General features: G+C 71.8%; 53 protein-coding genes and 1 riboswitch (1 of these 54 running past the window's edge). Of the genes, 30 read left to right on the top strand and 23 right to left on the bottom strand.

Going from position 1 to position 54,986, the window contains the following annotated elements; all coding sequences use genetic code 11:
* The 3 genes in view from ACFYZQ_RS36250 to ACFYZQ_RS36240 are tightly spaced (at most 48 nt apart) and all read right to left on the bottom strand, a layout consistent with a single transcriptional unit that may run on beyond the window.
* On the bottom strand, nt 1–113 hold the 5' end (the start) of the coding sequence (locus ACFYZQ_RS36250; protein WP_389157462.1) for an Asp23/Gls24 family envelope stress response protein. The gene continues 262 nt to the left of window position 1, outside the view; only the first 113 of its 375 coding nucleotides appear in the window; the start codon lies at nt 111–113; the stop codon falls past the left edge of the window.
* 5 nt (nt 114–118) lie between these two features.
* Nucleotides 119–313 (bottom strand): hypothetical protein, encoded by a 195-nt coding sequence (locus ACFYZQ_RS36245; protein ID WP_389157459.1) that lies wholly within the window; start codon nt 311–313, stop codon nt 119–121.
* Between the two features lie 48 nt (nt 314–361).
* Nucleotides 362–859 carry an Asp23/Gls24 family envelope stress response protein gene (locus ACFYZQ_RS36240; RefSeq protein WP_389157456.1) on the bottom strand — a complete coding sequence of 166 codons (498 nt, stop codon included), beginning with the start codon at nt 857–859 and terminating at the stop codon, nt 362–364.
* A gap of 87 nt (nt 860–946) precedes the next feature.
* Here ACFYZQ_RS36240 and ACFYZQ_RS36235 point away from each other — a divergent pair, with 87 nt between their 5' ends.
* Nucleotides 947–1,666, top strand: a complete 720-nt coding sequence (locus ACFYZQ_RS36235; RefSeq protein ID WP_389157453.1) for a nucleopolyhedrovirus P10 family protein — start codon at nt 947–949, stop codon at nt 1,664–1,666.
* 11 nt (nt 1,667–1,677) lie between these two features.
* Here ACFYZQ_RS36235 and ACFYZQ_RS36230 read toward each other — a convergent pair whose 3' ends face one another.
* The 3 genes from ACFYZQ_RS36230 to ACFYZQ_RS36220 form a co-directional block, all read right to left on the bottom strand.
* Complete coding sequence (locus tag ACFYZQ_RS36230) at nt 1,678–2,481, bottom strand: enoyl-CoA hydratase/isomerase family protein (protein WP_389157450.1); 804 nt, start codon at nt 2,479–2,481, stop codon at nt 1,678–1,680.
* 106 nt (nt 2,482–2,587) lie between these two features.
* Nucleotides 2,588–2,809, bottom strand: a complete 222-nt coding sequence (locus tag ACFYZQ_RS36225; protein ID WP_010355597.1) for a helix-turn-helix domain-containing protein — start codon at nt 2,807–2,809, stop codon at nt 2,588–2,590.
* Nucleotides 2,810–3,144: 335 nt separating this feature from the next.
* The gene (locus ACFYZQ_RS36220) at nt 3,145–4,743 is read right to left on the bottom strand and encodes an ABC-F family ATP-binding cassette domain-containing protein (RefSeq protein WP_389157447.1); all 1,599 of its coding nucleotides are present in this window, start codon (nt 4,741–4,743) and stop codon (nt 3,145–3,147) included.
* 328 nt (nt 4,744–5,071) lie between these two features.
* Here ACFYZQ_RS36220 and ACFYZQ_RS36215 point away from each other — a divergent pair, with 328 nt between their 5' ends.
* From ACFYZQ_RS36215 to ACFYZQ_RS36205, 3 genes are all read left to right on the top strand, one after another.
* Complete coding sequence (locus ACFYZQ_RS36215; RefSeq protein ID WP_389157611.1) at nt 5,072–5,554, top strand: hypothetical protein; 483 nt, start codon at nt 5,072–5,074, stop codon at nt 5,552–5,554.
* A 9-nt stretch (nt 5,555–5,563) separates the two neighbouring features.
* Complete coding sequence (locus ACFYZQ_RS36210; protein ID WP_389157444.1) at nt 5,564–6,010, top strand: TIGR03618 family F420-dependent PPOX class oxidoreductase; 447 nt, start codon at nt 5,564–5,566, stop codon at nt 6,008–6,010.
* 114 nt (nt 6,011–6,124) lie between these two features.
* Nucleotides 6,125–6,538: a VOC family protein gene (locus ACFYZQ_RS36205; protein ID WP_389157441.1), complete on the top strand. Its 414-nt coding sequence runs from the start codon at nt 6,125–6,127 to the stop codon at nt 6,536–6,538.
* 13 nt (nt 6,539–6,551) lie between these two features.
* Here ACFYZQ_RS36205 and ACFYZQ_RS36200 read toward each other — a convergent pair whose 3' ends face one another.
* The 3 genes from ACFYZQ_RS36200 to ACFYZQ_RS36190 all read right to left on the bottom strand — a co-directional run bounded on the left by ACFYZQ_RS36200 (nt 6,552) and on the right by ACFYZQ_RS36190 (nt 10,123).
* The gene (locus ACFYZQ_RS36200) at nt 6,552–7,970 is read right to left on the bottom strand and encodes a hypothetical protein (RefSeq protein ID WP_389157438.1); all 1,419 of its coding nucleotides are present in this window, start codon (nt 7,968–7,970) and stop codon (nt 6,552–6,554) included.
* A 224-nt stretch (nt 7,971–8,194) separates the two neighbouring features.
* Nucleotides 8,195–9,322, bottom strand: a complete 1,128-nt coding sequence (locus ACFYZQ_RS36195; RefSeq protein ID WP_389157436.1) for an alpha/beta hydrolase family protein — start codon at nt 9,320–9,322, stop codon at nt 8,195–8,197.
* A 132-nt stretch (nt 9,323–9,454) separates the two neighbouring features.
* Nucleotides 9,455–10,123, bottom strand: a complete 669-nt coding sequence (locus ACFYZQ_RS36190) for a class II aldolase/adducin family protein (protein ID WP_389157433.1) — start codon at nt 10,121–10,123, stop codon at nt 9,455–9,457.
* A gap of 314 nt (nt 10,124–10,437) precedes the next feature.
* On the opposite strand from ACFYZQ_RS36190, the gene ACFYZQ_RS36185 reads away from it, so the two are divergent.
* The 9 genes from ACFYZQ_RS36185 (at nt 10,438) to cobI (ending at nt 23,342) form a co-directional block, all read left to right on the top strand.
* Complete coding sequence (locus ACFYZQ_RS36185) at nt 10,438–11,685, top strand: anion permease (RefSeq protein ID WP_389157430.1); 1,248 nt, start codon at nt 10,438–10,440, stop codon at nt 11,683–11,685.
* A 34-nt stretch (nt 11,686–11,719) separates the two neighbouring features.
* Complete coding sequence (locus ACFYZQ_RS36180; RefSeq protein ID WP_389157427.1) at nt 11,720–11,947, top strand: hypothetical protein; 228 nt, start codon at nt 11,720–11,722, stop codon at nt 11,945–11,947.
* A gap of 203 nt (nt 11,948–12,150) precedes the next feature.
* Nucleotides 12,151–12,293: riboswitch (cobalamin riboswitch) on the top strand.
* Between the two features lie 99 nt (nt 12,294–12,392).
* Nucleotides 12,393–13,334, top strand: a complete 942-nt coding sequence (locus ACFYZQ_RS36175) for a cobalamin biosynthesis protein (RefSeq protein ID WP_389157424.1) — start codon at nt 12,393–12,395, stop codon at nt 13,332–13,334.
* On the top strand, nt 13,331–14,839 hold the full coding sequence (locus ACFYZQ_RS36170) for a cobyric acid synthase (RefSeq protein ID WP_389157421.1): 1,509 nt from the start codon (nt 13,331–13,333) through the stop codon (nt 14,837–14,839). Before ACFYZQ_RS36175 ends, ACFYZQ_RS36170 begins: the two co-directional genes overlap by 4 nt.
* Nucleotides 14,836–18,489, top strand: a complete 3,654-nt coding sequence (gene cobN / locus ACFYZQ_RS36165) for a cobaltochelatase subunit CobN (protein WP_389157418.1) — start codon at nt 14,836–14,838, stop codon at nt 18,487–18,489. The genes ACFYZQ_RS36170 and cobN overlap by 4 nt, the downstream gene beginning before the upstream one ends.
* Nucleotides 18,486–20,477 carry a putative cobaltochelatase gene (locus ACFYZQ_RS36160; protein ID WP_389157415.1) on the top strand — a complete coding sequence of 664 codons (1,992 nt, stop codon included), beginning with the start codon at nt 18,486–18,488 and terminating at the stop codon, nt 20,475–20,477. The genes cobN and ACFYZQ_RS36160 overlap by 4 nt, the downstream gene beginning before the upstream one ends.
* The gene (cobO, locus tag ACFYZQ_RS36155; RefSeq protein WP_388804506.1) at nt 20,477–21,076 is read left to right on the top strand and encodes a cob(I)yrinic acid a,c-diamide adenosyltransferase; all 600 of its coding nucleotides are present in this window, start codon (nt 20,477–20,479) and stop codon (nt 21,074–21,076) included. The genes ACFYZQ_RS36160 and cobO overlap by 1 nt, the downstream gene beginning before the upstream one ends.
* Complete coding sequence (locus ACFYZQ_RS36150) at nt 21,070–22,614, top strand: cobyrinate a,c-diamide synthase (protein ID WP_389157412.1); 1,545 nt, start codon at nt 21,070–21,072, stop codon at nt 22,612–22,614. The genes cobO and ACFYZQ_RS36150 overlap by 7 nt, the downstream gene beginning before the upstream one ends.
* Nucleotides 22,611–23,342 carry a precorrin-2 C(20)-methyltransferase gene (cobI, locus tag ACFYZQ_RS36145; protein ID WP_389157409.1) on the top strand — a complete coding sequence of 244 codons (732 nt, stop codon included), beginning with the start codon at nt 22,611–22,613 and terminating at the stop codon, nt 23,340–23,342. Before ACFYZQ_RS36150 ends, cobI begins: the two co-directional genes overlap by 4 nt.
* Nucleotides 23,343–23,356: 14 nt before the next feature.
* On the opposite strand, the gene ACFYZQ_RS36140 is transcribed toward cobI, so the two are convergent.
* Nucleotides 23,357–24,088 carry a ZIP family metal transporter gene (locus ACFYZQ_RS36140; RefSeq protein ID WP_389157406.1) on the bottom strand — a complete coding sequence of 244 codons (732 nt, stop codon included), beginning with the start codon at nt 24,086–24,088 and terminating at the stop codon, nt 23,357–23,359.
* A gap of 102 nt (nt 24,089–24,190) precedes the next feature.
* Between ACFYZQ_RS36140 and cobM the strand changes: the two genes are divergently transcribed.
* Genes cobM through cobC form a run of 6 tightly spaced genes read left to right on the top strand, consistent with a single transcriptional unit; the run spans nt 24,191 to nt 30,514 of the window.
* Entirely contained in the window at nt 24,191–25,009 is an 819-nt protein-coding gene (cobM, locus tag ACFYZQ_RS36135) for a precorrin-4 C(11)-methyltransferase (protein ID WP_389157404.1), read from the top strand.
* Complete coding sequence (gene cbiE, locus ACFYZQ_RS36130) at nt 25,006–26,247, top strand: precorrin-6y C5,15-methyltransferase (decarboxylating) subunit CbiE (RefSeq protein ID WP_389157402.1); 1,242 nt, start codon at nt 25,006–25,008, stop codon at nt 26,245–26,247. The genes cobM and cbiE overlap by 4 nt, the downstream gene beginning before the upstream one ends.
* Nucleotides 26,244–27,926, top strand: a complete 1,683-nt coding sequence (gene cobJ, locus ACFYZQ_RS36125; protein WP_389157399.1) for a precorrin-3B C(17)-methyltransferase — start codon at nt 26,244–26,246, stop codon at nt 27,924–27,926. The genes cbiE and cobJ overlap by 4 nt, the downstream gene beginning before the upstream one ends.
* A 20-nt stretch (nt 27,927–27,946) precedes the next feature.
* Complete coding sequence (locus ACFYZQ_RS36120) at nt 27,947–28,534, top strand: precorrin-8X methylmutase (RefSeq protein WP_389157608.1); 588 nt, start codon at nt 27,947–27,949, stop codon at nt 28,532–28,534.
* Entirely contained in the window at nt 28,531–29,460 is a 930-nt protein-coding gene (locus ACFYZQ_RS36115; RefSeq protein WP_389157396.1) for a sirohydrochlorin chelatase, read from the top strand. Before ACFYZQ_RS36120 ends, ACFYZQ_RS36115 begins: the two co-directional genes overlap by 4 nt.
* Nucleotides 29,450–30,514, top strand: coding sequence for an Rv2231c family pyridoxal phosphate-dependent protein CobC (gene cobC / locus ACFYZQ_RS36110; RefSeq protein ID WP_389157393.1), 1,065 nt, complete (start codon nt 29,450–29,452; stop codon nt 30,512–30,514). The genes ACFYZQ_RS36115 and cobC overlap by 11 nt, the downstream gene beginning before the upstream one ends.
* Before the next feature lie 137 nt (nt 30,515–30,651).
* Here the strand turns inward: cobC and ACFYZQ_RS36105 are convergent, their stop codons facing one another.
* Genes ACFYZQ_RS36105 through ACFYZQ_RS36090 form a run of 4 tightly spaced genes read right to left on the bottom strand, consistent with a single transcriptional unit; the run spans nt 30,652 to nt 34,249 of the window.
* Nucleotides 30,652–31,743, bottom strand: coding sequence for an amidohydrolase family protein (locus tag ACFYZQ_RS36105; RefSeq protein WP_389157390.1), 1,092 nt, complete (start codon nt 31,741–31,743; stop codon nt 30,652–30,654).
* Nucleotides 31,744–31,761: 18 nt separating this feature from the next.
* Entirely contained in the window at nt 31,762–32,556 is a 795-nt protein-coding gene (locus ACFYZQ_RS36100; RefSeq protein ID WP_389157387.1) for an amino acid ABC transporter ATP-binding protein, read from the bottom strand.
* On the bottom strand, nt 32,553–33,389 hold the full coding sequence (locus tag ACFYZQ_RS36095) for an amino acid ABC transporter permease (protein ID WP_389157384.1): 837 nt from the start codon (nt 33,387–33,389) through the stop codon (nt 32,553–32,555). The genes ACFYZQ_RS36100 and ACFYZQ_RS36095 overlap by 4 nt, the downstream gene beginning before the upstream one ends.
* A complete protein-coding gene (locus tag ACFYZQ_RS36090; protein ID WP_389157381.1) occupies nt 33,386–34,249 on the bottom strand; it encodes a transporter substrate-binding domain-containing protein in 864 nt (287 codons plus the stop codon). Before ACFYZQ_RS36090 ends, ACFYZQ_RS36095 begins: the two co-directional genes overlap by 4 nt.
* Nucleotides 34,250–34,426: 177 nt before the next feature.
* On the opposite strand from ACFYZQ_RS36090, the gene ACFYZQ_RS36085 reads away from it, so the two are divergent.
* From ACFYZQ_RS36085 to thpD, 6 genes are all read left to right on the top strand, one after another.
* Entirely contained in the window at nt 34,427–35,530 is a 1,104-nt protein-coding gene (locus tag ACFYZQ_RS36085; RefSeq protein WP_389157605.1) for a pyridoxal-phosphate-dependent aminotransferase family protein, read from the top strand.
* Nucleotides 35,531–35,588: 58 nt separating this feature from the next.
* On the top strand, nt 35,589–36,116 hold the full coding sequence (locus ACFYZQ_RS36080; RefSeq protein ID WP_389157378.1) for a DinB family protein: 528 nt from the start codon (nt 35,589–35,591) through the stop codon (nt 36,114–36,116).
* A 276-nt stretch (nt 36,117–36,392) separates the two neighbouring features.
* Nucleotides 36,393–36,899 carry a diaminobutyrate acetyltransferase gene (gene ectA / locus ACFYZQ_RS36075; RefSeq protein WP_389157375.1) on the top strand — a complete coding sequence of 169 codons (507 nt, stop codon included), beginning with the start codon at nt 36,393–36,395 and terminating at the stop codon, nt 36,897–36,899.
* 82 nt (nt 36,900–36,981) lie between these two features.
* Nucleotides 36,982–38,253 (top strand): diaminobutyrate--2-oxoglutarate transaminase, encoded by a 1,272-nt coding sequence (ectB, locus tag ACFYZQ_RS36070; RefSeq protein ID WP_389157372.1) that lies wholly within the window; start codon nt 36,982–36,984, stop codon nt 38,251–38,253.
* A 50-nt stretch (nt 38,254–38,303) separates the two neighbouring features.
* Nucleotides 38,304–38,708, top strand: coding sequence for an ectoine synthase (locus ACFYZQ_RS36065; protein WP_389157370.1), 405 nt, complete (start codon nt 38,304–38,306; stop codon nt 38,706–38,708).
* 6 nt (nt 38,709–38,714) lie between these two features.
* On the top strand, nt 38,715–39,626 hold the full coding sequence (gene thpD, locus ACFYZQ_RS36060) for an ectoine hydroxylase (protein ID WP_389157368.1): 912 nt from the start codon (nt 38,715–38,717) through the stop codon (nt 39,624–39,626).
* 63 nt (nt 39,627–39,689) lie between these two features.
* On the opposite strand, the gene ACFYZQ_RS36055 is transcribed toward thpD, so the two are convergent.
* The 5 genes from ACFYZQ_RS36055 to ACFYZQ_RS36035 form a co-directional block, all read right to left on the bottom strand.
* Nucleotides 39,690–40,754 (bottom strand): aminotransferase class V-fold PLP-dependent enzyme, encoded by a 1,065-nt coding sequence (locus ACFYZQ_RS36055; protein WP_389157365.1) that lies wholly within the window; start codon nt 40,752–40,754, stop codon nt 39,690–39,692.
* Between the two features lie 97 nt (nt 40,755–40,851).
* The gene (locus ACFYZQ_RS36050) at nt 40,852–41,568 is read right to left on the bottom strand and encodes a DsbA family oxidoreductase (protein WP_389157362.1); all 717 of its coding nucleotides are present in this window, start codon (nt 41,566–41,568) and stop codon (nt 40,852–40,854) included.
* A gap of 70 nt (nt 41,569–41,638) precedes the next feature.
* Complete coding sequence (locus ACFYZQ_RS36045) at nt 41,639–42,148, bottom strand: GNAT family N-acetyltransferase (RefSeq protein ID WP_389157359.1); 510 nt, start codon at nt 42,146–42,148, stop codon at nt 41,639–41,641.
* A 45-nt stretch (nt 42,149–42,193) separates the two neighbouring features.
* On the bottom strand, nt 42,194–42,802 hold the full coding sequence (locus ACFYZQ_RS36040) for a DUF1349 domain-containing protein (RefSeq protein ID WP_389157356.1): 609 nt from the start codon (nt 42,800–42,802) through the stop codon (nt 42,194–42,196).
* 129 nt (nt 42,803–42,931) lie between these two features.
* Nucleotides 42,932–44,461 (bottom strand): aldehyde dehydrogenase (NADP(+)), encoded by a 1,530-nt coding sequence (locus ACFYZQ_RS36035; protein WP_389157354.1) that lies wholly within the window; start codon nt 44,459–44,461, stop codon nt 42,932–42,934.
* A gap of 135 nt (nt 44,462–44,596) precedes the next feature.
* Between ACFYZQ_RS36035 and ACFYZQ_RS36030 the strand changes: the two genes are divergently transcribed.
* From ACFYZQ_RS36030 to ACFYZQ_RS36020, 3 genes are all read left to right on the top strand, one after another.
* The gene (locus ACFYZQ_RS36030) at nt 44,597–45,370 is read left to right on the top strand and encodes an IclR family transcriptional regulator (protein WP_389157351.1); all 774 of its coding nucleotides are present in this window, start codon (nt 44,597–44,599) and stop codon (nt 45,368–45,370) included.
* Between the two features lie 2 nt (nt 45,371–45,372).
* A complete protein-coding gene (locus ACFYZQ_RS36025; protein WP_389157348.1) occupies nt 45,373–45,846 on the top strand; it encodes a GNAT family N-acetyltransferase in 474 nt (157 codons plus the stop codon).
* Between the two features lie 85 nt (nt 45,847–45,931).
* Nucleotides 45,932–47,386: a peptidoglycan D,D-transpeptidase FtsI family protein gene (locus ACFYZQ_RS36020; protein ID WP_389157345.1), complete on the top strand. Its 1,455-nt coding sequence runs from the start codon at nt 45,932–45,934 to the stop codon at nt 47,384–47,386.
* A 58-nt stretch (nt 47,387–47,444) separates the two neighbouring features.
* On the opposite strand, the gene ACFYZQ_RS36015 is transcribed toward ACFYZQ_RS36020, so the two are convergent.
* Entirely contained in the window at nt 47,445–48,896 is a 1,452-nt protein-coding gene (locus tag ACFYZQ_RS36015; RefSeq protein ID WP_389157342.1) for an NCS2 family permease, read from the bottom strand.
* A 231-nt stretch (nt 48,897–49,127) separates the two neighbouring features.
* Here ACFYZQ_RS36015 and ACFYZQ_RS36010 point away from each other — a divergent pair, with 231 nt between their 5' ends.
* Both ACFYZQ_RS36010 and ACFYZQ_RS36005 read left to right on the top strand, forming a co-directional pair.
* Nucleotides 49,128–49,694: a SigE family RNA polymerase sigma factor gene (locus tag ACFYZQ_RS36010; RefSeq protein ID WP_389157339.1), complete on the top strand. Its 567-nt coding sequence runs from the start codon at nt 49,128–49,130 to the stop codon at nt 49,692–49,694.
* Nucleotides 49,691–50,545 (top strand): hypothetical protein, encoded by an 855-nt coding sequence (locus tag ACFYZQ_RS36005; protein WP_389157336.1) that lies wholly within the window; start codon nt 49,691–49,693, stop codon nt 50,543–50,545. Before ACFYZQ_RS36010 ends, ACFYZQ_RS36005 begins: the two co-directional genes overlap by 4 nt.
* A 167-nt stretch (nt 50,546–50,712) precedes the next feature.
* On the opposite strand, the gene ACFYZQ_RS36000 is transcribed toward ACFYZQ_RS36005, so the two are convergent.
* The 3 genes from ACFYZQ_RS36000 to ACFYZQ_RS35990 form a co-directional block, all read right to left on the bottom strand.
* Entirely contained in the window at nt 50,713–51,681 is a 969-nt protein-coding gene (locus ACFYZQ_RS36000; protein WP_389157334.1) for a glycosyltransferase family 2 protein, read from the bottom strand.
* Nucleotides 51,682–51,809: 128 nt separating this feature from the next.
* A complete protein-coding gene (locus ACFYZQ_RS35995) occupies nt 51,810–52,160 on the bottom strand; it encodes a hypothetical protein (protein WP_389157331.1) in 351 nt (116 codons plus the stop codon).
* A 160-nt stretch (nt 52,161–52,320) separates the two neighbouring features.
* Complete coding sequence (locus ACFYZQ_RS35990) at nt 52,321–54,756, bottom strand: glycosyltransferase (RefSeq protein ID WP_389157329.1); 2,436 nt, start codon at nt 54,754–54,756, stop codon at nt 52,321–52,323.
* Nucleotides 54,757–54,986: the final 230 nt, after the last annotated feature.

The raw sequence follows: 54,986 nt of genomic DNA, 5'->3' as shown, positions 1-54,986 counted from the left end.
GCCGCCTGTGCCGCGATCTTCGCGACCACCTTGTCGGCGATCCGGAGGGCGCCTCGCTCCCCGGGCGCGACGACGGTCGCCGGCTCGCGCACCTCGCCGGCCGCGCCGCTCATGGCGGTCACCGCCGCCGCTCGCGCCGGTCGTCCCGGGTGCGGAAGAAGTCGCCCGGTTGCAGGTCGCCCTCCAGGAACCTGCCGGCGACGAACCCGACGGCACCCAGGGCCGCCACCAGCAGGAAGGCTCCGAATCCGCCGAAGTACCCGGCGAAGCCCAACGCCATCCCTGCGATCATGCCGACCATGGCCATGCTCATGCTGCGCTCCCTAGCTGGTCAGCCGTGTGTTGTCCGCACCGTCGGCTCCTACTGGATCCGGGGCTCGGGTTCCTCTTCCTCCTCCTCGGGGAGTTTGACGTCGCTCACCGCGATGTTGACCTCGACGACCTCCAGCCCGGCCATCCGTTCCACCGCGGTGATCACGTTCTCCCGCACGGCATGGGCGACGTCGGAGATCGAGACGCCGTAGTCCACGACGATCTCCAGGTCGAGCGCGGTCTGCACCTCGCCGACCTCAGCCTTCACTCCCCGGGTCACCGACTTGGTGCCGCCCGGCACCCGGTCCCGTACGGCGCCCAGGCTCCGCGCCAGTCCGCTGCCGAGGGCGTGCACGCCGACCACGTCCCGCGCGGCCAGCGCGGCGATCTTCTCGACGACCCCGTCGGCGATGGTGGTCCGACCCCGGGTGGCGGGGTCGCCGGTTCCGCGTCGCGCGGTCTGTGTCCTGCGGGCTCCCGGCGTGTCGGGCACCTCGTCGCCGCCCGTGGGACCCGCCGTCCGGTTCTGGTCCGTCATGTCGGTCATGGCCGCATGTCCCTTTCGGTCGTCCCCCTTCGACCACGGTAAGCGTGCTTGCGCCACAGCGCGCCGGGGATACGGCAGGCTGGAGCAATGACGGAGTCATGGACGCACGCGGTGCGGCGGCAGCTGGGGCTGGGACGGCTGCTACCGCTGGGCGGCGCACGGGACGGCGCGTGGATCGCGGAGGCGGCGGCCGGGGAACTGCTACGACGCGCGGCGCGGGAGGTGACGGGCGTGCACCCGGGCCCGCTGCGGCTCGGGCCGGCCGGACCGGAGGGCGCCGAGGAGAGCTCCGTACCCCTGCCGCCGAGCGCACTGCCGCCGGGACCGCTCCGGCTGACCGCCGATTTCGCGGCCACGGCGGCCGTGCCCCTGCCGGACACGGCGGCCCGTCTGCGTCTGGTGCTGGCGCGGGCCGCGGCGGAGGGGATCGGGCTCGCGGTCACCGAGGTGGACCTCAGGGTGACCGATCTGCTGGACGCCGAGGAACCGCCCGCGCCGACGGCGGAGGCGGCGGTGCCGGCTCCCGCGCGGCGGGCCACGGACGCCGACGAGAAGCGTGCCGAGGCGGCCGCCCTCTCCGTGCCCGGCGTGACCCGGCTGACGGGCGCGCTGGGCGGCCTCGGCCGGGCGGTGCACATCGAGGAGCGGCAGGACGGAGCCGCGCTCGCACACCGTCATGTGCGCGTGGAGGTGGCGGTGGACGCCGGCCACCGGGCCCTGGACACGGCCCGGCGGGTGCGTGCCGCCGTCGCGGACGCGCTACCGGATCACCCGACCGTGGCCGTCCTGGTGACGGCGGTGGACTGACGGCGTACGGCTCACTCGCCGACGCCGGCCAGGTCCCGCAGCCGTCGTGCCTGGGCCTGACGCTCGGCGGCACGCTGTTCGTCGTAGCCGCGACCGGCAGCCCCACGCAGCAGGGCCTTGGTCTCCACGACCGCGTCACGGGGCGCGGCCAGCAGCGCGGCCGTGAAGTCGCGGACCGTGTCGTCGAGGTCCGCGACCGGCACCGCGATGTTGGCCAGCCCGGAACTCACCGCCTCCTCGGCCTGCACGAACCGCCCGGTCACACAGATCTCCAGCGCGCGGGCGTACCCGACCAGTTCCACCAGCGGGTGCGTGCCCGTGAGGTCGGGCACGATCCCGAGGCTGGTCTCGCGCATGGCGAACTGCACGTCGTGCGCGACGACGCGCAGGTCACATGCGAGGGCCAGTTGGAAGCCGGCGCCAATGGCATGCCCCTGCACGGCGGCGACGGACACGATGTCGTTCCGCCGCCACCAGGTGAACGCCTCCTGGTAGCCGGCGATGGTCGCGTCGAGCTCGGCGTCGTCACGGCGCGCGAGATCGACGAAGGTCGGCTCGCCCTCGATCCCCTCGGGCGTGAACATCTGCCGGTCGAGTCCGGCGGAGAAGGACTTGCCCTCACCGCGCAGCACGACCACCCGGACGGAGCCCGGCAGCAGCCGGCCGGCCTGGGCGAGCGCCCGCCACAGAGCGGGGCTCTGCACGTTGCGCTTGTCCGGGTTGGTCAGCGTCACCGTGGCGAGCGCGTCGTCGACGGTGAGCCGTACGCCGTCCTGGTCGAGCAGGGGAACGAGTTCCTTGTCGGACGAAGCCATGAGACGCCTCCGATGCGTGCGGTCAGCTAAGTGACTGCACAGTAACCACCCGGCCGATCACCCGACCGACCGGGTGGCCACCATCGAAGCCGATGGGCCGCCCGGATCAGGACGTGGCGGCTTTCTTGCCCCTGGTCGCTCCGCCACGCCCACGGAGCGTGACGCCCGACTCACTGAGCATCCGGTGTACGAAGCCATACGAGCGGCCGGTCTCCTCGGCCAGCGCCCGGATGCTCGCACCGGAGTCGTACTTCTTCTTCAGGTCTGCCGCGAGCTTGTCGCGCGCGGCGCCGGTCACCCGGCTGCCCTTCTTCAGAGTCTCGGCCACCCGTGCCTCCTCATGGGAAGTGCGCTCTGGTCTCCTCATGATCACCCCTCCCGGGCCCGATGGCCACCCATTCGGCAAGGTATGTGAGACACGGTTTTGACGACAGGAGCGCATCCCCACGACCGGAATCGACGATTCCGGACGCGCGTGTCCGTACGGCCGAACGGGTTCTTTCGTGAAGTACCAGGTCAGAGAGGCGCAGCGGCCGACCCCTCGGCGACTGAGGGATCGGCCGCGAAATCGATGTAGGACACACCTCGATACGAGGAGATCTCACACAGATGATGGATCACGGATCGGCCGAATGATCCATACGCAGTGGATCATTCATTCGATCAAGCCAGGGCGACGAGATCCGCGTAGTCGGAGCCCCACAGGTCCTCCACGCCGTCCGGCAGCAGGATGATCCGCTCCGGCTGGAGCGCCTCGACGGCGCCCTCGTCGTGGGTGACCAGCACCACGGCCCCCTTGTAGGTGCGCAGCGCGCCGAGGATCTCCTCGCGGCTGGCCGGGTCGAGGTTGTTGGTGGGCTCGTCAAGGAGCAGCACGTTCGCGGAGGACACCACGAGTGTCGCGAGGGCCAGGCGGGTCTTCTCGCCGCCGGAGAGGACGCCGGCCGGCTTGTCGACGTCGTCACCGGAGAAGAGGAACGAGCCGAGCACCTTGCGCACCTCGACGAGGTCCATGTCGGGAGCCGCCGAGCGCATGTTCTCCAGCACCGTGCGGTCGGGGTCCAGGGTCTCGTGCTCCTGGGCGTAGTAGCCGAGCTTGAGGCCGTGGCCGGGGACGACCGCGCCGGTGTCGGGCTGCTCCACCCCGCCGAGCAGGCGGAGCAGGGTGGTCTTGCCCGCGCCGTTGAGGCCGAGGATGACGACCCTGGAGCCCTTGTCGATGGCCAGGTCGACGTCGGTGAAGATCTCCAGCGAGCCGTACGACTTCGACAGGCCCTCCGCCATCAGCGGGGTCTTGCCGCAGGGCGCGGGCTCCGGGAAGCGGAGCTTGGCGACCTTGTCGGACTGCCGGACGGCGTCCAGACCGGCCAGCAGCTTGTCCGCGCGGCGGGCCATGTTCTGCGCGGCGACCGTCTTGGTGGCCTTGGCGCGCATCTTGTCGGCCTGCGAATGCAGTGCGGCGGCCTTCTTCTCGGCGTTGGCGCGCTCGCGCTTGCGGCGCTTCTCGTCGGCCTCGCGCTGCTGCTGGTAGAGCTTCCAGCCCATGTTGTAGATGTCGATCTGGGAGCGGTTGGCGTCCAGGTAGAACACCTTGTTGACGACCGTCTCGACCAGGTCGACGTCGTGGGAGATCACGATGAAGCCGCCGCGGTAGGTCTTCAGGTAGTCCCGCAGCCAGGTGATCGAGTCGGCGTCGAGGTGGTTGGTCGGCTCGTCCAGCAGCAGGGTGTCCGCGTCGGAGAACAGGATCCGGGCGAGCTCGACACGACGGCGCTGACCGCCGGAGAGGGTGTGCAGCGGCTGGCCGAGCACCCGGTCGGGCAGGTTGAGCGCGGCGGCGATGGTGGCGGCCTCCGCCTCGGCGGCGTACCCGCCCTTGGTGAGGAACTCCGTCTCCTGGCGCTCGTACTGCTTGAGGGCCTTCTCCCGGGTCGCGCCCTGGCCGTTGGCGATGCGCTGCTCGTTCTCGCGCATCTTGCGCAGCAGTACGTCGAGGCCGCGCGCGGAGAGGATGCGGTCGCGGGCGAGGACGTCGAGGTCGCCGGTGCGGGGGTCCTGCGGGAGGTAACCGACCTCACCTGAGCGGGTGATGGTGCCTGCGGCCGGGATGCCCTCGCCGGCGAGGCACTTGGTGAGGGTGGTCTTCCCGGCGCCGTTGCGGCCGACCAGGCCGATGCGGTCGCCCTTGGCCACGCGGAAGGTGGCGTTCTCGATGAGGATGCGGGCACCGGCGCGCAGCTCGATACCGGAGGCGGAGATCACGGACAGACTCCAGAGCGGAGGTAGTGGCGGGCGGGCGGCTGAGGACGTTCCCGCCGTCTAATGCGCGAGGAGAATGGCCATGGGAGAAGTCTAACGGGGCGGGGCAAGCACTTTTTCTGCGTGCGGGTGTTCGGGCCGCCGCTCCGGGACGCCGTTGCCCGAGGGTTTCCGGTGCGGGGCGCTCCGGCCGTGGTCGTCCACCGCCACGACCTGCGCGGTCCAAGGCCTCCATGCGCAGGCTGGGCGTCGAGCGGGGCGCCGGCGTGAGGTGCAGCACGTTCGGGGCGAAAGCCGCACCCGGTCTCGGCCCTGCGATGTCTGAGTGAGCATGACGAGCCTGACGTTCGTGGTCCTGGCCTTCGCGCCGATCCTGGCGCCCTGCGTGGTCCTGGGCGCCGCCGCGGCGCTCGCCCGGCGGGCGTACAAGCGGCTGCCGGGCAGCGGATGGCACCTGCCGAGCGTCACGACGTGCACGCTGGTCGCGGTCATGTCCGGTGCGGCGGCGTTCGGTTCGTACGCGTGGGGTGTGATGTCGGGGTTCTACATCCTGGATCCGGACCAGATGTGTGCAGCACGGGGCGTGGCGGGCGATCACATCGTGACGCGGGAGACGCTGCCGGTCAGTGCGCAGTGCGTCACGGCGGACGGCGTGGGGACCGAGCTGGTGCCGGGCTGGGTGAATCCCGGGATCTTCATGGGGCTCGCGCTGTGCGTTTGCGCCCTCGTGGCAGCAACCTTCGCGGTGGTGCGCCGTCGCGTCCACGGCGACGGATCCGCGGCGACCCGGACGCCCGCTGATCATGGTTGTTAGCCTCGCAGGATGACCGCGATCTTCGACGAGGCCGTCCGTGCCCGGCTGCAAGCCCCCAACATCTGGTACGTCGGCACTGTGTTCCCGGACGGAGCGCCGCAGGTCAGCCCGATGTGGGTGGACCTGGAGGGCGAGGGGGAGCTGATGTTCAACACCTCGGTGGGCCGGGTGAAGGAGGAGAACCTGCGCCGCGACCCCCGTGTCTACCTCTCCCATGCGGACGCCGCCGACCCCTTCGACCGGGTGCAGATCAGCGGCGAGGTGGCCCGCTTCGTCGAGGGCGAGGAAGCGCACCGCCGGATGGACCAGCTGGCCCGCAAGTACCTGGGCAGCGAGCGCTTCGAGTGGCTCATGCCGGGAGAGCAGCGGGTCGCGGTGATCGTGCGCCCCATCAAGGTGCGGCACATCGTCGGGGTGGAACGGTTCCGGCCCGGCGGTCCCGTCCCCGGTTCCTGACCGGCCGCTTGCCACCGCGATGACGAGCGCGAACACTCGAACTGGCCGGCTCGGGCGCTCGCCGGCCAACCGGGGCGCTCGGCCACGAACGGACCGGGGAAGGGAGTGGTGGGCATGGTGGGCACGGGTGGTGGTCGGCCGACCGTTTATCCGACGCTGCTTTACGCGGACGCCAAGGCGGCGATCAGGCAGCTCACGGAGGCCTTCGGGTTCAGCGAGCTCTCGTTGTACGAGGGCGAGGACGGCACGGTGCTGCACGCCGAGCTGGTGCAGGGCAACGGCGGGGTGATGGTCGGCTCCAAGGGCCGGGACGGCGTCTTCGCGGAGGCGATGGGGGACGCGGGCCCGACGGGGGTGTACGTCGTGGTGGACGACGTCGACGCCCACCACCGGCGTGCCGTGGACCACGACGCGGAGATCCTGGTGCCCCCGACCGACCAGCCCTACGGCTCGCGGGACTACATGGCCCGGGACGTCGAGGGCAACATCTGGAGCTTCGGGACGTACGCCCCCGAGATCGGGGCCTGACGCCCGCCCGGTCTCATCCCCCCGTGTGCACCTGGAAGGCAGCCCGCCGCACCGCCTTGGCCAGCGCGGGGTCGGGGTGCGCGGCGGCGAGGGCCACCAGGACCTGCACGGTGCGCGGGTGACCGACCGCGCGGACCTCGTCCAGCAACTGGGGGACGGTGGGCTGGACCGCCGACTCCAGATGGCGTACGAGCAACGGCGCCTCGCCGTGGTCGGCGACGGCGGCGGCGGTGTCGACCCACAGCCAGGTGGCCTCCTCACGGGTGAGGACCTCGTGGGCGTCCTCCGGGTCCACACCGTCGTGCTCGGCGAGCCACAGCAGCGCGTACGGTCTGAGCGTCGGTTCGTCGAGGACGGCGCGCACGTCGGCCTCCGCCGGGGCGCCGACGACACGCAGCGCCTCGAAGGCGAGGCCGCGCAGCAGGGCGTCCTCGCCGCGGGCGGCGTCGATGAGCTCGGTGACGGCGCTGCCGACGGGGCGGGCGGCGAGCCAGGCGCGGTATTCGGCGCGGGCCGCGTTGGGCCGGAGCTGGGAGCAGCCGCGCAGCATGTCCTCGGCGCCCTGCTCGATGTTCCCGGCGGGGCTCTGCGCGGCCACGCAGATCTGCTCGAGCTTGACCCACACGGCCCAGCTTCCCAGCGGGGTGAGCGTGGCCTGGCCGTCGCCGTAGGTGAGGGCGCCGACGGAGGCGAGGGCGTGCAGGGCCCAGTCGAGCAGGGGGGCGAGGTCGGGCGCGGGCTGAGCCGGCCGGGCGGCGGTGGGCGCGGCGCCGGTGACGGGCCGGGGCTCGGGTCCGTAGGAGATCTCGCAGCGCTCGGTGCGCAGTTCGGTGACCCGCTGCTGGAGCAGGTCGAGGAGCTGCTCGACCGGGACGGGGCCGGCGGACAGCTGGAGGAAGGACAGCACCTGGGGCATGGCCGAGACGACCTCGGCGACGGCGGCGGCCTCGTGCTCCGCGGGCTCGGGGTAGGCGAGCGACCAGGCGTCGAAGAGGGCGACCCAGCCGCGCAGGACCGCGCTGTCGTCGCGGTCCCAGGCGCGCAGGCGCCAGCCGGGGCGTGCGCTGTCGCCGTGCACCTCCACGAGGCCGGCGAGGCGGGCGGTGTCCCAGTCCGCCCGGACCTGAGCGGCGGTCAGGCCCAGGTCGGCGGCGGCGCTTTCGGCCGTCGCCGCGGAGAGGGTGGCCTTGCCGTCCGCGGTCGCGCCGTCGCGGCCCGGGCCGAGGGCGGCGTCGGCCCAGTGCGCCACGCGAGCGGCGCCGGCCAGGCGGGATCGCGCCATCCTGGCCAGCTCGGCGGGTGCGGGTGTGCCCTCCGGCGGGCGGGGTGCGGGGCGGCGCGAGCGCCGCTGGTTCATCGCTCGGGGGGCGGCGGCCAGGGGTCGCGGTCGGACGAGTCGAAGCCTGGAGTCGCGCGGGATACGGGACGTCACGGGTGCAGTCTTCCGGTTGACGGTCCGAAAACCCAAACGGAATGTCACGGCGGGCGACGGGGTGGGCCAACGCACGGGCTCCGGCGGGGGCCGAGGAGGGCGGTTCCGGCCAGTGGTACGGCCCTGAACGGTACAGCCGGACGTGGCGTCAGCCCCCGCGTCGCGGCAGCGGGTCGGCACCGCTTCGGCGGTGCTCCCACCGGCGGCGTTCCCCTCAGCGGCATTCACATCAGCGGTGTCAGGAACCGCCGTACGGTCTCCTCGTACCCTTTCGGGTCGGCGTTCCACATCGCCCCGTGCGGGGCGTCCCGCACGGTGTGCAGGGTGACCCGGTCGGCGCGCCGCGCGGCGAGGCGGCGGGAGAACTCCCAGGGGGCCACCACGTCGTCCGGTCCGTGGATCAGCAGGGTGGGCACGCTCAGCCGCGCCGGGTCGGCACTCTCCGCGGCGCGCTCGGCGCGCAGGCCGACGCGGCCCTGGGCGGCCCGGACGGCGAGCGGCAGCAGGAAGTCAGGGGTGCGCCGGGCCGCGGCCAGGGCGCGCAGCGTGGCCTCCCAGCTCAGCACCGGCGAGTCCAGGACGAGGCCGCAGACGCGGTCGCGTGTGGCGGAGTGGAGGGCGGCGCGCAGGGCCATGGTGGCGCCGGTGGACCAGCCGTGGAGAACGACCCGTCGGGCGCCGTGGCGGACGGCGTAGCGGATCGCCGCGTCCACGTCGCGCCACTCGGTCTCCCCGAGGTGGTTCAGGCCGTCCGGCGGGCGCGGGGCGCCGAGGTCGCCGCGGCAGGAGACGGCGAGTACGGGGAGACGCAGACCGTGCAGGAACTCCATGACGTTCATGGGGAGCTCCCGCGTCGTGCCGAGGCCGTGCACCGCGATCACCCAGGTGTCCCGCGCGCCGGGCACGAACCAGGCGGGCAGCGCGCCGAGTTCCCCGGGCACGTCCACGTCGGCGTGGTCGAGGCCGAGGGCGGCGTCCGGGTTGCCGACGTACAGGTTGGGGGTGAGCCACACCTGGTCGCCGGGTTCGAGTGTGCCGTGCGTGACGCGTTCGAGGCGGCGTACGACGGCGTCGGGCGAGGGCGCCGCGGCTTCCAGGACTGTGCCGACGACGGCGTGTGAACCGTCGCCGGCCAGGCCGTAGGTGCCGGGGCGCAGGGAGGCCAGGTCACGGGTGAGTGCGAGCCGGTCCGCGGTCACGGTGTGCACGGTGAGCCGGGGCTCGGTGGGCAGCGGTCTGCCGGGCGCCGCCCTGAGCGCGGCGTCGCTGGCGATCCGGCCGACGGCCACGCCGGCCGCGCCGGCCGCCAGGACCGCGGTGACGGCCGAGGCCGCCGCTGTGACGGTGCGCACGGGTCCAGTGTCCCGGGGGGCCGCCTTACCGGCCAGCGGGAGGAAGGGTCGGGGTGACATGTCCTTCCGGGTTCCAGCGCGGGGCGCCTTTCAATCCCCGTGGGCGAGGACCGGGTGGTGCGCCGTCGCCCCTCACCCCCGCTGGCCGTACCCGCGCAGCTTCTCCCCCGCCGCCGCCAGCTGCTCCGGGGTCAGCAGGGACGGAGTCAGCCCGGGCACGGCGGAGGCCGTCAGCCACAGGCGGCACATCCATTCGAGCTGGGCGGTGCGGTCGTAGGCCTGGTCGAGGCCGGCGCCGTAGGTGATCGTGCCGTGGTTCTGCAGCAGGCAGCCGGAGCGGTCGGCGAGGGCGCGGAGCATGTTCTCGGCCAACTCCTCGGTGCCGTAGGTGGCGTAGGGGGCGACCCGGACCGGGCCGCCGAGGGCGCCGGACATGTAGTGGACCGCCGGGAGTTCGCTCACGAGGGTGGAGACGGCCGTGGCGTGCACGGCGTGGGTGTGGACGACGGCACCGGCGTCGGTGGTGCGGTAGACGGCCAGATGCATGGGCAGTTCGCTGGTGGGGACCAGCGTGCCGAGCACCTGGCGTCCGGTGAGGTCGACGCCGGTCACGTCGTGCGGCGTGAGCCGGTCGTAGGGCACGCCCGACGGTGTGACCAGCACGGTGTCGCCGACACGTACCGACACGTTGCCGGAGGTGCCGACGACGAGGCCGTCGGCCACGGTCCGGCGGGCCGTGGCGACCAGTGCCTCCCAGGCCCGTGACTCCGCCTCGTGTACGCCTCTGCTCTCTTCAGCCATGGCGGTGATCCTGCCAGGGGACCGTCTGACGCGATGTCACTGCGGCGTCACTGCGACGAGGGACAGGCCGGAACCAGTCCCTCCAAAAAGGTGCATAGCGCCATGAATGCTGACGGAACGACCTTGACCGAGACCCGGGCCACGGCGGCCGGCACGGCGACTCACGAGAGGCCGGCCCGATCCGCGGCGCTCACCCCCACCCATGTCCTTCACCAGGCGTTTCTGACACCTCGACGCCTATCCCAGTTCACCTTCCGTTCACTCAGGTTTCCTACGGTCAACCGACCAATGACTTCGAACGATTGCCTGGGTAAATGGAAAGCTTCTCGCTGATCCTCGCGATTGTGGTGGTAACCGCACTCGCGTTCGATTTCACGAACGGTTTCCACGACACCGCCAACGCGATGGCCACCACCATCTCGACCGGCGCACTCAAGCCCAAGGTCGCGGTGGCCATGTCCGCCGTGCTCAACCTTGTGGGCGCTTTCCTCTCCGTGGAGGTCGCCAACACGATCTCCAAGGGGCTCGTCGACGAGAGCGGCATCCGTCCCGAGGTCATCTTCGCCGCCCTGGTCGGCGCGATCCTCTGGAACCTGCTGACCTGGCTGGTGGGGCTGCCTTCCAGCTCCTCACACGCCCTGATGGGCGGTCTGATCGGCGCCACCGTCGCCTCCGCCGGCATGGGCGCCGTCCACGGCGACGTGCTCGTCACCAAGGTGCTGCTCCCGGCGGTCGCGGCCCCCGTGGTCGCGGGCGTGGCGGCGATGCTCGCCACCCGGTTCTCCTACGGCATCGGCAAGAACGCCGACGGCGAGGCCACCCGCAAGGGCTACCGCGTCGGCCAGATCGCCTCGGCCGGCCTGGTGTCCCTGGCCCACGGCACGAACGACGCGCAGAAGACGATGGGCATCATCACCCTCGCCCTGGTCGCCGGCGGCTCCATCGCCCCCGACTCCGACCCTCCCACCTGGGTGATCCTCTCCGCCGGCCTCGCCATCGCGCTCGGCACCTACATCGGCGGCTGGCGCATCATCCGCACCATGGGCAAGGGCCTGACGGAGCTTCAGCCGCAGCAGGGCTTCGCCGCCCAGACCAGCGCGGCCACGGCCATCCTGGCCTCCTCCCACCTCGGCTTCTCCCTCTCCACCACGCATGTCGTCTCCGGCTCCGTGATGGGCGCGGGCCTGGGCCGCAAGGGCGGTGTGGTCCGCTGGTCCACGGCGACCCGGATGTTCGTCGCCTGGGCGCTCACCCTCCCGGCCGCCGCGCTGGTCGGCGCGCTCGCCGAGTCGGTCACCGGTCTCGGTGACTGGGGCACCGCACTGGTGCTGGTCTTCCTCGTGGCCTCCAGCGCCGCGATCTGGAAGTACTCCCGCCGCGAGGTGGTCGACGCGACCAACGTCAACGAGAGCGAGGAGCCGGCCGGCGTGGTCACCACCGCGATCGCCGTCGTTACCCCGCCCCCGGTGGGCGTTCCGGCCGAGGACCTGTCGAGCACGATCCCGTCCCCGGCGACACGCGTCGCCGCCGACCCGGCGACCCCGCCGGCCGCCGCCGTCTGACCCCGGGCACCCGGTTAGAGAAAGCAGTTCCGACATGAAGATCGACTGGGCAGCCCTCGGCTCCGTCTTCGGCGTCAGCCTCGCCGTCACCGTGGGCCTGGTGGCCCTGTTCACCCTCGGCGTCACCGGCCTCTCGCGCCGCGAGCGCGCCGCCGCCCAGGGGGACTCGGCCGCGCTCGCCGTCACCGGCGCGTACGTCTGCTTCGCGGCGTGCGCGGCGGCGGTGGCCTACGGGATCTACCTGATCATGCACAAAGCCTGACCAAAGTGTGATCAAGGCCTGAACAAGGCCTGAAATGGCCTGAGCGAGCACTGCTCAAGCCCTGAGCAAGCCCTGTTCAAGGCATCGAGGCTCCTCCCCGAAGTCCTCGGGGAGGAGCCTTTCGCATGCCGCCGTACCCTCCGCCACCGCGTCAGTGTGGGCCTCAGCACACTCTCCCCGTGCAGGTCAACAGCAAGTTGACGGCCCTTCCGGGGGCGTGGTGGACTTCCGGAGCCATGTACGGCGGCAGGAGAGGAAGCCGGTGCGAATCCGGCGCGGTCCCGCCACTGTCACCGGGGTAGGAAGCCCCGGGAGCCAGGAACTCTCACCGCCGGTCTAGTCGAACCAGGGCGCGGACACCCTGAGTGAGGACATATCGCCATGCTCGCTCGGCCGTTGAGGTACAGCACCAGGTCGCTGCCCGACCCCACGGCCGGCTGAGCCGATGCGTGCCGATCGCGTCTTCGCGTACGGCGCCGCCGCCGGCCTCCTCGGCGACCACCTGCTCGGTGATCCGCACCGCGGGCATCCGGTCGCCGCGTTCGGGCGGGCCGCCGCCGCCGTGGAGCGGGTGCTGTGGCGTGACCACCGGGGGTGGGGCGCCCTGCACACCGCGGTCTGTGTGGGGGGCGCCGCCGGTCTGGGAGCCGTCACCGCCGCGGCCGTACGTCCTTCCCGCAGCGCCTCCGTCGCGCTGACCGCAGCCGCCACCTGGGCCGTCGTGGGCGGGACCTCCCTCGCCCGCGAGGCCCGGAGCATCGGGCGTGCCCTTCAGGCCGGGGACGTCGAGGGCGCCCGGGCGCGGCTGCCGCACCTGTGCGGCCGGGATCCGCAGGCGCTCGACGCCGACGGGATCGCCCGGGCCGTCGTGGAGTCCGTCGCGGAGAACACCTCCGACGCGGTCGTGGGGGCCCTGGTGTGGGGCGCCTTGGGCGGGGTGCCCGGGCTGCTGGGCTTCCGGGCCGTCAACACCCTCGACGCCATGGTCGGGCACAAATCGCCCAGGTACCGGCGGTACGGGTGGGCCTCGGCCCGGCTGGACGACCTCGCGGGATGGCCGGGGGCTCGGCTGACCGCCGCCCTGGCGACCGTGACCGGCGGCGATCCGCGCGGAGCCGTACGGGCCTGGCGGGCCGATGCCGGCAGGCATCCCAGCCCCAACGCCGGGCCCGTGGAGGCCTCCTTCGCGGGGGCGCTCGGCGTGCGGCTGGGCGGAACGCTGTCGTACGGGGGGCGGGTCGAGCACCGGCCGGTGCTGAACCAGGAGGGACGCGCCGTCGCCGTGCCCGACATCGAACGGGCCGTACGGCTCTCCCGGCGGGTCGGTCTGCTCGCGCTCGGCGTCACCGTCGCCGCGCGCGCCGTCGTGAAGGGACGTGGGAAATGAGCGGGGGCCTCCTCGTCGCCGGTACGACCTCCGACGCGGGCAAGAGCGTCGTGACCGCCGGGATCTGCCGCTGGCTGGTGCGGCAGGGGGTCAAGGTCGCGCCTTTCAAGGCACAGAACATGTCCCTCAACTCGTTCGTGACCCGAGAGGGCGCGGAGATCGGGCGGGCGCAGGCCATGCAGGCACAGGCGTGCCGCGTCGAGCCGACCGCGCTGATGAATCCCGTACTGCTCAAGCCCGGCGGCGAGCAGAGCAGCCAGGTCGTGCTGCTGGGCAAGCCGGTGGGCGAGCTGAGCGCGCGCGGCTATCACGGCGGGCGGCAGCAGCGGTTGCTGGGGACCGTGCTGGAGTGCCTGGAGGAGCTGCGGGGCACGTATGACGCGGTGATCTGCGAGGGCGCCGGTTCACCCGCGGAGATCAACCTGCGGCGGACGGACATCGTGAACATGGGCATCGCGCGGAACGCGCGGCTGCCCGTGCTCGTCGTCGGCGACATCGACCGCGGGGGTGTGTTCGCCTCCTTCTTCGGGACCGTCGCGCTGCTGTCGCCCGAGGACCAGGAGCTCGTCGCCGGGTTCCTGGTGAACAAGTTCCGCGGTGACGTCTCTCTGCTGGAGCCCGGCCTGGACATGCTGCAGGGGCTCACCGGACGGCGCACGTACGGTGTGCTGCCCTTCCGGCACGGGCTCGGCATCGACGAGGAGGACGGACTCCGGGTGTCTCTGCGCGGGACCGTCCGCGAGTCGAACACCGCCCCGCCCGTCGGCGAGGACGTGCTGCGGGTCGCCGTGTGCGCGATCCCGCTGATGTCCAACTTCACCGACGTGGACGCGCTGGCCGCCGAACCGGGTGTCGTGGTGCGGTTCGTGGACCGGCCGGAGGAGCTGGCGGACGCCGACCTCGTGGTGATCCCTGGGACGCGCGGGACCGTACGGGCGCTGGAGTGGCTGCGGGAGCGCGGGCTCGCACAGGCCATCAGCTGGAGAGCCGCCGAAGGACGGCCGGTCCTCGGCGTCTGCGGCGGCTTCCAGATCCTCGGCGAGCACATCGAGGACGAGGTCGAGTCGCGCGCCGGTCAGGTCGAAGGGCTCGGAGTCCTCCCCGTCCGCGTGCGCTTCGCCCGCGAGAAGACCCTCACCCGGCCGGTCGGGGAAGCCCTCGGCGAGCCGGTCGAGGGGTACGAGATCCATCACGGGGTCGCCGAGGTGACGGGTGGTACGCCCTTCCTGGACGGCTGCCGGGTCGGCCAGACCTGGGGCACGCACTGGCACGGCTCGCTGGAGTCGGACGGCTTCCGGCGGGCCTTCCTGCGCGAGGTGGCCGCCGCCGCGGGCCGCCGCTTCGTACCGGCGCCGGACACGTCGTTCGCCGCGCTGCGCGAGGAGCAGCTCGACCGGCTCGGCGACCTGATCGAACAACACGCGGACACGGACGCGCTCCTGCGGCTCATCGAGTCGGGCGCGCCACAAGGACTGCCCTTCATTCCACCGGGAGCGCCCGCATGAGCACAGTGCTGTTGTTGTCGACCGCCGACACCGATCTGCTGGCGGCGCGGGCCTCCGCCGCGTCCTACCGGATCGGCAACCCGACCCGGGTGGACGTCGAGGCGGAGCTGCCGTCCCTCCTCGCGGGCGCCGACATCGCCGTCGTACGGCTGCTCGGCGGCAAGCGCGCCTGGGAGGACGGACTGGCCGCGCTGAGGGCCTCGGGCGTCCCGACCGTGCTGCTCGGCGGAGAGGCCGTGCCGGACGCCGAGTTGATGGCCGAGTCGTCCGTGCCCGCCGGTGTGGTGGCCGAGGCGCTGAAGTACCTCGTGGAGGGCGGCCCGGAGAACCTGACCGAGCTGGCCCGGTTCCTGTCCGACACCGTGCTGCTGACCGGTGAGGGCTTCGTCGAGCCGCGGAAGATGCCGGAGTACGGCGTGCACGGCTCCCGCACGTTCCAGGAGAGCCGCCCGACCGTCGGCGTGCTCTTCTACCGCGCCCACGAACTGAGCGGCAACACCGCCTTCGTGGACACCCTGTGCGACGCGATCGAGGCGCGCGGCGCCAACGCCCTGCCGGTCTACTGCGGTTCGCTGCGCGGCGCCGACGCCGGGCTGTACGAGATCCTCGGCCGGGCGGACGCCCTGGTGGCCACCGTGCTCGCCGCGGGCGGCACGCACGCCTCGCAGGCCTCCGCGGGCGGCGACGAGGAGGCGTGGGACATCGGGGCGCTCGCCGAGCTGAACATCCCCGTGCTGCAGGGCCTCTGCCTCACCTCGTCGCACGCGGCCTGGGAGGAGTCCGACGCGGCCCTCTCCCCCATGGACGCGGCGATGCAGGTCGCCATCCCGGAGTTCGACGGGCGGCTGATCACCGTGCCGTTCTCCTTCAAGGAGCAGGGGCCCGACGAGGTGCCGGTGTACGTGGCCGACCCCGAGCGGGCGGGGCGGGTCGCGGGGATCGCCGTGCGCCACGCGCGGTTGAAGCACAAGGCCAACGCGGAGAAGAGGATCGCGCTGGTCTTCACCGCCTACCCGACCAAGCACTCCCGGGTCGGCAACGCGGTCGGCCTTGACACCCCGGCGTCGGCGGTACGGGTGCTGGACGCGCTGCGCGAGGCCGGGTACGGCCTCACCGAGTACCCCGACAACGGGGACGAGCTGATCCACCGCCTCATCGAGGCCGGCGGGCACGACGTCGAATGGCTCACGGAGGAGCAGCTCGCCGCCGCGCCCGCCCGCGTGCCGCTGGCCGACTACCGGGCGTGGTTCGACAAGCTCGACCCGGAGCTGAAGGACGCCATGCTGGAGGCGTGGGGCGAGCCGCCGGGGTCCCTCTACGTCGACGGCGACGACATCGTGCTCGCCTCCCTCCGGTTCGGGAACGTCGTCGTGATGATCCAGCCGCCGCGCGGCTTCGGCGAGAACCCGATCGCGATCTACCACGACCCGGACATGCCGCCGTCGCACCACTACATGGCGGCCTACCGGTGGCTGGAGAACAGTTTCGGCGCCGACGCGATCGTGCACATGGGCAAGCACGGCACGATGGAGTGGCTGCCCGGAAAAGGCCTCGGGCTGTCGCGCGGCTGCGCGCCGGACGCCGTCCTCGGCGACCTCCCGCTGATCTACCCGTTCATCGTCAACGACCCCGGCGAGGGCACCCAGGCCAAGCGGCGCGGACACGCCACGGTCGTCGACCACCTGGTCCCGCCGATGGCCCGCGCCGACACCTACGGCGACCTGGCCAAGCTGGAGCAGCTGCTCGACGAGTACGCGCTCGTCTCCGACCTGGACCCGGCGAAGGCGCCGACCGTGCGCGCGCAGATCTGGACCCTGGTCAAGGCCGCGGAGCTGCACCACGACCTGCACGTGGCCGAACAGCCGGACGACGACGCGTTCGACGAGTTCGTCATGCACATCGACGGCTACCTCTGCGAGATCAAGGACGTCCAGATCCGCGACGGCCTGCACATCCTGGGCGGCGGCCCGGTCGGCGAGCCGCGCGTGAACCTGGTGCTCGCCGTGCTGCGGGCCTCGCAGGTGTGGGGCGGGCAGGCCAACGCGCTGCCGGGGCTGAGGGCTTCGCTGGCGGCTCACTTCGGGCTGGTGGAGAAGGAACTGCTGGCCGAGCCGGGCGCCCCGGTGAAGGTGCCGGCGGAACTGACGGACCTGGTGGAGGGTCCGGCGCGGACGGCCGCCGACACGATCGACCTGCTGGAGCAGCTCTGCCGGCGGATCGCGGAGGGCATGGAGTCCCGGACGTGGGACGTGACGGCAGCGGCCGGTCTGGTGCGCGACGTACTGCGCACCGAACTCCCCGACGCGGTCGCCGTGCTGGAGTTCGCCTGCACCGAGGTCGTGCCCCGGCTGGCGAGGACCACCGACGAGATCGGGCACATCCTGCGCGCGCTGGACGGTGGTTACGTCCCGGCGGGCCCGTCCGGCTCGCCGACGCGCGGGCTGGTGAACGTCCTGCCGACCGGCCGCAACTTCTACTCCGTGGACCCCAAGGCCATTCCGTCACGGCTGAGCTGGGAGGTGGGCCAGTCGCTGGCGGACTCGCTGGTCGCGCGCTACCTGCAGGACACGGGCGCGTACCCGAAGTCCGTCGGCCTGACGGTCTGGGGCACGTCCGCCATGCGCACCCAGGGCGACGACATCGCCGAGATCCTCGCCCTGCTGGGCTGCCGCCCGGTCTGGGACGACGCCTCGCGCCGGGTCACCGGCTTCGAGGTGATCCCCCTCGCCGAGCTGGGCCGGCCCCGCATCGACGTCACGGTCCGTATCTCCGGCTTCTTCCGGGACGCGTTCCCGCACGTCGTCGGGCTGATCGACGACGCGGTGCGGGCGGTGGCCGAGCTGGACGAGCCCGCCGAGTCCAACTACGTACGGGCGCACGCCGACGAGGACACCGCACAGCACGGCGACCGGCGGCGCGCGACCGCCCGCGTCTTCGGCTCCAAGCCGGGCGCGTACGGCGCGGGCCTGCTGCCCCTGATCGACGCGCGCAACTGGCGCTCGGACGCGGACCTCGCCGAGGTGTACGCGGTGTGGGGCGGCTACGCCTACGGGCGCGGGCTCGACGGGCGGGCGGCCCGCGGGGACATGGAAACGGCGTTCAAACGGATCGCGGTCGCGGCGAAGAACGTCGACACCCGTGAGCACGACCTCGTCGACGCCGACGACTACTTCCAGTACCACGGCGGCATGGTCGCCATGGTCCGGCATCTGACGGGCGCCTCCCCCGAGGCGTACGTCGGCGACTCGGCCGTGCCGGACCAGGTGAAGACCCGCACGCTGGGCGAGGAGACGCACCGCGTCTTCCGGGCCCGCGTGGTCAACCCGCGCTGGATGGCGGCCATGCGCCGGCACGGCTACAAGGGCGCCTTCGAGATGGCGGCCACCGTCGACTACCTCTTCGGCTACGACGCCACCGCGGGCGTGGTCGACGACTGGATGTACGAGAAGCTCAGCGCGGAGTACGTCTTCGACGCCGAGAACCGGGACTTCATGAAGAAGTCCAACCCGTGGGCGCTGCGCGGGATCACCGAGCGGCTCCTGGAGGCCGCCGACCGCGGGCTGTGGGCCGAGCCGGACGCCGACACGCTGGAGCGGCTGCGGGCCACCTACCTGGAGCTGGAAGGCGACTTGGAGGGCGACGAGAAGTGAGTACCCCGTTTCCGTTCACGGCCGTCGTCGGCCAGGACGACCTGCGGCTCGCGCTGCTGCTGAACGCCGTGTCCCCGGCGGTCGGCGGTGTGCTGGTGCGCGGTGAGAAGGGCACGGCCAAGTCGACGGCGGTGCGTGCGCTGGCTTCGCTGATGCCTCAGGTGGACGTCGCCTCCGGATGCCGGTTCTCCTGCGACCCCGGCTCCCCCGACCCCGCCTGCCCGGACGGGCCGCACGCCCCGGGGGCGTTCGAGTCGCGGCCGGCCCGGATGGTCGAACTGCCCGTCGGCGCCTCCGAGGACCGGCTGGTCGGGGCGCTGGACATCGAGCGGGCGCTGGCGGAGGGCGTGAAGGCGTTCGAGCCCGGCCTGCTCGCCGACGCACACCGCGGGATCCTGTACGTCGACGAGGTCAACCTCCTCCACGACCACCTGGTCGACCTGCTGCTGGACGCCGCCGCCATGGGCGCCTCCTACGTGGAGCGGGAGGGCGTCTCCGTACGGCACGCGGCCAAGTTCCTGCTCGTCGGCACCATGAACCCCGAAGAGGGCGAGCTGCGGCCGCAGCTCCTCGACCGGTTCGGACTCACCGTGGAGGTCGCGGCCTCGCGGGAGCCGGAGCAGCGGGTGGAGGTCGTACGGCGACGGCTGGCGTACGACGACGACCCGACCGGCTTCGCCGCCCGGTGGGCGGAGGAGGAGGCCGCCGTACGGGCGCGCATCGTGGCGGCGCGGGACCTGCTGCCGTCGGTGCGGCTCGGCGACGGGGCGCTGCGGCAGATCGCCGCGACCTGCGCGGCCTTCGAGGTGGACGGCATGCGGGCCGACATCGTGATGGCCCGTACCGCGACCGCGCTGGCCGCCTGGGCCGGGCGGACCGACGTGCTCGCCGAGGACGTGCGGCAGGCCGCGCTGCTCGCGCTCCCGCACCGCCGCAGGCGCAACCCCTTCGACGCGCCGGGGCTGGACGAGGACAAGCTGGACCAGACCCTGGAGGAGTTCTCCGGCGAGGACGACGACCCCGATCCCGACGGCCCCGGTGGCGGTGGCGGCGGGCAGCCCCCGCAGGGCGACGGCGACCCGCAGGGCGGGGACACCGGCGCCCGCCCCGAGGCCGGTGAGGGCGGGGAGCCGCAGCCTTCCGGCGCCGGGGCGGGTGAACAGGCCCCCGCACGGGCCGCCGAGCCCTTCCGCGCCAAGGTGCTCAGCGTCCCCGGCATCGGCGAGGGTGCCGCCGGCCGGCGTTCCCGGGCACGGACCGAGCACGGCCGTACCACCGGAGCCCGGCGCCCCCAGGGCACGCTGACCAAGCTGCACCTGGCGGCCACTGTGCAGGCCGCCGCCCCGCACCAGCGGGCGCGCGGACGGTCCGGGCCGGGGCTGGTCGTGCGCCGGGACGATCTGCGGCAGGCGACCCGGGAGGGGCGCGAGGGGAACCTCGTGCTGTTCGTGGTGGACGCCTCCGGGTCGATGGCGGCACGGCAGCGGATGAGCGCCGTGAAGGGCGCCGTGCTGTCCCTGCTCCTCGACGCCTACCAGCGGCGGGACAAGGTGGGCCTGGTGACCTTCCGGGGGAAGGACGCGCAGGTCGCCCTGCCGCCGACGTCCTCCGTCGACGCGGCGGCGGCCCGGCTGGAGTCGCTGCCGACCGGCGGGCGGACGCCACTGGCCGCGGGGCTGCTGCGCGCCCACGAGGTGCTGCGGGTCGAGCGGCTGCGGGATCCGGCGCGGCGGGCGCTGGTCGTGGTGGTGACGGACGGGCGGGCCACCGGCGGCCCCGAGCCGGTGGCGCTCGCCGGGCGGGCGGCGCGGCTGTTCGCCGCCGAGGGCGTCGCGTCGGTGGTCGTGGACTGCGAGTCGGGGCCCGTGCGGCTGGGGCTCGCGGGACAGCTCGCGGGTGAGCTGGGCGGCACGGCGGTGACGCTGGACGAGCTGCGGGCGGATTCGATCGCCGGACTGGTGAAGGACGTACAGAGGAGGGCCGCGTAATGCCTCAGGGACAGCCGAGTGTGGTACCGGACGACGGGCTGACGACCCGGCAGCGGCGCAACCGGCCGCTGGTCGTCGTCCACACCGGGATCGGCAAGGGCAAGTCGACCGCCGCGTTCGGGCTCGCGCTGCGCGCCTGGAACCAGGGCTGGCCGATCGGGGTGTTCCAGTTCGTCAAGTCGGCCAAGTGGAAGGTCGGCGAGGAGAACGCGCTGCGGGTGCTCGGCGCCTCCGGCGAGGGCGGCACCGTCGACTGGCACAAGATGGGCGAGGGCTGGTCCTGGGTCCAGCGGGACGATCAGATGGACAACGAGGAGAAGGCCCGGGAGGGCTGGGAGCAGGTCAAGCGGGACCTCGCCGCCGAGACGTACAAGCTGTACGTGCTCGACGAGTTCGCGTACCCGATGCACTGGGGGTGGGTGGACACGGACGAGGTCGTCGACGTGCTCCGGAACCGGCCCGGCACCCAGCACGTGGTCATCACCGGGCGGAACGCGCCGGAGAAGCTCGTCGACTTCGCCGACCTCGTCACCGACATGTCCAAGGTGAAGCACCCCATGGACGTCGGGCAGAAGGGGCAGAGGGGCATCGAGTGGTGACTTCCGTGCCTCGGCTGGTCATCGCCGCGCCGGCCTCCGGCAGCGGCAAGACCACCGTTGCCACGGGGCTGATGGCCGCGCTGACCGGGCGGGGGCTCGCCGTCTCCCCGCACAAGGTCGGGCCCGACTACATCGACCCCGGGTACCACGCGCTCGCGACCGGGCGGGCGGGGCGCAACCTCGACGCGTACCTGTGCGGGCCCGAGCTGATCGGGCCGCTGTTCCTGCACGGGGCGCGCGGGTGTGACATCGCCGTCGTCGAGGGTGTGATGGGGCTGTACGACGGCGCCGCCGGGGAGGGCGAACTGGCGTCCACCGCGCATGTGGCGAAGCTGCTGCGGGCGCCGGTGGTGCTGGTCGTGGACGCGTCGTCGCAGTCGCGGTCGGTGGCGGCGCTGGTGCACGGGTTCGCTTCCTGGGATCCGGAGGTGCGGGTCGGGGGCGTGATCCTGAACAAGGTTGCGTCCGACCGGCACGAGGCCCTTCTGCGGGAGGCGTTGGATTCCGCCGGGGTGCCCGTGCTGGGGGTGCTGCGGCGGGTGGCTCAGGCGGAGACGCCGTCGCGGCATCTGGGGCTGGTGCCGGTCGCCGAGCGGCGGGCTTCGGCGGTGGGGGCTGTTGCCGCGATGGCCTCGCAGGTGGAGGCGGGGTGCGATCTCGAAGGGCTGCTTGCGCTGGCGCGCGGCGCGGGAACGTTGCCCGGTGCGGCGTGGGACGCGGCTGAGGCACTTGGTGTTTCGCCCCCGCCGCCCCTGCCCTGCCCGTCCTCCAGGGGCTCCGCCCCTTCGACCCCGCCAGGGGGCTCCGCCCCCTGGACCCCTCGCGGGGCTTCGCCCCTGCACCCCACCGGGGGCTCCGCCCCCTGGACCCCCGATCGGCCTGAACGGCCTCGTCCTCAAACGCCGGACAGGCTGGGTGATGCCGACCGGCGCCCCAAGGTGGCCGTTGCCCTGGCCGGGGGCCCCGCGTTCACGTTCTCCTATGCCGAGCATGCCGAACTGCTCACCGCCGCCGGAGCCGAAGTCGTCCCTTTCGATCCCCTCCGTGATGAGCAACTGCCGGACGGCACCCGGGGGTTGGTGATCGGTGGCGGGTTCCCGGAGGTGTATGCCGCCGAGCTGTCCGCCAACGAACCGTTGCGCAAGGCCGTCGCCGGGCTCGTCCTGGGCGGGGCTCCGGTGGCCGCCGAGTGTGCGGGGCTGCTCTATCTCTGCCGGGAGCTCGACGGGCAGCCCATGTGCGGGGTGGTGGACGCGTCCGCCCGGATGAGCGAGCGGCTCACCCTCGGGTACCGGGACGCCGTCGCCGTGAGCGACAGTGTGCTCGCCGGCGCGGGGACCCGGATGCGTGGGCACGAGTTCCACCGGACGGTCGTCGAGCCGGGAGCGGGGACGGCGCCCGCGTGGGGGGTGCGCGGCCCCGAGCGGCGAGTCGAAGGTTTTGTACAGCAGGGCGTGCACGCGAGTTATCTGCACACGCACTGGGCGTCCGCGCCCGGTGTGGCCCGTCGGTTCGTGGAGAGGTGCCGGACGTCATGAGCAGCAGGCTGGTCGGAGTCGGGGTGGGCCCCGGTGATCCGGAGCTGGTGACCGTCAAGGGCGTCAACGCCCTGCGTGCCGCCGATGTCGTCGTCGTACCGGTGATGGACACCCTGGAACGCGGGCGGGCCGAGGCGACCGTGTTGCACTACGTACCCGAGGAGAAGGTCGTGCGGGTCGTGTTCGCGCTCAACGAGCGGACCGACCGGGCACGGCGGGAGGCGGCCTGGGACGCGGCCGGCGAGCGGGTCGCCGAGCTGCTGCGGGAGCGCGGGTCGGTGGCGTTCGCGACCATCGGGGACCCGAACGTGTACTCCACCTTCACGTATCTCGCCCAGACCGTCGCGGAGCTGGTGCCGGGGACGGTCGTGGAGACCGTGCCCGGGATCACCGCCATGCAGGATCTCGCGGCGCGCTCGGGCGCCGTGCTCACCGAGGGCACGGAGCCGCTGACGCTGGTGCCGGTCACGGCCGGTTCGGCCGTGCTCAAGGAGGCTCTCGCCGGGCCCGGGACGGTCGTGGCGTACAAGTTCGGGCGGCAGGCCGCCGAGGTCGCCGAGGCGCTGCGGGAGACCGGAAGGCTCGGGGAGGCCGTGTGGGGGTCGGCGCTCGGGCTGGAGAGCGAGTCCATCCGGCCGGCCGCCGAACTCGGCGGTGAGCCGCTGCCGTACCTCTCCACGCTGATCGCGCCCGCGCGGCGCGACGGCGGACGGGGCGGGAAGCTGTGAGAGCGCCGCACTCGTCAGCCGGAGAGGCCGACCACGAGCCAGATGAACGCCACTCCGGCCACCGTGCACAGCAGGGTGGAACGGGCGGGGTGCTCGTGGTGGGCCTCGGGGAGGATCTCCGCGGCGGCGAGGTAGAGCAGCGCGCCGCCGAACAGGCCGAGATAGCCGCCGAGGAACGCCTCCGGGATGGTGAAGAACACGGCCGAGGCGGCGCCCAGCACGGGCGCGCAGGCGTCGGCGACGAGCATCGCGACGGCCTTGCGGCGCTCGTTGCCGTACAGGCTGGTGATGGTGAAGGTGTTGAAACCGTCCGCGAAGTCGTGCGCGATGACGGCGAGCGCGACCGCCGCGCCCATGCCGCCGCCCACCTGGAAGGCCGCGCCGATCGCGACACCGTCCATGGCGCTGTGGCCGACCATCGCGCCCGCGGCCGTGAGGCCCACCTCGGGTGCGCGGTGGTTGTGTCCCTCGGCACCGCCGTGCGCGGCCTGCCGGGCGGCCAGCGTGCGTTCCACCAGGTGGGCCAGGAGGAAGCCGGCCACGAACAGCAGCAGGGCCGCCGGTACACCGAACACCTCGCGGCCGGCCGCGTGCAGCGCCTCCGGCAGCAGGTCGAGGCCGACCACGCCCAGCATCAGGCCTCCGGCGAGGCCCAGGACCAGGTGGCGGCGGTCGGTCACGCGTTGTGCCGTCCACCCTCCGGCCAGCGTCATCAGGAACGCGCCCAGCGCGACGAAGACCGCCATGTGCTCTTGCTATCCGATCGACCCGCGCTCACGCACACACGGCCGTAGCCGCCGTACTCACAGGACTTTGCTCGTAGGACTTGTAGGGAAGGACAGATTCTCATGGCCGATGCCCCCACCGGCAAGGTGACCTTCGTCGGTGCCGGCCCCGGCGCCGCCGACCTGCTGACGTTCCGTGCCGCGCGCGCCATCGCGGAGGCCGACGTGGTGATCTGGGCGGCCAGCCTGGTCCAGGCGGAGGTCCTCGAGCACGCGCGTGCGGACGCGGAGATCCTGGACTCGGCGACCATGTCCCTGGAGGACGTCGTCACCGTGTACGAGCGGGCCCACCGGGACGGCCTGAAGGTGGCCAGGATCCACTCCGGCGACCCGGCCCTGTGGGGCGGCACGCAGGAACAGCTCGACCGGTGCGCCCGGATCGGGATCGCGACGGAGGTCGTGCCCGGGGTCTCCGCCTTCTCCGCCGTGGCCGCCCTCGCGCAGCGGGAGCTGACCATTCCCGAGGTGGCGCAGTCGGTCGTCCTCACCCGGCTGGGCGGTGGCAAGACGCCGATGCCGCCCGGTGAGGAGGTACGCGAGTTCGCCCGGCACGGCACCACCATGGCGATCTTCCTGTCCGCCGCCCGCAGCGGGCAGCTGGTGCGGGAGCTGCTGGAGGGCGGCTACCCGACGAGCACCCCGGTCGTCGTCGCCTACCAGGCGACGTGGCCGGAGGAGCTGGTCGTGCGGTGCACGGTCGGCACGCTGGAGGAGACCGTCAAGGAGCACAAGCTCTGGAAGCACACGCTGTTCCTGGTCGGTCCGGCCCTGGGTGCCGAGGGCACCCGCTCGCACCTGTACCACCCCGGTCACTTCCACGGCTTCCGGAAGGCCGACCCCGAGGCCCGCAAGGCCCTGCGTGAGCGGGGGGCGAGTACGTGATCACGGTCGTCGGCACGGGAACCGGGGCGCCGGTCGACGCGGACGCGGTGGCGGGGGCCGAGCTCGTCGTGGGCGGGCGGCGGCACCTGGACGCGGTGGCGCTGCCCGGGACCGCCGAGCGGATCGTGCTCGGCCCGCTGGCACCCGCCCTGGACGCCATCGGGGAGTACGTCGGCAAGGACCGGCGCGTGGTCGTGCTGGCCTCGGGCGATCCCGGGTTCTTCGGGATCGTGCGGGCGCTGGCCGAACGGTTCGGGTCCGAGCGGCTGGACGTGCGGCCGGGGGTGTCGTCCGTCGCCACCGCCTTCGCCCGGCTCGGGCTGACCTGGGACGACGCGGTGGTGGTCAGCGCGCACGGGCGGGATCCGCGGACGGCCGTGCACGTGTGCCGTGCGCACCCCAAGGTCGCCGTGCTGACCGGGCCCGGCGCCGGACCCGCCGAGTTGGGCGCCGCGCTCGCCCGCAGCGCCCCGGACCGGGTCCTCGTCGTCGCCTCTGCACTGGGCTCGGCGGACGAGCGGATCGAGCGGGTCACGCCGGCCGAGGCCGCGGAACGCGACTGGGGTACGGCGGTGAGCGTCGTGCTGTGCCTGGACGAGACGCGGACGTCCGGTCCCGTACGGACGCTCGCGGGACCGGCCGGCACGGCTGCCGCCGGGTGGGCGCTGGACGAGGTCGACTTCGCCCACCGCGACTCGATGATCACCAAGTTCGAGGTGCGGGCGCTGGCCCTGGCCCGGCTCGGGCCGCGCCCCGGCGAGCTGGTGTGGGACGTGGGCTCCGGGTCCGGGTCCGTCGCCGTGGAGTGCGCGCGGCTCGGTGCCGCCGTCAGCGCGGTCGAGAAGACCGCGGACGGGGTGGCGCGGATCCGTGCCAACGCCGCCGCGCACGGTGTCGACGTGCACGTGGTGCACGGTGCGGCTCCCCAGGCGCTGGCGGGGCTCGACGATCCCGACGCCGTGTTCGTCGGCGGCGGCGGGCGCGAGCTGCCCGGCATCGTCGGGGAGTGCGCGCGGCGGGCCCGGCGCACCGTGGTCGTCGCGATGGCGGCCCTGGACCGGGTCCCGACGGCCCGGGCCGCGCTCACCGAGGCCGGGTTCACCTGCGACGGCGTACTGCTGCAGTCGTCCCGGCTCGCGCCGCTGCCGGGGGACGTGACCCGGCTGGCGGCGACCAATCCCGTTTTCCTGCTGTGGGGAGCAAGAACCCCCGGCCTGCACGAAGGAGTTGCTCTGTGATCGGCCTGATTTCCGCCACCGCGGCGGGGGCGGCCGCGCGCGACCGGCTGGCCGCCGCGTGGCCGGACCGTACGCGCGTGTACGAGGGTCCCGTCGGGGACGCCGTACGGGCCGCGTTCGCGGAGTGCGAGCAGCTCGTGTGTTTCCTGGCCACGGGGGCCGTGGTGCGGCTCGTGGCGCCGCTGCTCACGGACAAGGTCTCCGACCCCGGTGTGGTGTGCGTCGACGAGGGCGGGCGGTTCGCCGTGTCGCTGGTCGGCGGGCACGGCGGCGGCGCCAACGAACTCGCCCGCGAGGTGGGCGGGTTGCTGGGTGCCGAGCCGGTGGTGACCACCGCGACGGACTCCGTCGGACTGCCGGGGCTCGACACGCTCGGGTTTCCGGTGGAGGGCTCCGTCGCGGCCGTCTCGCGGGCCCTGCTGGACGGTGAACCGGTGGCCCTGGAGGCCGAGTCGGTGTGGCCGTTGCCCCCGCTGCCGACGGCGGCGGAAGGGGCGTACACCATCCGGGTGACCGATCGGGACGTCGAGGCGGGCGAGCTTGAGGTGCTGCTGCGGCCGCCGTCCCTGGTCGTCGGCGTCGGCGCCTCCAAGGGCGCGCCCGCCGAGGAGGTGCTCGGGCTGGTCGCGGCCGCGCTGCGGGACGCCGGGCTGTCCGCCAGGTCCGTCGCCGAGCTCGCCACCGTCGACGCCAAGGCGGAGGAGCCCGGGATCGTGGCCGCCGCCGGGCGGCTCGGGGTGCCGCTGGTGACGTACTCCGCCGAGGAGCTGGCGGGCGTCGAGGTGCCCAACCCGTCGGACGCGCCCCTCGCGGCCGTCGGCACGCCGTCCGTCGCCGAGGCGGCCGCGCTGGTCCGGGGCGGCGAACTCCTCGTGCCCAAGCGGAAGTCGGCCGGGAGCCCCGCGATGGCGACCTGTGCCGTGGTACGGCGGCCGGGGCGCGGGCGGCTCGCGGTGGTCGGGCTCGGGCCGGGCGCCCGGGACCTGCTCACCCCGCGCGCCGAGGCGGAACTGCGGCGGGCCTCCGTGCTCGTCGGGCTCGACCAGTACGTCGACCAGATCCGCGATCTGCTGCGGCCCGGCACCCGGATCCTGGAGTCGGGGCTCGGCGCGGAGGAGGAGCGGGCCCGTACCGCGGTCGCCGAGGCCCGCGCCGGGCACGCGGTCGCGCTGATCGGCAGCGGCGACGCGGGCGTGTACGCGATGGCGTCCCCCGCGCTCGCCGAGGCCTCCGAGGACATCGACGTGGTCGGGGTGCCCGGCGTCACCGCGGCGCTCGCGGCCGGGGCGATCCTGGGCGCGCCGCTGGGCCACGACCACGTGTCCATCAGCCTGTCCGACCTGCACACGCCGTGGGAGGTCATCGAGCGGCGGGTACGGGCGGCGGCCGAGGCGGACCTCGTCGTCACCTTCTACAACCCCCGTTCCCGGGGTCGCGACTGGCAGCTCCCCAAGGCGCTCGCCGTCCTCGCCGAACACCGGGAGCCCACGACGCCCGTCGGTGTCGTACGCAACGCCTCGCGGCCGGACGAGGCCGGCCGGGTCACGACACTGGCCGCGCTGGACCCAGCGACGGTCGACATGATGACGGTCGTCACCGTGGGCAACACGGCGACCCGTGAGATCGCGGGCCGCATGGTGACGCCGCGCGGCTACCGCTGGCAGGAGGGTGCATCATGAGCGACTCCGTCGCGGGGCCGGTGAATCGTGTGGTCCACCCGATCGAGGTGGAGTCCTACCGGCGGCTGCGCGCCCGCCTGGACACCTCGCACTTCCCGCCGCTGACCCGGGCCGTGGTGGAGCGGGTCATCCACTCCGCCGCCGACCTCGAGTACGCCACCGACCTCGTCATGGACGAGGGTGACCTGGAGAGGGCGCACGCCGCTCTGCACGCCGGGGCGCCGGTGGTCGTGGACGTCGAGATGGTCGCGGCCGGAATCACCAGGCGGGAGACCGTCTGCCGCCTCAAGGACGCGGAGTCCGGCCCCGGGCTGACGCGTTCGGCGCACGCCGTGCGGCTGGCGTACGACCAGGTCGGCCCGGGTGCCCTGTGGGTGATCGGCAATGCGCCGACCGCCCTGGAGGAGCTGCTGACGCTGGACGCCGATCCGGTGCTCGTCATCGGTCTGCCCGTCGGGTTCGTCGGCGCGGCCGAGTCCAAGGCCGCGTTGCGCGAGAGCGGGCTGCCCGCCGTGAGCAACGTGTCCGAGAAGGGCGGCTCGGCGGTCGCCGCCGCCGCGCTCAACGCCCTGCTGTACCACCCCGTTTCCACTGAGGAGAAGCCGTGACCACCCCGCCCGCCCTGCTCATCGCCGGCCATGGCACCCGGGACGACGCCGGAGCCGAGGCGTTCCGCGACTTCGTCCGGGAGCTGGGCCGCCGCCACCCCGAACTGCCTGTCGCGGGCGGCTTCATCGAACTGTCCCCACCGCCGCTGGGCGATGCGGTGACCGAGCTGGTGGAGAAGGGCGTACGCCGTTTCGCCGCCGTTCCGCTGATGCTGGTGTCCGCCGGGCACGCCAAGGGCGACATACCGGCCGCGCTGGCCCGCGAGAAGGAGCGGCACCCCGGGATCTCCTACACCTACGGCCGTCCGCTCGGGCCGCACCCGGCGCTGCTGAACGTGCTGGAGCGGCGGCTGGACGAGGCGCTCGGCTCCTCGGTGCGCAGGCCGGAGGACCGGGCCGACGTGACCGTGCTGCTCGTCGGGCGCGGCTCGACCGACCCGGACGCCAACGCCGAGGTGCACAAGGCCGCCCGGCTGCTGTGGGAGGGACGCGGGTACGCCGGTGTGGAGACGGCGTTCGTGTCGCTCGCGGCACCGGACGTGCCGAGCGGCCTCGACCGGTGCGCGAAGCTCGGGGCACGGCGGATCGTGGTCCTGCCGTACTTCCTGTTCACCGGGATCCTGCCCGACCGGGTACGGCAGCAGACCGAGGGCTGGGCCGCGGCGCACCCGGAGGTCGAGGTGCGGTCGGCGGACGTCATCGGACCCGAACCGGAGCTGCTCGACCTGGTGATGGAGCGGTACGAGGAGGCCGTCAAGGGCGACCTCAGGATGAACTGCGACTCGTGCGTGTACCGCATCGCGCTGCCCGGCTTCGAGGACAAGGTGGGTCTGCCGCAGCAGCCGCACTTCCACCCGGACGACGAGGACGGCCACGGACACGGGCATCACCATCACGGGGGGCACGCACACAGCCATGCGCACTGAGGACACCGTCACGCGGCAGCACGATCTGCGCCACCACGGGGACGCCGAGGTCCGTGACGACGGGGCCGCGCTGGTCGACCTCGCCGTCAACGTCCGCGCGGACACCCCGCCCGCCTGGCTGCGGGAGCGCATCGCCGGGTCGCTGGCCTCGCTCGCCGCCTACCCGGACGGCCGGGCCGCGCGGGCCGCGGTGGCGGCACGGCATGGGCTGCCGGTGGAGCGGGTGCTGCTGACGGCGGGGGCGGCGGAGGCGTTCGTGCTGCTGGCGCGGGCGCTTGAGGTGCGCCGGCCGGTGGTCGTGCATCCGCAGTTCACCGAGCCGGAGGTGGCGTTGCGGGACGCGGGGCACACGGTCGGCCGGGTGCTGCTGCGCGAGGCGGACGGGTTCCGGCTGGATCCGGCGCAGGTGCCGCAGGATGCGGACCTGGTGGTGATCGGCAACCCGACGAATCCCACGTCGGTGCTGCATCCGGCCGGGGTGATCGCCTCCCTCGCCCGGCCCGGGCGGGTGCTGGTGGTCGACGAGGCGTTCATGGACGCCGTGCCGGGTGAGCGGGAGGCGCTGGCCGGGCGGACGGATGTGCCCGGGCTGGTGGTGCTGCGCAGCCTGACCAAGACGTGGGGGCTGGCCGGGCTGCGGATCGGCTACGTACTGGCCGCGCCGGAGACGATCGGGGAGCTGGAGCGGGCCCAGCCGCTGTGGCCGGTGTCCACGCCGGCGCTGGCCGCGGCGGCGGCGTGCGTCGCACCCCGGGCGCTTGCGGAGGCGGCCCACGCGGCGCACCGGGTGGCGTCCGACCGGGCTCATCTGGTGGCGGGGCTGTCGGCGTTCGCCGGGTCGGGCGTGCGGGTGGTGTCCCCTGCGGAGGGGCCGTTCGTCCTGGTGCGGATGCCGGGGGCGGGTGCGGTGCGGGAGCGGTTGCGGGAGCTGGGGTACGCGGTGCGGCGGGGGGACACGTTTCCCGGGCTCGGGGAGGAGTGGGTGCGGGTCGCTGTGCGGGACCGGGGGACGGTGGACGGGTTTCTGCGGGCGCTGTCCGTCGCGCTGGGGTAGCTGGGGCTCTGCCCCAGGCCCCGCCAGGGGCTCCGCCCCTGGACCCCGGGGTTTCCCACCCACCCGTGACAGCCGACTGAGAAGTGCCCCCACCTGGGGCTCCGCCCCTGCGCGTCGGGGTCGGACGTGGGGGCGGGCTACTCCATCACCGTCCCGTTCAGTACCACGCGCCGCGGTGCCGCCAGGACCCGCACGTCCGTCCGCGGATCCGTCTCGTACACCACCAGGTCCGCCGGTGCGCCCTCCTCCAGGCCGGGGCGGGCGAGCCACTTGCGGGCGGACCAGGTGGTCGCCGACAGGGCCTCGGTCGGGGGGATGCCGGCGGTGACCAGTTCCGCCACCTCGCCGGCGACCAGGCCGTGGGCGAGTGAGCCGCCGGCGTCCGTGCCGACGTATACCGGGATCCCGGCGTCGTAGGCGGCACGCACTGTGTCGTAGCGCCTCTCGTGAAGGCGGCGCATGTGGGCGGACCAGCGCGGGAACTTGGACTCGCCGCCGTCGGCGAGCCGGGGGAAGGTGGCGATGTTGACCAGGGTGGGGACGATCGCGACGCCCCGGGAGGCGAACAGGGGGATCAGGTCCTCGGTCAGGCCGGTCGCGTGCTCGATGCAGTCGATGCCGGCCTCGACCAGGTCGCGCAGCGAGTCCTCGGCGAAGCAGTGGGCGGTCACGCGGGCGCCGAGGCGGTGGGCCTCGGTGATGGCCGCCTCGGCCGCCTCGCGCGGCCAGCACGCGGACAGGTCGCCGAGGTCGCGGTCGATCCAGTCGCCGACCAGCTTGACCCAGCCGTCGCCGCGCCGGGCCTCCTGGGTGACGTACGCGACGAGGTCGTCCGGCTCGATCTCGTGGGCGTAGCCACGGATGTACCGGCGGGTGCGGGCGATGTGGCGGCCGGCCCGGATGATCTTCGGAAGGTCGTCGCGGTCGTCGATCCAGCGGGTGTCGGAGGGCGAGCCGGCGTCGCGGATCAGCAGCGTGCCGGCCTCACGGTCGGTCAGCGCCTGCTGCTCGGCCACGTCCTTGTCCACCGGGCCGTGCGCGCCGAGACCGACGTGGCAGTGTGCGTCGACGAGGCCGGGCAGCGCCCAACCCTCGACGGTCGTCACCTCGAGGGCACCGGCGGGGCGGTCGTAGGAGATCCGGCCGTCCACGACCCACAGTTCGTCGCGGACCTCGTCCGGGCCCACGAGGATCCGGCCCTTCACGTGCAGCACCGCTTGATCGCTCATGTACCGCACCTTAATGAGCTACTGGCTTCCCTTGCCCACCTGGTCCGCGGTCTCCTCCTCCACCTCGGCCCTCGCCGGGTCCAGGAGGCGGGAGAGGAAGTGGCGGGTGCGTTCGTGGGCGGGGGCGCCGATGACCTGGTCCGGCGTGCCGTCCTCGACGATGACGCCGTCGTCCATGAAGACGACCCGGTCGGCCACCTCGCGGGCGAAGGTCATCTCGTGGGTGACGACGATCATGGTCATGCCCTCGTGCGCGAGCATCCGCATCACGGCCAGGACGTCGCCCACCAGCTCCGGGTCGAGCGCCGAGGTCGGCTCGTCGAAGAGCATCACCTCGGGGCCCATCGCCAGCGCGCGGGCGATGGCCACCCGCTGCTGCTGGCCGCCGGAGAGGGCGGAGGGGTAGGCGTCGGCCTTTTCCGACAGGCCCACACGCTGCAGGTTCTCGGCGGCCACCCGTGCGGCCGTCGTCTTGTCCCGGCCGAGCACCCGGCGCTGCGGGAGGGTGAGGTTCTCGGTCACCGTCAGGTGCGGGAAGAGGTTGAACTGCTGGAAGACCATGCCGATGCGACGGCGGGCGGCGTCGATGTCGACGTCGGGGTCGGTCAGTTCGACGCCGCCGACGTGGACCCGGCCCTTGGTGGGTTCCTCGAGGAGGTTGACGCAGCGCAGCAGGGTCGACTTGCCGGAGCCGGAGGGGCCGATGACGCAGACGACCTCGCCCTGGCGGATCTCCAGGTCGATGCCGCGCAGCACGTGGTTGTCGCCGAAGGACTTGTGCAAATCCTGGATCCGGACCTCGGGGGTGCTCACTTGACGGCCTCCTGGGCCTTGGCCTCCATACGGCGGACGACGAAGCCGAGCGGGATCGTGACCAGCAGGTAGCACAGGCCGGCGACGAGGATCGGCGTGGAGTTGGCGGTGGTGCTGGCCAGGTCGCGGCCGAACTTGGAGAGTTCGCGTTCCTCCAGGGTGACGCCGAGGAACAGCACCAGTGAGGAGTCCTTGAAGAGCTGGACGAACTCGTTGGTGAGCGGCGGGAGGATGATCCGGAAGGCCTGCGGGACGATGATCGAGGCCATGGCCCGGGCGGGCGAGAAGCCCAGCGAACGGGCCGCCTCCATCTGGCCCTTGGGCACCGCCTGGATGCCGGCGCGGATCGTCTCGGCCATGTACGCGGCCGCCACCAGGCCGAGCGCGAGGGCCACCTTGCCGTAGGTGCCGCCGATGATCTCGGTGCCGGGGAAGGCCAGTGGCACGGCCACGCCGATGAAGATGAAGATCAGCAGGGCGGGCAGGCCGCGGAAGATCTCGATGTAGATGCCGGCGAGCCAGCGGTAGGGCCCCACGGACGACAGCCGCATCAGGGCGATGACCATGCCGAGCACCAGGCCGACGACGAAGCCGGACACGGTGTACAGCACGGTGTTCTTCAGCGCCAGCGTGATGACGTCCGGGAACATCTGCCGGGCGATGTGGGCCTGCGCGAACTGGTTCTGGAGCTGTCCCCAGTCGGCCGTCACCGCGAAGGCGATCACGGCGGCGACGAACACGGCGTACTGGACGCCCCGCGACAGCCTGCGCTTCTGGCGGCGGGACAGGCCCTTCTTCCTGGGCCGCACCTCGGCGTCGGCGATGTCGATCATGAGGCGGAGGGGGAGGCCGCGGCGGCGTCGTACGGGCCGATCCACTTCTCGTACAGCTTCTTGTACGTGCCGTCGGCCTTGGCGTCGGCGAGCGCCTTGTTGATGGCGGCGCGGAGCTTGGTGTTGCCCTTCTTCACCGTGAAGCCGTACTGCTCGCCGGTGTTGATGTTGTCGACCGTCTTGAAGCGGGCGGCGTTGGCCTTGTCCTTGAGCCAGCCCTGGACCACGGGGTAGTCGATGACGACGGCCTGGACCTGGCCGGTGCGCAGGCCGTTGAGGACCGCGTCGGAGGACTCGAAGGAGACCGGGTCGTAGCCCTGCTTCTTCACGTAGTCCTCGCCGGTGGTCTGCGCCTGGGCGCCGAGCTTCTTGCCCTTGGCCTTGACGTCGGCGAGCGAGTCGATGCCGCTCTTCTTGTCGACGAGGACGGCCTGGGTGGCGTTGAAGTACGGGTCGGAGAAGTCGACGTTCTTCTTGCGCTCGGCGGTGATGGTCATGCCGGCCGCGGCCAGGTCGCACTGGCCGGAGTTGAGGAAGGCGCCCGTCTTGAAGTTCTCGAAGGGCGTGTCGACGATGGCCTGCTTCACTCCGAGGTCCTTGGCCACCAGGTCGACGAGCGAGACGTCGAAGCCCTGGACCTTGCCGTCGATCTCCGACTGGAAGGGCGGGTACGGCAGGTGGGTGCAGGTGGTGAGCTGTCCCGCCTTGACGAGCCTGACCCCGCCGGCGGCGGTCTTCGAGCCGCTGCCGCCGTTGCCGGTGGAGGTGCAGCCGGAGGCGGCGGCAGCCACGAGCACCAGACCGGCCGTCGCGGTGGTGGCGGCCAGGACGCGGGTCCGGCGCCCGGAGGGGGTGTGCACGGGGGGCCTCCCTGTGAGGAAACTTTGGGTTCCGATAATAAGGAAAACTTTGGGTTTCTCAAACCAATCCGATGGCTACAAGGTCGTCCAACCTAAGAAGTCACCGGTCGCGGGTGACCGACTTCGGTTGGTTACGCTCGACTTCACCTGTTCCCCGTGAGCGAAGAGAGCATCACCGTGACCCACGCCTTCCTCGATCTCCCCCCGCTGAGCGCCGCGCGGTTCGCCTCGATCGAGGACCGGGTGGCACGGCTGCTCGACACCCGGCAGGACGTCGTGATCACGCAGGGTGAGGCGCTGCTGCCGCTGGAGGGGGCGATCCGGGCGGCGGCCGGACCGGGCACGACCGCGTTGAACGTCATCACCGGCCCGTACGGGCAGACGTTCGGGAACTGGCTGCGGGACTGCGGCGCCACGGTGCACGACCTGGCGGTGCCCTTCCACACGGCGGTCACGGCGGCGCAGATCCGGGAGGCCTTCGCCCAGCACCCGGAGATCGACTTCGTGTCGCTCGTGCACGCGGAGGCGGCCACCGGCAACACCAACCCGGTCGCGGAGATCGGCGAGGCGGTACGGGAGCAGGGCGCCCTCTTCTATCTGGACGCGGTCGCCTCGGTGGGCGCCGAGCCCGTGCTGCCGGACGCGTGGGGTGTGGACCTGTGCGTGATCGGGGCGCAGAAGGCGATGGGCGGTCCGGCGGGTGTGTCGGCGGTGTCGGTGAGCGAGCGGGCCTGGGCACGGATGGCGGCGAACCCGCGGGCGCCCCGGCGCTCGTACCTGTCGCTGCTCGACTGGAAGGAGCGCTGGATCGACGGCGGCCGCAAGGCGCTGCTGCACGCTCCCGCCCAGCTCGAGATGCTCGCCCTGGAAGCCTGCCTGGAGCGGATCGAGACGGCGGGACTGGAGACGGTGATGGCCCGGCACCGAAGCGCGGCGCTGGCCACACGGGCCGGGGCGGCGGCGCTGGGCGGCGGCCTGGAGCCGTATGTGTACGAGGAGCGGGACGCGGCGCCGGTGGCGACCACGCTGCGGGTGCCGTCGGGAGTGGTGGCCTCGGAGGTGGTCGCCCGTGCCCTGGCGACCGACCCCGCGCTGCCGCTGGCCGCGGGCGGTGGGGCACTGGCCAAGGAGATGATCCGGGTCAACCACTACGGTCCCGACGCGACGGCGGACGCGGTGCGGGCTTCCTTGGCGGCACTGGGCGCCGCGCTGGCCGAACTGGGGCTGAACGTGGACCCGAACGGGGCCCGGCGGACGGTGGAGGACGCCTGGCGGCGGTGAGGCCGGTCCCGGCCGGAAACGAGCGCCGGCGCCAGAGCCCCGTGCCATGATCCCCCGTATGACCCCGGACACGCCCCAGACCCTGCCCGACGGTCGGCCCGTTCCCCTCATGACCGGTGCCGAACGGCCCATGCTGGAGAGCTGGCTGGCCTTCCACCGGGCCACGCTGGAGCTGAAGTGCGCGGGGCTGGACGACGCGCAGGTGCGGCTGGCGTCGGCCGAGCCGTCGTCGCTCACACTGCTGGGGCTGGTGCAGCACCTCGCGGAGGTGGAGCGCAACTGGTTCCAGCGGGTCGTCGCCGGTCTCGACGCGCCGCCCGTCTTCGAGGAGGAGACCGGGTACACCCTCGATCCCGGCCGGGGGATGGACGAGGCGCTCGCCGCCTGGCGGCGCGAGATCGCCCGCGGGCAGGAGGTGTGCGCCGGGCGGTCGCTGGACGACACCGGGAGGATCACCGACGGGCCGTTGACAGGCGTCGAGGTCAGTCTGCGCTGGGTGCTCATGCACATGGTCGAGGAGTACGCCCGGCACAACGGTCACGCGGACATTCTGCGTGAGCGTATTGACGGTGCAACCGGAGCGTGAATTCACGGTGATTTGCTAATTCTTATTTCTGGGTAGCTTTCCCATGTGCTTCTGCCCGCTTTTCCTGGGCGTAAACGCAGTGGTTTGTGAAGCGGGTTACACGGCTGTGACGCATTGCACAGGCTTCCCGGTTTGCCCGTTTCATCCCGGACAAACCGGCACAAATATCCGCCTCGTCGCGCACATGCCCGCGCCCGCGCGATAACACAGGACCCCCACTGAAGTAACCCCGTTCGGCCATGCATTTTTGAATTTCCACCGGTAAATTCAATTCGCATGACTGCCGCACAAGCAGACCTGCTCATCGACCGCCCGGCGGTTGCGGACGGAGCCGCGCTCTGGCGCATCGCCAAGGACTCCGAAACCCTCGACCTGAACTCCTCCTACAGCTATCTGCTGTGGTGTCGCGACTTCGCCGGCACGTCCGCGGTGGCCCGCGGGGCCGACGGGAGCCCGATCGGATTCCTCACCGGGTACGTTCGGCCGGAGCAGCCGCACACCCTGCTCGTCTGGCAGGTGGCGGTCGACGCGGCCCACCGCGGCCGGGGGATCGCCGCCGCGCTCATCGAGTCACTGGCCGCGCGCCTCGGGGCCGAGCGCGGGATCAGCTGGGTCGAGACCACGATCACCCCGGGCAACACCGCGTCCGAGCGGCTGTTCACCTCGTTCGCCGAGCGCCACGGCGCCACGGTCTCCCGCGAGGTGCTCTTCGACACCGGCCTGTTCCCCGACGGGCCGCACGAGAGCGAGGTCCTGTACCGGATCGGCCCGCTCACCTTCTGACCCCCTCGCCTGCCGAACCCCCCACAGACTCCCCCGCACTCCCCCACGCACTTCCCCCCCACGCACCGAGGAGCGATTCGTCGTGACCATCACCCAGCCCGACCTCAGCGTCTTCCAGACCGTGGAGTCCGAGGTGCGCAGCTACTGCCGCGGCTGGCCCACCGTCTTCGACCGCGCGCAGGGCAGCCGCATGTTCGACGAGGACGGCCATCAGTACCTCGACTTCTTCGCCGGCGCCGGCTCTCTCAACTACGGTCACAACAACCCCGTGCTGAAACGGGCGTTGATCGACTACCTGGAACGTGACGGCGTCACGCACGGCCTCGACATGTCCACCAGCGCCAAGCGCGCCTTCCTGGAGTCCTTCCAGAACCTGGTGCTGCGCCCCCGCGACCTGCAGTACAAGGTCATGTTCCCGGGCCCGACCGGCACCAACGCCGTGGAGTCCGCGCTGAAGCTGGCCCGCAAGGTCAAGGGGCGCGAGGCGATCGTGTCCTTCACCAACGCCTTCCACGGCATGTCCCTCGGCTCCCTCGCCGTCACCGGCAACGCCTTCAAGCGGGCCGGCGCGGGCATCCCGCTGGTGCACGGCACCCCGATGCCCTTCGACAACTACTTCGACGGCACGGTCGAGGACTTCCTGTGGTTCGAGCGGCTGCTCGAGGACCAGGGGTCCGGCCTCAACAAGCCCGCCGCCGTGATCGTGGAGACGGTGCAGGGCGAGGGCGGCATCAACGTGGCCCGGCCCGAGTGGCTGCGCGCGCTCAAGGACCTGTGCGAGCGCCAGGACATGCTGCTGATCGTCGACGACATCCAGATGGGCTGCGGCCGTACCGGCGCCTTCTTCTCCTTCGAGGAGGCCGGGATCGTGCCGGACATCGTCACCGTGTCGAAGTCCATCAGCGGCTACGGACTGCCGATGTCGCTGTGCCTGTTCAAGCCCGAGCTGGACATCTGGGAGCCGGGCGAGCACAACGGCACCTTCCGCGGCAACAACCCGGCGTTCGTCACCGCGACCGCGGCCCTGGAGACGTACTGGACCGACGGCTCGGCGATGGAGAAGCAGACCCGGGCCCGCGGCGAGCAGGTCGAGCAGGCGCTGATCGCCATCACCGAGGAGAACCTCGCCGACGTCAAGGAGTACCGCGGCCGCGGTCTGGTCTGGGGCCTGGAGTTCCACGACAAGGGCCGCGCGGGCCGGGTCGCGAAGCGTGCCTTCGAACTGGGGCTGCTCATCGAGACCTCCGGTCCGGAGAGCGAGGTCGTCAAGCTGCTGCCGGCCCTCACCATCACGCCGGAGGAGCTCGACGAGGGCCTGCGCGTCCTCGCCCGCGCCGTCCGCGAGACCGCCTGACCGCCTGACCGCCACCCGGCAGGAAACCAGCAAGGAGGAAGTGGACCACCGTGATCGTCCGTTCGTTCAAGGACATCGAAGGCACCGACCGGCATGTGAAGGCCGCGTCCGGTACCTGGGAGAGCAAGCGCATCGTGCTGGCCAAGGAGCGTGTCGGCTTCTCCCTGCACGAAACGATTCTGTACGCCGGCACGGAGACGTCGATGTGGTACGCCAACCACATCGAGGCCGTTGTCTGCGTCGAGGGCGAGGCCGAGCTCTCCGACCACGAGACCGGGAAGACGTACACGATCACCCCCGGCACCATGTACCTCCTCGACGGCCATGAGCGGCACACGCTGCGCATCAAGGAGGACTTCCGCTGCCTCTGCGTGTTCAACCCGCCCGTGACCGGACGGGAGGACCACGACGAGAACGGCGTCTACCCGCTGCTCACCGAGCCCGAGGAGGTGTGACAACCAGTGACCACCACGACCACCACCACCGTGCCCACCGTCACCGATCTGTACCCGAGCCGTGGCGCCACCGAGGTCGCGACCCCGCGCCAGGACCCGGTCGTCTGGGGCTCCCCCGACACCCCCGGTCAAATCTCGACGGCCGACCTGCAGTCGTACGAGCGTGACGGCTTCCTCGCCGTCGACCAGCTGATCACCGACGAAGAGGTCGCCGTCTACCGGCAGGAGCTCGACCGGCTGGTCAACTCCCCGGAGATCCGTGCCGACGAGCGGTCGATCGTCGAGCCGCGGTCGCAGGAGATCCGGTCCGTCTTCGAGGTCCACCGGATCAGCGAGCTGTTCGCGAAGCTGGTGCGGGACGAGCGGGTCGTCGGGCGTGCCCGGCAGATCCTCGGCTCGGACGTGTACGTGCACCAGTCCCGGATCAACGTCAAGCCGGGCTTCGGCGCGAGCGGCTTCTACTGGCACTCGGACTTCGAGACCTGGCACGCCGAGGACGGCCTGCCGAACATGCGGACGGTGTCCGTCTCGATCGCGCTGACCGAGAACTACGACACCAACGGCGGGCTCATGATCATGCCGGGCTCGCACCGGACGTTCCTGGGCTGTGCCGGGGCCACGCCCAAGGACAACTACAAGAAGTCGCTGCAGATGCAGGACGCGGGCACGCCCTCCGACCAGGCGCTCACCAAGATGGCGAGCGAGTACGGCATCAAGCTGTTCACCGGCAAGGCCGGCTCGGCGACCTGGTTCGACTGCAACTGCATGCACGGTTCCGGCGACAACATCACGCCGTTCCCGCGCAGCAACGTCTTCATCGTCTTCAACAGCGTGGAGAACGAGGCGGTGGAGCCGTTCGCCGCTCCGGTACGGCGACCGGAGTTCATCGGGGCGCGGGACTTCACCCCGGTGAAGTAACCGCCCAACGACCGCCGGGCCGGGGCCTTCTCGTGTGGGACGCGGGGCCCCGGCCCGGTCGTGTCAGGCGGACAGGGCGGCCAGCAGGCGGTCGACGTCCGTGGGGGTGTTGTACAGGTGGAAGGCCGCGCGGAGATTGCCCGCGCGGTTGGAGACCTCGATCCCGGCGCGGCTCAGTTCCGGTTGCCGGTCCCCCAGCCCGGGCACCGACACGATGGCCGATCCCGGCGCGGACACGGGCTCGTGTCCGAGTGCCGCGAGCCCGGTCCGGAAGCGGTCGGCGAGCGCGAGGTCGTGCTCGTGGACGGCGGCCACACCGAGCTCTTCGATCAGCTCCAGGGAGCGGCGCAGTCCCGCGAAGGTGAACAGCGCGTGGGTCAGGTCGAACCGCCTTGCGGAATGGGCGAGTTCGGCGACCGGGCCGTAGCAGCTGTCCCACGGTTCCTCCCCCGCGACCCAGCCCGCGAGCATCGGTGTCAGCCCGCCGAAGTCCTCCGGGACCACGAAGAAGGCCGCGCCGTGCGGGCCGAGCAGCCACTTGAAGGAGACCGAGGCGGAGAAGTCGTAGGCGTCGGCGTCCATCGGCAGCCAGCCGGCCGACTGGGAGAAGTCGACGTAGGTACGCGCCCCGTGCGCCCGGGCGGCCTCACGCAGAGCGGCCAGGTCGGCGATCCGCCCGTCGGCCGACTGGACGGCGCTGACCGCGACGAGCGCGGTGTCCGGGCGGACCGACTCGGCGATCCGCTCCAACGGAACGTTGCGCACCTTGAGGTCGCCGCGGACGTGGAACGGGTTCAGCACCGAGGTGAAGTCGTCCTCGGCGGTCAGGACTTCGGCGCCCGCGGGCAGCGCGGCGGCGATCACCCCGGTGTGCGCGGCGACCGAGGCGCCCACCGCGACCCGGGTGGCCGGGACGCCGGCGAGCCGGGCGTACCCGGCCCGGCAGGCCTCCACGTCCTCGTACAGCGAGGTCAGCGGCCGGCCCTCGGCCCGCAGCAGCGCCGCCTCGTGCAGGGCGGCTACGGTACGGGCGGGCAGCAGGCTGTTGCTCGCGGTGTTGAGATAGGTGCTCTTCGGAGCGAACTCGGCGCGGACGAGGTTCTCGAACGACTTCTCCGTGATCTCCATGAGTCCACTCTGCGACCCGATGAAGTCCTAGTCCATTGCGGATTTGTGCATGGATCCGCTCAGGAACGCTTATACATACGGTCTGAGCTGCGGTTTCTCAGTGCTGCGGCACCGCGCACCCGTCCGGACCACAGGCGTCGGCGTCGGCCTGGTCGATCAGCTTCAGCGGGGAGTGCTCGCCCCATGCCTGGGTCAGCGCCTGGGTGAAGATCTCGGCGGGCTGGGCGCCGGAGACCCCGTACTTGCGGTCGAGGACGAAGAAGGGCACCCCGGTCGCGCCGAGCTGTGCCGCCTCGCGCTCGTCGGCGCGGACCTCGTCGGCGTACGCGTCCGGGTCGGCGAGCACCGCGCGGACGGCCTCGGCGTCCAGTCCGGCCTCGGTGGCCAGCTCGACCAGCCGCTCGTCGCCCTCGGTGAAGACCGACCGCTCCTCGGCGAAGTTCGCCCGGTACAGGATCTGGATCAGCGCGTCCTGCCGGCCCTGCTCCTTGGCGAAGTGCAGCAGGCGGTGCATGTCGAAGGTGTTGCCGTGGTCACGGCCGCGGGTGCGGTACTCCAGGCCCTCGGCGGCCGCCTGCGCGCCCAGGTTGTCCTCGCCCGCCTCGGCCTGCGCCTCGCTCATGCCGTACTTCCGGGTGAGCATGGCGACCACCGGCTGGACGTCGCCCTTGGCCCGGCCGGGGTCGAGTTCGAAGGAGCGGTGCACGACCTCGACCTGGTCGCGGTGCGGGAAGTCCGCGAGGGCCTTGTCGAAGCGGGCCTTGCCCACGTAGCACCAGGGGCAGGCGATGTCCGTCCAGATCTCGACGCGCATGTGCTCTCCAGGTCGTACCGGTGCGGAGGCTCTCTCCGCGCCGGTACATGAACGTTCAAGCAGCTTGGTTTCATTCCCCGGGCCGTACGGCGTACCGCAGGTACAGGTGGTGGTCGCCCTCGGCGGGCGGGTTCTCCGGGTCCGGAACCCAGCCCTGACGGGCGTAGAAGGCCTGGGCGCGGGTGTTGTCCACGTGCACGTCGAGGATCGCGCTGTGTCTGCCGTCGGCCTGCCACTGCTCGACGCAGGCGGCGTGCAGGGCCGTGCCGATGCCCGCGCGCCAGTGGTCGGGGTCGACGTGGAACTGGAACAGCTTGACCACTTCCGCCGGGCCCTCCTCCGGTGTGCGCGAGGAGGCGATGCCCACCAGCCGACCGTCCCGCACCGCGCACAGTACGTGGCCGTCGGGCCGCTCGATGGCCTGCCGCCATCGGGCCACCCAGTCGAAGCCGTCCTCCGGCAGGCCGTCCGGGTAGTAAGTCGACCTGGCCCGCACGTGCAGCTCGGCGATGGCCTCGGCCTCCGCGGGCAGGGCGGCCCTGATCACCAGGGAGTCGGTGTTCGGGTGCGATTCGATCATGCAGCGGAGGACGTGCCCGGGGGCGAGCACGGTTCCCGGCCCGGCTCAGCTCCCGTTCCGAAGGTCTTCCGGCCAGCCGTCCCTGAACTCGATGTGGTCGTACGTCACCACGCAGCCCTCGCCCATCGGCGACTGGGTCATGAAGCCGACCAGCGCCGCGCCGGTCTCCTTCTCCTCGCCCAGTGTGAAGAGCCGTACGAACGTCCAGCGCTCGCCGTCCCGGGACGCGTGGAAGGCGAAGGCCCGGCCGGTGCGGCTGATCCGGAGCCAGACGGAACTGCCGTCCACCGTGAAGGAGTTGGCGTCGTCGGAGTGTCCCCGGGTGACCACCGTGCACACGGTGGGCACGTCCGGGGAGTACTCCAGGCAGAGCTTGGCCCAGGCCCGCTCACCGACATGGACGTAGAGCACCCCCGCGTCGAAGGCGCCGGCGAACCCGACGGTGACCCGCGCGATCAGCTGGAAGTCCCCCTCGGGCGCCCCCAGCAGCCGGGGCGCGTCGGAGGCCGGCTCCAACGCCTCCCCGGTGGGCGGCACGAACCGGTCCTGCCGGGGTCCGGCCCACCCGGTGAGGACTCCGTCCTCGTAGGACCAGTTGCCTTCGGGGCCGTAGGTGCGCAGGGAAAAGGGCAGTTCGGGAAGTTCCATGTCCATCACCAATGTGTCACGGGCCGACTGAACCCACCTAGGGGCGCGGGGCTGTATCGATGTGCGGCTCCGCCGCGCGGGCGCGACCAGCCACAGACGGCCCGCGGTCCGCGAAATCCCGCACCCCCTATGGCGCTACCGCTCCAGCACCCCGTTGAACCGCCGGGGAAGCCCCAGGGGATTGTCGTCGCGAAGCTCAGCCGGCAGCAGCGCCTGAGGCGCCCCCTGGTAGACAACCGGCCGCAGCCACCGCTCGATGGCCGTACCGCCGACGGAGGTCGAGGTAGAAGTGGTCGCCGGGTACGGCCCACCGTGATGCTGCGCGGCCGCGACCGCCACCCCCGTCGGCCAACCATTGACCAGCACACGCCCCGCCAGCGGCGTCACCTCGGCCAGGAGCTGAGCGCCCCGGCCCTCGCCCGCCGCCTCCTGCGCCGAGAGGTGAACCGTCGCGGTGAGGTTGCCGGGCAGCCGGGACAGGACGGCCGTCGCCTCGCCCTCGTCGTCGTACCGGACCACCACGGTGACCGGCCCGAAGCACTCCTCGAGGAGCAGGTCGTACGCCCCCTCCTCGGCCAGCTTGCTCGCCGGCACCGTCAGGAAGCCCGCGCTGACGGTGTGCTCGCCGCCCGCGCCGGGGGTCACCGGGGACTCCACGCCGTCCAGCCCGGCCCGCTCGGCGACGCCGGCGAGGAAGTTGTCCCGCATCCGGTGGTCGAGGAGCACACCGGCGTCGGTGTCGCTGACGGCGTCGGTGAGGGACTTGACCAGGCCGTCGCCCGCCGCGCCGGACGGCACCAGCACCAGGCCGGGCTTGACGCAGAACTGGCCGACGCCCAGGGTCATCGACCCGGCGAGACCGGCGCCGATGGCCTCGGCCCGCTCGGCGGCGGCGGCCTCGGTGACGACCACCGGGTTGAGGGAGCCGAGCTCACCGTGGAAGGGGATCGGCACCGGCCGGGCGGCCGCCGCGTCGAAGAGGGCGCGTCCACCGCGTACGGAGCCGGTGAAGCCCGCGGCGGCGACCAGCGGGTGCTTGATCAGCTCGATGCCCGCCTCGAAGCCGTGGACCAGGCCGAGGACGCCTTCCGGGATGCCGTTGTCCACGGCGGCCCGGCGCAGCACCTTGGCGACCAGCTCGGACAGGCCGGGGTGGTCGGGGTGTGCCTTGACGACGACGGGGCAGCCGGCGGCCAGCGCGCTCGCGGTGTCGCCGCCGGCGACCGAGAAGGCGAAGGGGAAGTTGGACGCCGAGTAGACGGCGACGACGCCCAGGGGCACCTTGTAGCGGCGCAGGTCCGGGATCGGCGGGGTGGCGGTGTCGTCGGGGTGGTTGATGATGACGTCGAGGAAGGCGCCCTCGTCGACGATGTCCGCGAAGGCCCGCAGCTGGTAGCAGGTGCGGGCGAGTTCGCCGGTCAGCCGGACCGGGCCGAGGGCGGTCTCGGCGTCGGCGGTCTCCACCAGCCAGTCCTTGGCGGCCTCCAGACCGGCGGCGGCGGCACGCAGGAACGCCGAGCGGACCGTGCGGTCGGCGAGGGCTCCGCGTGCCGCCTGCGCGGCCTTGACGGCCGCGTCGACCTCTTCGGCTGTGGCCTCCACCGCAACCTGCTCGCGCTGCTTCCCCGTGCGCGGGTCGACACTCCAGACTGGTGCTGCTGCCACCGCAGGTCCCTCCAAGTATTGCTTTCCCAGGCCATCGACCAGGGGCGTTCGATATACTGAACACCGTCTCTGATGATGAATATGCTGTCGGAGACTATATATCGGGGTCTCCGTCCAACGAAGGGGTCAAGGGCGATGTCGGCAGTCGAGACAGGCGGCGGGGCACAGGTCAAGTCCGCTGTGCGCACGGTGGAATTGCTCGAGTACTTCGCCGGCCGGCCCGGTATGCACTCCCTCGCGGCGGTCCAGGAGGCCGTCGGGTATCCCAAGTCCAGTCTCTACATGCTGCTTCGCACGCTGGTGGAACTGGGCTGGGTGGAGACGGACGCGACGGGCACGCGGTACGGCATCGGGGTGCGGGCGCTGCTCGTCGGCACGTCGTACATCGACGGTGACGAGGTGGTCGCCTCGGCCCGGCCGACGCTGGACCGGCTCTCCGACGACACCACGGAGACCATCCACCTGGCCCGCCTGGACGGCACGAACGTCGTGTACCTGGCCACCCGGCAGTCGCAGCACTACCTGCGTCCCTTCACCCGGGTCGGCCGCCGGCTGCCGGCGCACTCGACCTCGCTGGGCAAGGCGCTGCTGGCCACCCACACCGACGAGCAGGTGCGCAAGCTGCTGCCCGAGACGCTGCCGGCGCTGACCGAGCACACGATCACCGACCGGGAGAAGCTCATCGAGGAGCTGCACCAGATCCGGGAGCAGGGCTTCGCCGTCGACCGCGAGGAGAACACCCTGGGCCTGCGCTGCTTCGGCGTGGCGATCCCCTACCGCACCCCCGCGCGCGACGCGATCAGCTGCTCGGTGCCGGTGGCCCGGCTGACCCCCGCCCACGAGCAGATGATCAAGGACGCGCTGTTCGACGCCCGGGACCGGCTGACGCTGGCGACCCGGAGGCTGTGACCATGGACATCGCGCTCCGGGAGATACACGACGGCGATCTGCCGGTGTTCTACCGGCAGATGAACGATCCGGAGGCGGTACGGATGGCCGCCTTCACCCCGGAGAACCCGGCCGACCACGCCTCCTTCGGCACCTACTGGAAGGAGATCCGCTCCTCGCCGGACGTCCTCGTGCGGACCGTCCTGGCCGACGGGGACGTGGTGGGGAGCGCCGCGGTGTACGGACAGCCGGGCTCCCGCGAGGTGACGTACTGGATCGACCGCGCGTACTGGGGGCACGGCGTGGCCACGGCGGCCCTGCGGGAGCTGCTCTCCCAGGTGCCGGAACGCCCGCTGTACGCGCGTGCGGCGGCGGACAACGCCGGTTCGCTCCGGGTGCTGGAGAAGTGCGGGTTCCGGGAGAGCGCACGGGCCCTGGGGTACGCGAACGCCCGTGGCGAGGAGATCGAGGAGGTCGTCCTGCTGCTCTCCTCCTGAGAGGCCACCGCTCCCTTCTGAGAGCCCGATGAGAATGCCGGCGGAAGGGAACGATCGTCCCCGCCCGCTCGTCCTCCTGGTCGGAATGAACAAGACGATCAGGCGGGCCTCCGTCTTCGCGCTGCTGCTCGTACTCACCCTGCTGATCAGGGCGACATGGCTGCAGTTCTACGACGGCAAGAGCCTCGCGGACAGCAAGGACAACCGGCGCAACGTCATCGAGACCTACGCGGAGCCGCTCGGGAACATCATCGTGGCCGGTGACCCGATCACCGGCTCGGCGCGCACGAAGGGCAGCGACCTCGCGTACAAGCGCACGTACAAGGACGGCAAGCTGTACGCGGCGGTGACGGGCTACGCCTCGCAGGCCTATGCGCCGACGCAGTTGGAGGGCATCTACCAGGACCTGCTCAACGGCACGGACAACCGGCTCAAGACCGTCATGGACACCGTCACCGGCAAGCGCGCCGACCCGGGCGACGTGATCACCACGATCGATCCCGACGTGCAGAAGGCGGCGTACGACGCGCTCGGCGACAAGAAGGGCGGCGCCATCGCGATCGACCCGAAGACCGGCAGGATCCTCGCGGCCGTGTCCACACCGTCGTACGACCCGTCGGAGCTGACCGACGCCAACACCGCGGGTATTGCCTGGAAGAAGCTCAACGCCGATCCGGACAAACCGTTGACCAACCGGGCGCTGCGCCAGCCGCTGCCGCCGGGTTCGACGTTCAAGCTGGTCGTGGCGGCGGCCGCGCTGGAGGACGGGCTGTACAAGAACGTGGACCAGGACACCGTCAGCCCGAACCCGTACACCCTGCCGGGCACCACCCGGCCGCTCGCCAACGAGAGCGCCTCCGCGCCCTGCAAGAACGCCCCGATACGCGTCGCCCTGCAGTACTCCTGCAACAACGTGTTCGGGAAGATGGCCGTCGACCTCGGTCAGGACAAGGTGAAGGCGATGGCCGAGAAGTTCGGCTTCAACGACGACCAGCTCGACGTGCCGGTGCGGGCGTACACGAGCGTGTATCCCTCGAACATGGACAAGGCGCAGACGGGTCTATCGGGCATCGGCCAGTTCGACGTCACGGCCACGCCGCTGCAGATGGCCATGGTGTCGGCCGCCATAGCCGACGGCGGCAAGCTGGTCTCGCCGCACATGGTCTCGCAGATCACCGACGGCGGCGGGGACGTGCTGAAGAACTACGACGACAGCGCGGAAAGCAAGGAGATCATCAGCTCCTCGACGGCCGAGCAGCTTCAGTCGGCCATGCGGACGGTCGTGGAGCAGGGCACCGGTACGAACGCGAAGATCCCCGGTGTGACCGTGGGCGGCAAGACCGGTACCGCCCAGCACGGCGAGAACAACAGCAAGACGCCCTTCGCCTGGTTCACCTCGTTCGCCAAGTCCGGCTCGGGCAAGGAGGTCGCCGTCGCGGTGATGGTGGAGCAGTCGAACGCGGCGCGGTCGGAGGTCAGCGGCAACGGACTGGCCGCACCGGTGGCGAAGGCGATGATGCAGGCGGCGCTGAAGAACTGAGCCCCGCGAAGGGGCGGCTCGGCGGAGGGGCGGATCCCCCGGGGGACCGCCCCTCGTCTCACTTGACGCCCAGGATCTGCTCCACCGGGTCGATCGCGAAGTACACCAGGAACAGTGCCGAGACTCCCCACAGCAGCCAGTTGACCTCCTTCGCCTTGCCCAGCACCGACTTGATGAGGACGTAGGCAAGGAAGCCCGCGCCGATGCCGTCGGTGATGGAGTACGTGAACGGCATCGCGGCGATGGTGAGGAAGGCCGGGATGGCGATCTCGTACCTGTCCCAGTCGATGTGCTTGACGTGCGTCATCATCAGGAAGCCGACCGCGATCAGGGCGGGCGCCGCGGCCTGGAGCGGGACGATGGTGAGCAGCGGGGTGAGGAAGAGCGCGAGCCCGAAGAGGCCGCCGGTGATCAGGTTGGCGAAGCCGGTGCGGGCGCCCTCGCCGACGCCGGCCGCGGACTCGATGTAGGCGGTGTTGGAGGAGGCGGAGCCGATTCCGCCGGCCACGGCGGCGGCGCCGTCGATGAAGAGGACGCGGCCGATGCCGGGCACCTGACCCTTCTCGTCGAGCAGTCCGGCCTCCGCGCTGATGCCGACGATGGTACCCATGGCGTCGAAGAAGTCGGACAGGATCAGGGTGAAGACCAGCATGACCGTGGTGAGCACCCCGGCCTTGGCGAAGCCGCCGAACAGGCTGAAGTGACCGACGAGTCCGAAGTCGGGGGCGGCCACGATCTTGTCGGGGACCTTCGGGGTGGTCAGGCCCCAGCTCTTGATGTCGGCTACGGCGTTGATGACGATGGCGAGCACCGTCATGGTGACGATGCTGATCAGGATCGCGCCCTTCACCTTGCGGGCGAGCAGCGCGATGGTGAGCAGTACGCCGAGACAGAACACCAGGACCGGCCAGCCGGTGAGCCGGCCGACGGCGCCGAGTTGTACGGGAACGGTGGTGTTCGCGGCGTCGGGGATCCGGCTGACGAACCCGGCGTCGACGAAGCCGATGAAGGCGATGAACAGGCCGATGCCGACGCCGATGGCCTGCTTGAGCTGCTGCGGGATGGCGTTCATGATCGCCTCGCGCAGTCCGGTGAGGACCAGCACGCAGATCAGGATGCCCTCGAGGACGACGAGGCCCATCGCGTCGGCCCAGCTCATCAGCGGGGCGAGCTGGAAGGCGACGACCGCGTTGAGACCGAGGCCGGCGGCGATGGCGAGCGGGAGGTTGCCGCCGACACCCATGATGATCGTCATCACACAGGCCACCAGGGCGGTGGCGGTGACCAGTTGGCCGGTGTCGAGCGTGTGGCCGAACTTGTCCTTGGCGCTGCCCAGGATGATCGGATTCAGGACAAGGATGTAGGCCATGGTGAAGAAGGTGGCGAAGCCGCCGCGTATCTCCCGGCCGAGGGTGGACCCTCGTTCGGAGATTCTGAAGTAGCGGTCGACACTGTTCGCCGCGGGTGGCGCGGCGCTCGGCCGGCCGGCCACCTTCTGCGTCTCGGACATGGGGCTGCTCCCTGTTGCCTGATGAGCGGTCTGCGGATGCTGGCTGGATTGTTCCCTCGTTGAACCTCTTCCAGGTTTTCTCCGTGTTACGGAATCGGGCGCCGACCGGTCACACGGCGTTCGACCCCCCGCACGAGCCGCGCAGTTGACCGCTGCTACGCTTCCCCGTCTCGTCCCGGTCACCCCCGGTCAGCCACATGTCATTTACATGACACGCACAGAGAGGTACCCGTGGGCACAGTCGTCGACGACGCCGCCTCCGAGGAGTTCCACGCCTTCTTCGAACGGCACTACGCGGAACTCTCCCGTCTCGCCCACCTTCTGACGGGTGAGTCGGACGCCGCGGACGACCTGGCCGCGGACGCGCTGCTGGCGCTGTGGCACCGCTGGGACCGGGTGCGCGCGGCCGATCACCCGGTGGCCTACGCCCGGGGTGTCGTCGCCAACCTCGCCCGTACCCGCATCCGCAGCGCGGTGCGTGAGCGCCGCCGGATCGCGCTGTTCTGGTCGCACCGCGAGGAGAAGACCGAGAACCCCGACGTGGCCGGCGTGGTGGACGTGCAGGGGGCGCTGCGCAGGCTGCCGTTCCGCAAGCGGGCGTGCGTCGTGCTGCGGCACGCGTTCGACCTGTCGGAGAAGGACACCGCGCTGGCCCTGGGGGTGTCGGTGGGTACGGTGAAGAGCCAGACGTCGAAGGGAATGGCCGAACTGCAGCGGTTGCTCGGCGGCGAGAGCGCTCCGCAGAAGGTGCACGCTGCCATGGCGCGCGGCGGCGAGACCGGAGGTAGGAACCGATGAGGCAGCAGGACGTGCACGACGAGCTGCGCGCCCGGCTGCACGCGGCGGCCGAGGCGCACGAACCCGACCGGGCACGGATGCTCGCCCGGATCGAGCGGGGCATGGCCGCCGGGGGCCGCACCGGCCACCGGGCGACACTCCCGCCGGTGTTCGGCTGGTTCCGGGTGGTCGGCGCCACGGCCGCGGTGGCCGGTGTCCTCGCGGTCGGCGGGTACGCGGTGGCGTCCGCCGTGAAGGACGACGCCCCCGCACAGCAGACGGTCGCGGTCTCGCCGACGCCCACTCCGTCACCGGACGCCACGTCGAGGCCGCCGGTCCACTCGTCGGCCCCGACGGCCGGTTCGAGCCGCGCCGCACCGCCCTCCCACCGGGCGAGTCCGTCCGCGACCCCGGCGCCGAAGGCCTCGGCCACGACTCGGGCGCCCACCGCCCGGGGCACGCAGGACGGCCCGTTGTGGTCGGACGGCTCGGTCGACCCGCACAGCAACGACTTCTGGGCCCAGAGCAACCTCACCCTCAAGACGTCGAAGCCGCTGACCGCGCTGACCGTGCGGTTGAAGGTGGCGCAGACGGGCGGTGTGTCCACCACGGGCGCCTGGCGCTCCCTGCCGGAGGCCGACTTCACGCAGACGGTGCGGGAGAAGAACGGCTTCCTCGTCTACACCTGGGTGTTGAAGGAGGGCCGGACGGTCCCCGCGGGCCAGTGGGTCTTCGCCGGTCAGTACGACCACGAGCGCGGCGGCCGGGACGCGAAGGACGACACCTACACCGCAACGGGCACCGCGGGCGGCGCGCAGTACGCCGTGCAGGGCGATTTCGCGGCGCACGGCTCGGGCGACGGCGACTCCTGAACCGAGCCGAGAAACAACCACGTGTTCGACAACCGTGTGTTCGTTTTCGGCGTCTGTACAAGTGGCGGCCTGAGCCCCCCTCGGCCGTACGGCCGGCCTGAGCCCCCCTCGGTCGGCATGAGAACGCCCCGCCGGTGACGACCTGCGGGGCGTTCCTCTGTCACCCGTCACACGGCGGATGCCGTCGGCGCCTCTTCCCTTCCCTGACTGGGCGGGCTGACCGTTCCGCCGTGAGCGGCCAGGGCCTGCTCCAGGCGCCGGATGTGGTAGTACTGCACCCGCGTGGTCCTCTGCAGGGCCATCACCGCGCCGAGGAACTGGTCCATCTCGGCGGCCCGCGTGAGGATGTCGTCGGGCACGTTCTCGTCCCGCAGGCAGGCTTCCGCGTCCTGGCTCAGCACGGCGTGTGCCCAGCCTCGGGTGATCGGCTTGAACAGGTCGGGATGGTTGGCCACGATCCGGGCCCGGATGGCGAGGTCGTTCTCGGCGGCTTCCACGTGCAGTCCGGTGTCCTTGTTGCGCGCCCCGAACAGCGGTTCATGGATGTGGTACGCGTCGAAGCCGTGCTCGGCACAGCCGATCCAGAAGTCCCAGTCCTCTCCGGCCCGCATCTTCTCGTCGTACCCGCCCACGGTCTGCCACGCCTCACGGCGGTACAGCGAGCAGTAGAACATGATCAGTCGCTGGAGCAGCAGTTCCCTGCTGTAGGCCGGAAGGGGCATCACCTGTGGCGGAAGATCGTCGTCGGTGAAGGTGAACACGTCGGTCGAGGCGATGGCGACCTGCGGATCGCTGTCGAGTGCCGCGACGGTCTTCTCCAGCATCGTGGGCGCGATCATGTCGTCGGCGTCCAGGGGCAGGATGTAGCGGCCGGCGGCGGCCTCGATCCCGGTGTTGCGCGCGGCGGAGACCCCGGCATTGGCCTGTCGGAGCAGTCTGATGCGCCGGTCGGGGTGGCGGGCGATCAGGCCCTCGGTCACCTCGACCGTGTTGTCGGTGCTGCCGTCGTCGACGACGACCAGTTCCCAGTCCTCGAATGTCTGGGCGAGAACGCTGGATACGGCGTCGGGCAGGTAGCGGGCGTAGTCGTGGCACGGGACGACCACCGAAACCACGGGATCGGATCTGTGGGGCATGCGCCGTCTTTCGCTTCGGAACGAGAACGGGACCGGGAACGGGAACGGGAAAGGGACAGGACGGGTGCCGGCGGCCCCCCTCAGGTCCTGCTGCACGGCCGTGTCGCAGTGGACCCGCCGGACACCCCCTAGCCCTCGAAGGGGAACCAGTGCCCGTGGTGCCCGTAGTCGCAGAACGTGAGGTTGGCGACGGGTGCGCAGCAGTGGTGGTGGTAACCGGTGATGGTCATGTTGCCGATGGGCGTGCAGCAGTGGATGTAGTCGGTGATGGTCATGTTGCCGATGGGCGTGCACGGGTGCTCGTACCCGGGGGTGACGGCGACGCCGCCCATCGCCTGCTCCTGGTGCCCGGAGGTCGCCGACGGCGCGAGCGAGTCCGAAGCGGTGGCTGCGGCATAGGCCGCCTCTGCGCCGTTCAGCAGTCCGGCGGTGGCCAGTGCGGCGGGGAGGGCCAGCGAGGATAGGACACGGGCTTTCACGGTGGGGCCTCTCTGTCGAGGGTGGGGTGCCCTGCGAGACCGGTGCGTTCCGCGACCGGTGCAGTGGCGCCACCGTAAGATTTGCTTACTTTCCGTGTCAAAGATATTACTCCGAGTGATTGAGTTGGGATGAGAGCCGGACTGAGTCGGTCGGTCGGTGTCAGGACGGGGACATGGCCCCGACGCCCGCCGGCTCCGGGACGTGGTGCGGGTGCAGCACTTCGAGGTCGGGCAGGGCCCAGCAGGCGGTGCCCATGTCCCGGGCCATCGCGGCCAGGCCCTCGGTCTCGATGAGGTGCTGGTACGGGAAGCACGGGAAGTTCAGGCCGTCGCGGTGGAGGTCGGCGCGCACCAGCAGCGCCGTGCCGCCCACGGAGTCGACGCGGACCAGCCCCTGTCCACGCAACTCGTCGAGGTAGGTCCGGCCGAACCCCTTGGGGGGCTGCAGGATGCCGTCGCGAAGCCATGGGGCCCAGTTGAGCGTGCCGGCCCTGCGGTGGAGGACGAACGTGTTGAGGTCGTACGTGGGGCCGCCCGCCGTGGTGGCACAGTGCGGGACGACGATGTCCTTGCGCGCTCCGAGGAGACGCTGGATCAGGTCGGCCGGGTAGTCGGTGACGTCGACGTCGAGCCACAGCACCCACTCCTCGTCGACAAGGGCCCGGGAGAGCAGGTGGTTGCGGGCCTTGGCCAGCACCGACCGGCGCCGGCGCTGAACGCCCGGCTCCCAACGGGCGCCCTCCAACTGCAGGCCGAAGTCGCGATGCACCACAGTGACCCGCCGGTACTCCGCCTGGAGACCGGGCAGGACCTGCCCGAGCAGCTCGCGTGTCGTGTCCCTGCTGTCGCCCTCCAGCAGGCCCAGGGAGATCGACTCGCGTGGGTAGTCCAGGGTGCGAAGGCTCTCCAGGTAGCGGGGCAGGAACGCGGCCGCGTCCTTGGCGGGGGTGAGCACCAGCACCCGTGGCCGCTCGCTCGCGGGGCCCGGGGCCGGCTCTGCGGTCGTCCTCGGTCCCTGGACGCAGGCCAGGGCGGCGGGGCCCGTCTCGGCATGGACGACGTCCTTCGGCTCGATCGGCATCCGGGCCGCCATGGCCCGCAGTCGCTCGGCGTAGGCCCCGGGTTCGGCCCAGATCTCGGTCGCCACGTCGAAGTGCTCCGCGAAATGGGACTCGTCGAACGTGTTGTTGCCGTGACACACATAGGTGTACAGCTCGGGCGCGTCGACGGACACCACCCGGCAGCCGCGGACCACCCCTTCCGCCACCGGCGTGTCCTCGCCCCGGCGCAGTGCCGGGTAGCGCGGCAGCCGGTCCTTGGCGCACACCATCGACCCCTCCCAGACGCGCGCGCAGGAGATCGCGAGCCTGCGCCTGGCGGGCCACCACAGCCGTTCACGGGCGAGGAAGCAGGCGTCGGCTCCCAGCGCGAGAATCGCCGCCATCTGCGTCTCGACCCGCTCCGGGTCGTACAGGTCGTCGTCGTCCCACTGGCACACGTAGGGCCCGGTCGCCCGGTCCACCGCCTCGTTGCGCAACTCGCCCAGCGTCCGCCCCTCCGGGGGGAGCCGGTGGTGCCGGATCCGGGGGTCGCCCTGCTCGCGGATGTGCCGTTCGAGGGCGTCGTCCGTGCCGTCCTCGACGACGACCAGTTCCAGGTTCGGGTAGGTCTGCGCGCGGAAGCACCTGATCGCGCGACGGGCCGTCGACGAGCGGTCCTTGGTCACCATCAGGCATGACACCGTCGGCGCGGGCGCGCCCGAGGCCCAGCGGCGGCGTTGCGCATCGAGGCTGAGCGTGCCGTCGGCGAGGGGGTGCAGCTCCTGGCTCGCCCAGAACGGGAACCGTTTGCCGACGGACGGCCGTGGGCCCGCGGGGGTCCGCTCGCCCACGGAGGTCCGTGCGCCCGCGGGAGCGTCCGCCACCCAGCTGCCGGACCAGTGGTGCACGGCGTAGGCGCGTTCGTAGTCGGCGTTCTGAGGGCCGAACAGTTCTGCGGCGTACGGGCTCACCTCGGGGTAGAGGACCTCCGGACCGAGGACCGTGACCGAGGCGGGATCCGGGGCGCTGTCGACCGCCCTGGTGAGGAAGAAGGGGCCGGTGGCGTCGAGCGCGCTGGGCGATCTGTGGGAGCCCACCAGCTGTTGGTGCACGTGCGCCCAGAAGGGGTGGGCCGGCCGTGACGCGATGAAGGCGTTGCCGACGATACGGCCGAATCCGCGCTGGCGGGCCAGCAGCAGCCGTGTGTGCGCCTCGGGTTCGCAGCCGAGGACGAGTTCCCGCCCGTCGAGGAGGTCGTCGACGGGCCTGAGGCACTCGAAGTCCATATCGACGTAGAGCCCGCCGAAATGGTCGAGCAGGAAATAGCGAATCGCGTCGGCCCGCATGATCGCTTCTGGATAGCCGTCATATACGGGCAGGAACCACGGATAGTGTTCCTGGAGGAATGCGCGATTGTCCGCGTCGGTCCACAGACGGTATGCCCAGCCAGGATGGCGCCGACGCCAGGAGTCGGCCCACGCCGCCCATTCCGGGGGCACATCGGTGTCTTTCCAGGTTTGGTGGATCAAGGCGGGAATGTTCTGCTCAATCCGCATTGGGACAGTATGCCGATCGGCCGGGGCAAAGGGTTTTCCCGTGGAACCGCCGTCAGAACAATCACCCGCGCGGCCCTCAGCGTGGTGAAGCCCGGCGTCGGCGGCATTGCCGACGCCGGTGACCGTGTCGCCTAGTACTGCAGCCGCAGTTACGGGGGTCGGTGGCCGCGGCGGCGGTAATGGCTGATCCGGGCTCGGTGTTGGTGGCGTCGCCGCCAGTGTGACCAGTG

Origin of the sequence: Streptomyces sp. NPDC001843 (assembly GCF_042891955.1) — a bacterium.
Classification (GTDB): domain Bacteria; phylum Actinomycetota; class Actinomycetes; order Streptomycetales; family Streptomycetaceae; genus Streptomyces.
This window is presented reverse-complemented; position numbering and strand designations above follow the sequence as displayed.

Excerpts from the sequence above, each read along its gene's own strand:
- ACFYZQ_RS36005 (WP_389157336.1), top strand. The coding sequence starts at position 49,691 with ATGAGGCAGCAGGACGTGCACGACGAGCTGCGCGCCCGGCTGCACGCG.
- ACFYZQ_RS35990 (WP_389157329.1), bottom strand. The coding sequence starts at position 54,756 with ATGCGGATTGAGCAGAACATTCCCGCCTTGATCCACCAAACCTGGAAA.
- cobM (WP_389157404.1), top strand. The coding sequence starts at position 24,191 with ATGGCCGATGCCCCCACCGGCAAGGTGACCTTCGTCGGTGCCGGCCCC.
- ACFYZQ_RS36025 (WP_389157348.1), top strand. The coding sequence starts at position 45,373 with ATGGACATCGCGCTCCGGGAGATACACGACGGCGATCTGCCGGTGTTC.
- cobN (WP_389157418.1), top strand. The coding sequence starts at position 14,836 with ATGAGCACAGTGCTGTTGTTGTCGACCGCCGACACCGATCTGCTGGCG.
- ACFYZQ_RS36210 (WP_389157444.1), top strand. The coding sequence starts at position 5,564 with ATGACCGCGATCTTCGACGAGGCCGTCCGTGCCCGGCTGCAAGCCCCC.
- ACFYZQ_RS36030 (WP_389157351.1), top strand. The coding sequence starts at position 44,597 with ATGTCGGCAGTCGAGACAGGCGGCGGGGCACAGGTCAAGTCCGCTGTG.
- ACFYZQ_RS36205 (WP_389157441.1), top strand. The coding sequence starts at position 6,125 with ATGGTGGGCACGGGTGGTGGTCGGCCGACCGTTTATCCGACGCTGCTT.
- ACFYZQ_RS36230 (WP_389157450.1), bottom strand. The coding sequence starts at position 2,481 with ATGGCTTCGTCCGACAAGGAACTCGTTCCCCTGCTCGACCAGGACGGC.
- ACFYZQ_RS36170 (WP_389157421.1), top strand. The coding sequence starts at position 13,331 with ATGAGCGGGGGCCTCCTCGTCGCCGGTACGACCTCCGACGCGGGCAAG.
- cobO (WP_388804506.1), top strand. The coding sequence starts at position 20,477 with ATGCCTCAGGGACAGCCGAGTGTGGTACCGGACGACGGGCTGACGACC.
- ectA (WP_389157375.1), top strand. The coding sequence starts at position 36,393 with ATGACTGCCGCACAAGCAGACCTGCTCATCGACCGCCCGGCGGTTGCG.
- ACFYZQ_RS36055 (WP_389157365.1), bottom strand. The coding sequence starts at position 40,754 with ATGGAGATCACGGAGAAGTCGTTCGAGAACCTCGTCCGCGCCGAGTTC.
- ACFYZQ_RS36240 (WP_389157456.1), bottom strand. The coding sequence starts at position 859 with ATGACCGACATGACGGACCAGAACCGGACGGCGGGTCCCACGGGCGGC.
- ACFYZQ_RS36050 (WP_389157362.1), bottom strand. The coding sequence starts at position 41,568 with ATGCGCGTCGAGATCTGGACGGACATCGCCTGCCCCTGGTGCTACGTG.
- ACFYZQ_RS36175 (WP_389157424.1), top strand. The coding sequence starts at position 12,393 with ATGCGTGCCGATCGCGTCTTCGCGTACGGCGCCGCCGCCGGCCTCCTC.
- ACFYZQ_RS36245 (WP_389157459.1), bottom strand. The coding sequence starts at position 313 with ATGAGCATGGCCATGGTCGGCATGATCGCAGGGATGGCGTTGGGCTTC.
- ACFYZQ_RS36180 (WP_389157427.1), top strand. The coding sequence starts at position 11,720 with ATGAAGATCGACTGGGCAGCCCTCGGCTCCGTCTTCGGCGTCAGCCTC.
- ACFYZQ_RS36190 (WP_389157433.1), bottom strand. The coding sequence starts at position 10,123 with ATGGCTGAAGAGAGCAGAGGCGTACACGAGGCGGAGTCACGGGCCTGG.
- ACFYZQ_RS36095 (WP_389157384.1), bottom strand. The coding sequence starts at position 33,389 with ATGATCGACATCGCCGACGCCGAGGTGCGGCCCAGGAAGAAGGGCCTG.
- cobI (WP_389157409.1), top strand. The coding sequence starts at position 22,611 with ATGAGCAGCAGGCTGGTCGGAGTCGGGGTGGGCCCCGGTGATCCGGAG.
- ACFYZQ_RS36015 (WP_389157342.1), bottom strand. The coding sequence starts at position 48,896 with ATGTCCGAGACGCAGAAGGTGGCCGGCCGGCCGAGCGCCGCGCCACCC.
- ACFYZQ_RS36105 (WP_389157390.1), bottom strand. The coding sequence starts at position 31,743 with ATGAGCGATCAAGCGGTGCTGCACGTGAAGGGCCGGATCCTCGTGGGC.
- cobC (WP_389157393.1), top strand. The coding sequence starts at position 29,450 with ATGCGCACTGAGGACACCGTCACGCGGCAGCACGATCTGCGCCACCAC.
- ACFYZQ_RS36140 (WP_389157406.1), bottom strand. The coding sequence starts at position 24,088 with ATGGCGGTCTTCGTCGCGCTGGGCGCGTTCCTGATGACGCTGGCCGGA.
- ACFYZQ_RS36045 (WP_389157359.1), bottom strand. The coding sequence starts at position 42,148 with ATGATCGAATCGCACCCGAACACCGACTCCCTGGTGATCAGGGCCGCC.
- ACFYZQ_RS36000 (WP_389157334.1), bottom strand. The coding sequence starts at position 51,681 with ATGCCCCACAGATCCGATCCCGTGGTTTCGGTGGTCGTCCCGTGCCAC.
- ACFYZQ_RS36185 (WP_389157430.1), top strand. The coding sequence starts at position 10,438 with ATGGAAAGCTTCTCGCTGATCCTCGCGATTGTGGTGGTAACCGCACTC.
- ACFYZQ_RS36235 (WP_389157453.1), top strand. The coding sequence starts at position 947 with ATGACGGAGTCATGGACGCACGCGGTGCGGCGGCAGCTGGGGCTGGGA.
- ACFYZQ_RS36080 (WP_389157378.1), top strand. The coding sequence starts at position 35,589 with ATGACCCCGGACACGCCCCAGACCCTGCCCGACGGTCGGCCCGTTCCC.
- ACFYZQ_RS36020 (WP_389157345.1), top strand. The coding sequence starts at position 45,932 with ATGAACAAGACGATCAGGCGGGCCTCCGTCTTCGCGCTGCTGCTCGTA.
- ACFYZQ_RS36040 (WP_389157356.1), bottom strand. The coding sequence starts at position 42,802 with ATGGACATGGAACTTCCCGAACTGCCCTTTTCCCTGCGCACCTACGGC.
- ACFYZQ_RS36215 (WP_389157611.1), top strand. The coding sequence starts at position 5,072 with ATGACGAGCCTGACGTTCGTGGTCCTGGCCTTCGCGCCGATCCTGGCG.